General features: G+C 67.7%; 54 protein-coding genes and 1 tRNA gene (2 of these 55 running past the window's edge). 23 read left to right on the top strand and 32 right to left on the bottom strand.

Annotated elements, in window-relative coordinates:
* A protein-coding gene (locus HEQ16_00605; protein ID MCO4052576.1) for a hypothetical protein crosses the window boundary here: on the bottom strand, window positions 1-349 show its beginning. Its footprint begins 452 nt before the window's first position; the window shows 349 of its 801 coding nt (coding positions 1-349); it begins with the start codon at window positions 347-349; its stop codon lies off the left edge, out of view.
* Window positions 349-1,182, bottom strand: a complete 834-nt coding sequence (locus HEQ16_00600) for a sulfite exporter TauE/SafE family protein (protein MCO4052575.1) — start codon at window positions 1,180-1,182, stop codon at window positions 349-351. The genes HEQ16_00605 and HEQ16_00600 overlap by 1 nt, the downstream gene beginning before the upstream one ends.
* A gap of 187 nt (window positions 1,183-1,369) precedes the next feature.
* Between HEQ16_00600 and HEQ16_00595 the strand changes: the two genes are divergently transcribed.
* Window positions 1,370-1,446: transfer RNA gene (locus HEQ16_00595), tRNA-Arg, on the top strand.
* A 51-nt stretch (window positions 1,447-1,497) separates the two neighbouring features.
* Here HEQ16_00595 and HEQ16_00590 read toward each other — a convergent pair.
* The 5 genes from HEQ16_00590 to HEQ16_00570 all read right to left on the bottom strand — a co-directional run bounded on the left by HEQ16_00590 (window position 1,498) and on the right by HEQ16_00570 (window position 6,979).
* Window positions 1,498-2,550 carry an amino acid ABC transporter permease gene (locus tag HEQ16_00590; protein ID MCO4052574.1) on the bottom strand — a complete coding sequence of 351 codons (1,053 nt, stop codon included), beginning with the start codon at window positions 2,548-2,550 and terminating at the stop codon, window positions 1,498-1,500.
* Complete coding sequence (locus HEQ16_00585) at window positions 2,547-3,692, bottom strand: ABC transporter permease subunit (protein MCO4052573.1); 1,146 nt, start codon at window positions 3,690-3,692, stop codon at window positions 2,547-2,549. The genes HEQ16_00590 and HEQ16_00585 overlap by 4 nt, the downstream gene beginning before the upstream one ends.
* Window positions 3,693-3,824: 132 nt before the next feature.
* Window positions 3,825-4,862: an amino acid ABC transporter substrate-binding protein gene (locus HEQ16_00580; GenBank protein ID MCO4052572.1), complete on the bottom strand. Its 1,038-nt coding sequence runs from the start codon at window positions 4,860-4,862 to the stop codon at window positions 3,825-3,827.
* Window positions 4,863-4,949: 87 nt separating this feature from the next.
* Window positions 4,950-5,945, bottom strand: coding sequence for a dipeptide epimerase (locus HEQ16_00575; protein MCO4052571.1), 996 nt, complete (start codon window positions 5,943-5,945; stop codon window positions 4,950-4,952).
* Window positions 5,942-6,979 (bottom strand): DUF1611 domain-containing protein, encoded by a 1,038-nt coding sequence (locus HEQ16_00570; protein ID MCO4052570.1) that lies wholly within the window; start codon window positions 6,977-6,979, stop codon window positions 5,942-5,944. Before HEQ16_00570 ends, HEQ16_00575 begins: the two co-directional genes overlap by 4 nt.
* Before the next feature lie 224 nt (window positions 6,980-7,203).
* Here HEQ16_00570 and HEQ16_00565 point away from each other — a divergent pair, with 224 nt between their 5' ends.
* From HEQ16_00565 to HEQ16_00540, 6 genes are all read left to right on the top strand, one after another.
* The gene (locus tag HEQ16_00565) at window positions 7,204-8,184 is read left to right on the top strand and encodes a LysR family transcriptional regulator (protein ID MCO4052569.1); all 981 of its coding nucleotides are present in this window, start codon (window positions 7,204-7,206) and stop codon (window positions 8,182-8,184) included.
* A 2-nt stretch (window positions 8,185-8,186) separates the two neighbouring features.
* A complete protein-coding gene (locus HEQ16_00560) occupies window positions 8,187-10,832 on the top strand; it encodes a mechanosensitive ion channel family protein (GenBank protein MCO4052568.1) in 2,646 nt (881 codons plus the stop codon).
* A gap of 32 nt (window positions 10,833-10,864) precedes the next feature.
* Window positions 10,865-11,356, top strand: a complete 492-nt coding sequence (locus HEQ16_00555; protein ID MCO4052567.1) for a CAP domain-containing protein — start codon at window positions 10,865-10,867, stop codon at window positions 11,354-11,356.
* Between the two features lie 263 nt (window positions 11,357-11,619).
* Window positions 11,620-12,387, top strand: coding sequence for a flagellar motor protein PomA (locus HEQ16_00550; protein MCO4052566.1), 768 nt, complete (start codon window positions 11,620-11,622; stop codon window positions 12,385-12,387).
* Between the two features lie 23 nt (window positions 12,388-12,410).
* On the top strand, window positions 12,411-13,235 hold the full coding sequence (locus HEQ16_00545) for an OmpA family protein (GenBank protein MCO4052565.1): 825 nt from the start codon (window positions 12,411-12,413) through the stop codon (window positions 13,233-13,235).
* Window positions 13,236-13,364: 129 nt separating this feature from the next.
* The gene (locus HEQ16_00540; protein ID MCO4052564.1) at window positions 13,365-15,191 is read left to right on the top strand and encodes a glucan ABC transporter ATP-binding protein/ permease; all 1,827 of its coding nucleotides are present in this window, start codon (window positions 13,365-13,367) and stop codon (window positions 15,189-15,191) included.
* 10 nt (window positions 15,192-15,201) lie between these two features.
* Here the strand turns inward: HEQ16_00540 and HEQ16_00535 are convergent, their stop codons facing one another.
* From HEQ16_00535 to HEQ16_00525, 3 genes are read right to left on the bottom strand one after another with little or no spacing between them, the layout of a single operon-like run.
* Window positions 15,202-16,512 (bottom strand): HlyC/CorC family transporter, encoded by a 1,311-nt coding sequence (locus HEQ16_00535; protein MCO4052563.1) that lies wholly within the window; start codon window positions 16,510-16,512, stop codon window positions 15,202-15,204.
* A gap of 45 nt (window positions 16,513-16,557) precedes the next feature.
* Window positions 16,558-17,697, bottom strand: coding sequence for a 3-dehydroquinate synthase (locus HEQ16_00530; protein ID MCO4052562.1), 1,140 nt, complete (start codon window positions 17,695-17,697; stop codon window positions 16,558-16,560).
* A gap of 2 nt (window positions 17,698-17,699) precedes the next feature.
* Window positions 17,700-18,299 carry a shikimate kinase gene (locus tag HEQ16_00525; protein MCO4052561.1) on the bottom strand — a complete coding sequence of 200 codons (600 nt, stop codon included), beginning with the start codon at window positions 18,297-18,299 and terminating at the stop codon, window positions 17,700-17,702.
* 170 nt (window positions 18,300-18,469) lie between these two features.
* On the opposite strand from HEQ16_00525, the gene HEQ16_00520 reads away from it, so the two are divergent.
* The gene (locus tag HEQ16_00520; protein MCO4052560.1) at window positions 18,470-18,613 is read left to right on the top strand and encodes a histidine kinase; all 144 of its coding nucleotides are present in this window, start codon (window positions 18,470-18,472) and stop codon (window positions 18,611-18,613) included.
* A complete protein-coding gene (locus HEQ16_00515) occupies window positions 18,610-19,554 on the top strand; it encodes a site-specific tyrosine recombinase XerD (protein ID MCO4052559.1) in 945 nt (314 codons plus the stop codon). Before HEQ16_00520 ends, HEQ16_00515 begins: the two co-directional genes overlap by 4 nt.
* Before the next feature lie 4 nt (window positions 19,555-19,558).
* Here HEQ16_00515 and HEQ16_00510 read toward each other — a convergent pair whose 3' ends face one another.
* From HEQ16_00510 to HEQ16_00500, 3 genes are all read right to left on the bottom strand, one after another.
* Window positions 19,559-19,870, bottom strand: coding sequence for a hypothetical protein (locus HEQ16_00510; GenBank protein ID MCO4052558.1), 312 nt, complete (start codon window positions 19,868-19,870; stop codon window positions 19,559-19,561).
* A gap of 115 nt (window positions 19,871-19,985) precedes the next feature.
* A complete protein-coding gene (locus tag HEQ16_00505) occupies window positions 19,986-20,852 on the bottom strand; it encodes a YihY/virulence factor BrkB family protein (GenBank protein MCO4052557.1) in 867 nt (288 codons plus the stop codon).
* Window positions 20,853-20,875: 23 nt separating this feature from the next.
* Window positions 20,876-22,666, bottom strand: coding sequence for an ATP-binding cassette domain-containing protein (locus tag HEQ16_00500; protein MCO4052556.1), 1,791 nt, complete (start codon window positions 22,664-22,666; stop codon window positions 20,876-20,878).
* A gap of 118 nt (window positions 22,667-22,784) precedes the next feature.
* Here HEQ16_00500 and rpmE point away from each other — a divergent pair, with 118 nt between their 5' ends.
* Complete coding sequence (gene rpmE / locus HEQ16_00495; protein MCO4052555.1) at window positions 22,785-23,012, top strand: 50S ribosomal protein L31; 228 nt, start codon at window positions 22,785-22,787, stop codon at window positions 23,010-23,012.
* 233 nt (window positions 23,013-23,245) lie between these two features.
* On the top strand, window positions 23,246-25,159 hold the full coding sequence (locus HEQ16_00490) for a propionyl-CoA synthetase (GenBank protein ID MCO4052554.1): 1,914 nt from the start codon (window positions 23,246-23,248) through the stop codon (window positions 25,157-25,159).
* A gap of 15 nt (window positions 25,160-25,174) precedes the next feature.
* On the opposite strand, the gene HEQ16_00485 is transcribed toward HEQ16_00490, so the two are convergent.
* Both HEQ16_00485 and HEQ16_00480 read right to left on the bottom strand, forming a co-directional pair.
* Entirely contained in the window at window positions 25,175-26,056 is an 882-nt protein-coding gene (locus HEQ16_00485) for an MBL fold metallo-hydrolase (protein ID MCO4052553.1), read from the bottom strand.
* 28 nt (window positions 26,057-26,084) lie between these two features.
* The gene (locus HEQ16_00480; protein MCO4052552.1) at window positions 26,085-26,780 is read right to left on the bottom strand and encodes a DUF1013 domain-containing protein; all 696 of its coding nucleotides are present in this window, start codon (window positions 26,778-26,780) and stop codon (window positions 26,085-26,087) included.
* 275 nt (window positions 26,781-27,055) lie between these two features.
* Between HEQ16_00480 and HEQ16_00475 the strand changes: the two genes are divergently transcribed.
* The 4 genes from HEQ16_00475 to HEQ16_00460 all read left to right on the top strand — a co-directional run bounded on the left by HEQ16_00475 (window position 27,056) and on the right by HEQ16_00460 (window position 30,757).
* Window positions 27,056-27,250 carry a DUF1192 domain-containing protein gene (locus HEQ16_00475; GenBank protein ID MCO4052551.1) on the top strand — a complete coding sequence of 65 codons (195 nt, stop codon included), beginning with the start codon at window positions 27,056-27,058 and terminating at the stop codon, window positions 27,248-27,250.
* Window positions 27,251-27,666: 416 nt separating this feature from the next.
* Complete coding sequence (locus HEQ16_00470; GenBank protein MCO4052550.1) at window positions 27,667-28,185, top strand: DUF1465 family protein; 519 nt, start codon at window positions 27,667-27,669, stop codon at window positions 28,183-28,185.
* Between the two features lie 84 nt (window positions 28,186-28,269).
* Window positions 28,270-29,049: a sulfite exporter TauE/SafE family protein gene (locus tag HEQ16_00465; protein MCO4052549.1), complete on the top strand. Its 780-nt coding sequence runs from the start codon at window positions 28,270-28,272 to the stop codon at window positions 29,047-29,049.
* Window positions 29,050-29,125: 76 nt separating this feature from the next.
* The gene (locus HEQ16_00460; GenBank protein ID MCO4052548.1) at window positions 29,126-30,757 is read left to right on the top strand and encodes an acyl-CoA synthetase; all 1,632 of its coding nucleotides are present in this window, start codon (window positions 29,126-29,128) and stop codon (window positions 30,755-30,757) included.
* Between the two features lie 72 nt (window positions 30,758-30,829).
* Here HEQ16_00460 and HEQ16_00455 read toward each other — a convergent pair whose 3' ends face one another.
* From HEQ16_00455 to HEQ16_00430, 6 genes are all read right to left on the bottom strand, one after another.
* Entirely contained in the window at window positions 30,830-32,035 is a 1,206-nt protein-coding gene (locus HEQ16_00455) for a mandelate racemase/muconate lactonizing enzyme family protein (GenBank protein ID MCO4052547.1), read from the bottom strand.
* A gap of 97 nt (window positions 32,036-32,132) precedes the next feature.
* On the bottom strand, window positions 32,133-33,140 hold the full coding sequence (locus HEQ16_00450) for a TRAP transporter substrate-binding protein (GenBank protein MCO4052546.1): 1,008 nt from the start codon (window positions 33,138-33,140) through the stop codon (window positions 32,133-32,135).
* 38 nt (window positions 33,141-33,178) lie between these two features.
* Window positions 33,179-34,519, bottom strand: a complete 1,341-nt coding sequence (locus HEQ16_00445; protein ID MCO4052545.1) for a TRAP transporter large permease subunit — start codon at window positions 34,517-34,519, stop codon at window positions 33,179-33,181.
* Complete coding sequence (locus HEQ16_00440; GenBank protein ID MCO4052544.1) at window positions 34,516-34,995, bottom strand: TRAP transporter small permease; 480 nt, start codon at window positions 34,993-34,995, stop codon at window positions 34,516-34,518. The genes HEQ16_00445 and HEQ16_00440 overlap by 4 nt, the downstream gene beginning before the upstream one ends.
* 101 nt (window positions 34,996-35,096) lie before the next feature.
* Complete coding sequence (locus HEQ16_00435) at window positions 35,097-35,777, bottom strand: FadR family transcriptional regulator (protein ID MCO4052543.1); 681 nt, start codon at window positions 35,775-35,777, stop codon at window positions 35,097-35,099.
* A 256-nt stretch (window positions 35,778-36,033) separates the two neighbouring features.
* Complete coding sequence (locus HEQ16_00430) at window positions 36,034-36,225, bottom strand: DUF465 domain-containing protein (GenBank protein MCO4052542.1); 192 nt, start codon at window positions 36,223-36,225, stop codon at window positions 36,034-36,036.
* A gap of 210 nt (window positions 36,226-36,435) precedes the next feature.
* Between HEQ16_00430 and HEQ16_00425 the strand changes: the two genes are divergently transcribed.
* From HEQ16_00425 to HEQ16_00405, 5 genes are all read left to right on the top strand, one after another.
* The gene (locus HEQ16_00425; protein ID MCO4052541.1) at window positions 36,436-36,654 is read left to right on the top strand and encodes a DUF465 domain-containing protein; all 219 of its coding nucleotides are present in this window, start codon (window positions 36,436-36,438) and stop codon (window positions 36,652-36,654) included.
* 121 nt (window positions 36,655-36,775) lie between these two features.
* Window positions 36,776-37,273, top strand: coding sequence for a 5-(carboxyamino)imidazole ribonucleotide mutase (purE, locus tag HEQ16_00420; GenBank protein MCO4052540.1), 498 nt, complete (start codon window positions 36,776-36,778; stop codon window positions 37,271-37,273).
* Window positions 37,260-38,381: a 5-(carboxyamino)imidazole ribonucleotide synthase gene (locus tag HEQ16_00415; GenBank protein ID MCO4052539.1), complete on the top strand. Its 1,122-nt coding sequence runs from the start codon at window positions 37,260-37,262 to the stop codon at window positions 38,379-38,381. The genes purE and HEQ16_00415 overlap by 14 nt, the downstream gene beginning before the upstream one ends.
* A gap of 167 nt (window positions 38,382-38,548) precedes the next feature.
* Complete coding sequence (locus HEQ16_00410; GenBank protein MCO4052538.1) at window positions 38,549-38,803, top strand: 30S ribosomal protein S21; 255 nt, start codon at window positions 38,549-38,551, stop codon at window positions 38,801-38,803.
* Between the two features lie 138 nt (window positions 38,804-38,941).
* Window positions 38,942-39,793: a tetratricopeptide repeat protein gene (locus HEQ16_00405; protein MCO4052537.1), complete on the top strand. Its 852-nt coding sequence runs from the start codon at window positions 38,942-38,944 to the stop codon at window positions 39,791-39,793.
* Window positions 39,794-39,802: 9 nt separating this feature from the next.
* Here the strand turns inward: HEQ16_00405 and HEQ16_00400 are convergent, their stop codons facing one another.
* The 8 genes from HEQ16_00400 to HEQ16_00365 form a co-directional block, all read right to left on the bottom strand.
* Window positions 39,803-40,675: an alpha/beta hydrolase gene (locus HEQ16_00400; GenBank protein ID MCO4052536.1), complete on the bottom strand. Its 873-nt coding sequence runs from the start codon at window positions 40,673-40,675 to the stop codon at window positions 39,803-39,805.
* A 5-nt stretch (window positions 40,676-40,680) separates the two neighbouring features.
* The gene (locus HEQ16_00395) at window positions 40,681-41,169 is read right to left on the bottom strand and encodes a GNAT family N-acetyltransferase (GenBank protein MCO4052535.1); all 489 of its coding nucleotides are present in this window, start codon (window positions 41,167-41,169) and stop codon (window positions 40,681-40,683) included.
* 64 nt (window positions 41,170-41,233) lie between these two features.
* The gene (locus HEQ16_00390) at window positions 41,234-42,637 is read right to left on the bottom strand and encodes an NAD(P)(+) transhydrogenase (Re/Si-specific) subunit beta (protein MCO4052534.1); all 1,404 of its coding nucleotides are present in this window, start codon (window positions 42,635-42,637) and stop codon (window positions 41,234-41,236) included.
* A gap of 6 nt (window positions 42,638-42,643) precedes the next feature.
* A complete protein-coding gene (locus HEQ16_00385; GenBank protein ID MCO4052533.1) occupies window positions 42,644-43,081 on the bottom strand; it encodes an NAD(P) transhydrogenase subunit alpha in 438 nt (145 codons plus the stop codon).
* A gap of 36 nt (window positions 43,082-43,117) precedes the next feature.
* Window positions 43,118-44,257, bottom strand: a complete 1,140-nt coding sequence (locus HEQ16_00380) for a Re/Si-specific NAD(P)(+) transhydrogenase subunit alpha (GenBank protein ID MCO4052532.1) — start codon at window positions 44,255-44,257, stop codon at window positions 43,118-43,120.
* A 32-nt stretch (window positions 44,258-44,289) separates the two neighbouring features.
* A complete protein-coding gene (locus HEQ16_00375; protein ID MCO4052531.1) occupies window positions 44,290-44,595 on the bottom strand; it encodes an aa3-type cytochrome c oxidase subunit IV in 306 nt (101 codons plus the stop codon).
* A 238-nt stretch (window positions 44,596-44,833) separates the two neighbouring features.
* The gene (locus HEQ16_00370) at window positions 44,834-46,210 is read right to left on the bottom strand and encodes an AarF/ABC1/UbiB kinase family protein (GenBank protein ID MCO4052530.1); all 1,377 of its coding nucleotides are present in this window, start codon (window positions 46,208-46,210) and stop codon (window positions 44,834-44,836) included.
* Window positions 46,211-46,507: 297 nt separating this feature from the next.
* Complete coding sequence (locus tag HEQ16_00365; GenBank protein ID MCO4052529.1) at window positions 46,508-48,334, bottom strand: M3 family oligoendopeptidase; 1,827 nt, start codon at window positions 48,332-48,334, stop codon at window positions 46,508-46,510.
* A gap of 256 nt (window positions 48,335-48,590) precedes the next feature.
* Here HEQ16_00365 and HEQ16_00360 point away from each other — a divergent pair, with 256 nt between their 5' ends.
* From HEQ16_00360 to HEQ16_00350, 3 genes are all read left to right on the top strand, one after another.
* Entirely contained in the window at window positions 48,591-50,087 is a 1,497-nt protein-coding gene (locus tag HEQ16_00360; GenBank protein MCO4052528.1) for a sigma-54-dependent Fis family transcriptional regulator, read from the top strand.
* Window positions 50,088-50,229: 142 nt separating this feature from the next.
* Window positions 50,230-52,278 (top strand): L,D-transpeptidase family protein, encoded by a 2,049-nt coding sequence (locus HEQ16_00355; protein ID MCO4052527.1) that lies wholly within the window; start codon window positions 50,230-50,232, stop codon window positions 52,276-52,278.
* Between the two features lie 227 nt (window positions 52,279-52,505).
* Window positions 52,506-54,272 (top strand): DUF882 domain-containing protein, encoded by a 1,767-nt coding sequence (locus HEQ16_00350; protein ID MCO4052526.1) that lies wholly within the window; start codon window positions 52,506-52,508, stop codon window positions 54,270-54,272.
* Between the two features lie 30 nt (window positions 54,273-54,302).
* Here HEQ16_00350 and HEQ16_00345 read toward each other — a convergent pair whose 3' ends face one another.
* The 3 genes from HEQ16_00345 to HEQ16_00335 all read right to left on the bottom strand — a co-directional run.
* Window positions 54,303-54,545, bottom strand: a complete 243-nt coding sequence (locus tag HEQ16_00345; GenBank protein MCO4052525.1) for a DUF2312 domain-containing protein — start codon at window positions 54,543-54,545, stop codon at window positions 54,303-54,305.
* An 88-nt stretch (window positions 54,546-54,633) separates the two neighbouring features.
* Window positions 54,634-54,939 (bottom strand): DUF1244 domain-containing protein, encoded by a 306-nt coding sequence (locus HEQ16_00340; GenBank protein ID MCO4052524.1) that lies wholly within the window; start codon window positions 54,937-54,939, stop codon window positions 54,634-54,636.
* 32 nt (window positions 54,940-54,971) lie between these two features.
* Window positions 54,972-55,635, bottom strand: partial view of an N-formylglutamate amidohydrolase gene (locus tag HEQ16_00335; GenBank protein MCO4052523.1) — the 3' portion only. 161 nt of this gene lie beyond the right edge of the window; 664 of the gene's 825 nt are visible here — the last part of the coding sequence; its start codon lies off the right edge, out of view; it ends in the stop codon at window positions 54,972-54,974.

Raw genomic sequence — 55,635 nt, 5'->3', positions numbered from 1 at the left:
TGCCGGAGGATGAAGCCACCCAGACCGGGATGCGCCCCCAGCGATCCGTGCGCGCGGCCGGGTCGGCGGCTATCGGCGCAAGGCCACGATAGGGGGCGAGCAGGGCATCAAGGCTGGCCGGGTCAAGCCACTGGCCGGGAGGCTCGGGAAAGCGCAGGCCGACAAGGCGCGCCCCCTCGCCGGAGGACAAGGTGAGGTCGCCGCGCGCATCGATGCCGTTCACTGCCGCGCCAAGCACGGGCGCCTGCGGCGCCTCGCAGGCGAGCGCCGCAGCCAGGCAGGGGCCCAAGCCGAGCTGCGCCAGCGCCGCAAGGGCAGGCAGGCGCAGGCCGGGGCGCGGCCCTGCCATCAGCTCCCCGTGACCAGGGCGTGGAGGAAGCGGGCGCAGACCAGGAGCAGGAAAACGCCGAAGGCCAGCTCGAGCTTGCGGCGCGGCAGCTTGTGGGCCCATTGCGCGCCGATCGGGGCCGTGACGATGCTGGCCGGCACGATGCAGGCGAAGGCGATGAGCGAGACGTAACCCAGCGAGCCGGGCGGCAGATCGCCCATCTTCGGCCAGCCTGCATAGATGTAGCCCAGGGCGCCGGGGATCGCGATGATCACGCCCAGGCCCGCCGAGGTCGAGACCGCCTGATGGATGTTGCGGCCATAGAGCAGCATGAAGATGTTGGAGATCTGGCCTCCGCCAATGCCCATGAGCGAGGACAGCGCGCCGATGATCCCGCCGATGACGCGCATCACGAGTTTCGAGGGCAGCGTGTCGGAGATTCGCCACTTCTCGCTGCCGAAGAGCAGACGGGCGGTGGAGACGCCGGCCACCAGAACAAAGACAAGCTTGAACAGCCCGGCCGGGGCATGGCGCGCCACAAGCGAGCCCGCGACGACGCCCAGCAGCACCGGTATCGCCCAGAGCTTCAGGATGTCCTGCTCGACCATGCCCTTGCTCAGGTGCTTGCGATAGGAGCTGATCGAGGTCGGGATGATGGCCATCAGCGAGGTGCCGACGCACAGCGGCATGCGCACCTCGTCGCCGACGCCGACCAGCCCGAAGACCTCATAGAGAACCGGCACCATCACGGCGCCGCCGCCCACGCCGAACAGCCCGGCCAGCAGGCCCGTGGCCGCGCCGCCAGCCAGGAGCGCCAGCGCCATCAGGACAAATTCGACATAGGTGGCTGACATGGCAAATCCGGTCCGGAACGGGGGAGGCAAGGCTATCAGTCCCGGTTTGGGACAGATCGGGCCGGCGGGCAAGTGCAGCGCGCGCACGATCAGCATGCGCGATGCTGGCGATCACGCAGCCATGCACGGCCCCACCGCGCGAGGCAGGCTCTTCACGGGTTCCCAAATCATGCTACAAGCGGCGCGTGTCCCGGTAGCTCAGCAGGATAGAGCAACGGTTTCCTAAACCGTAGGTCAGGGGTTCGAATCCCTTCCGGGACGCCATTGTTCGTCCCACCGCCCGGCGGAGCGCCGCCGGGTGCGGAGCGGGCGCTGTCAGTGCGCCCCCGGCCCGCTCGCCTCGAGCGAACGGCTCCAGCGCGAGAGCGCGAAGCAGATCAGCCAATAGATCGCGCCCGAGAACAGATAGGCTTCCATGTTCATGCCCACCCAGGCCGGGTCGGCAAGCGAGCCCTGCGCGATGCCGAGCAGATCCAGGATCGAGACCACCAGGACGAGCGTCGTGTTCTTCACCAGCGCGATGAACTCGTTCGTCATGGCCGGCAGCGAGATGCGCAGCGCCTGCGGCAAGGTGATGAGCGCGGTCGTCTGCCAGTAGCCCAGCCCGAGAGCGGCGGCGGCCTCGGCCTGTCCCCTGGGCAGGGCCTGCAGGCCGCCACGCACGGCCTCGGCCATGTAGGCGGCGATGACGAGGCCAAGGCCGATCACCGCGCGGGCCAGCCGGTCCACGCCCACGCCGGCCGGCATGATGAGCGGCAGGAGCAGGGATGCGAGGAAGATCACGGCGATGATGGGCACGCCGCGCCAGAACTCGATGAAGATCACCGAAAGGGTGCGGATCAGCGGCAGGCGCGATTGCCGGCCGAGCGCCAGCAGGATGCCGAGCGGCACCGCGATCAGCCCGGCATGGATGGCGATGAACAGGGTGAGCATCAGCCCGCCCCATTCGCGCGTCTCGATCGGCCGCAGCCCCATGCCGCCGCCGAGCAGCCAGATGCCCAGAACCGGCAGGACAAGGACAGCGACAAGGCCAAGCCGGAGCCGCGCCCGTCCGCGCAGGATGAAAAGCGGGGCCAGCGCGCCGATCACGGCAAGGCCCAGCAGGTTGGGGCGCCAGCGCTCGGCTGCGGGATAGAACCCGTACATGAACTGGCTGAAGCGGGCCTTGACGAAAACCCAGCAGGCTCCGCCCGCCTTGCAGTCGGCCCGGGTCTCGCCGGACCAGCTGGCGTCGATCACGGCCCAGCGGAGGAAGGGAATGAGCACCCACAGCATCGTGGCCAGCACCAGAAGCGTCACAACCGCGCCGCCGGGGCTCGCGAACAGGCGCGAACGCCAGAGAGAGAAGCCGGACGGGGCGGCGATCATCGGGTCACCAGCGCGATGCGCGCATTGTAGACGTTCATCAAGGCCGACACGATGAGGCCGAAGAAGAGGTAGACTGCCAGCGTCATGGCGATGATCTCTATGGCCTGGCCGGTGTTGTTGAGCGCTGAGCCCATGAACAGGCTGACCACGTCGGGATAGGCGATGACCGCGCCGAAGGACGAGTTCTTCAGCACGTTCAGATACTGGCTGGTCATGGGCGGTATCATCACCCGCAGCGCCTGCGGCACGACCACGAAGCGCAGGATCTGGGCGGGCTTCAGCCCCAGAGAGGCCGCCGCCTCGCGCTGGCCCCTTGCCACCGCCGCAATGCCGCCGCGCACGATCTCCGCCACGAAGCCGGCGGTGTAGGTCACGAGCGCGGCCAGCAGCGCCACGAATTCCGGAATGACGACGAAGCCGCCGCGCAGGTTGAAACGCCCGGCCTCGGGAAACTCCCAGATGGTGGCGCGGGCCGCGATAACCAGCGCAAGGATGGGCAGGCCCACGCACAGCGCTAGCCCGGCCGCCGTCACAGGCGCATCCTGGCCGGTCCGCGCCTTGCGCGCTGCGGCCCAGCGCGCGATGAGCCACTGCGCGATGAAGCCTGCGAGGATGGCCATGAGCGCCCAGCGGAAGGCCGCGCCATCGGCCGTGGCGGGAATCGTGAGGCCCCGGTTGTTGAGGAAGATGCTGGAAAACGCGGAGAGGCTGTCACGTGGGGCGGGCAGGGCCGCAATCACCCCGAAATACCAGAACAGCACGAAGAACAGCAAAGGTATGTTGCGCACGAACTCGACATAGGCCCCCGCCACGGCGGCGAGCAGCCAGTGCGTCGACAGCCTGGCGAGGCCGATGAAAAACCCGAGAACCGTGGCCAGCGCCATGGCGATGAGCGAGACGAACAGCGTGTTGGCGACGCCGGCCCAGAACAGTGACCAGATCGTGTCCGAGGGCCGGTAGCTGGTGAGCACGAAGGGCACGTCGATGCCCGAGGAGCGCCACAGGAAATCGAAGCCCGAGGCGATGCCGGCATTGACCATGTTCTGCGAGGCATTGCGCACGAAGAAGATGGTGAGGGCCACCAGCGTCCCGCAGATCAGCGCCTGCCAGAACAGGTCACGCACCCGGGCGTCATAAAACAGGCGGCGCAGGGTAGGCATGCGGGGCTTTCAGGGGTTTGGGATGGACTGCATATCGCCGCTCATGCCCTCCCCGCTTGCGGGGAGGGTGAGGGTGGAGATGAGGCATGGCCCCAAGCACCACGTCCTGCGATCTCACTGGAAGGGTGGGGTGAAGAGCAGGCCGCCCTTGGTCCAGAGCGCGTTCTGGCCGCGCTCGAGCTTGAGCGGCGATTCCTTGCCGACCGTGCGTTCGAAGCTCTCGCTGTAATTGCCGACCTGCTTGATGGCGTTGTGCATCCAGTCATTGGACAGGCCCAGCATCGCGCCGAAATTGCCCTCCGCGCCAAGCAGGCGGCGAACCTCGGTGTTCTTCGAGTTGGCCTTCATGTCGTCCACGTTCTTCGAGGTCACGCCCAGATGTTCGGCGGCGATCATGCCGTTGAGCACCCAGCGCACCACCGCCTGCCAGCGCTCGTCGCCATAGCGCGTGGTCGGGCCCTGCGGATCATTGGAGATCGGCTCGGCCAGGATGATGTGGTCGTCCGGCGCCTTGAGCTTGATGCGCTGGCCTGCCAGCGCGCCGATGCCTGCGGTGTAGGCGTCGCAGCGGCCGGCGTCATAGGCGGCGATGGCGTCGTCGTTCTTCTGGAAGTTGGTGATGGTCACCTTGAGATTGCGCTCGCGGAACCAGTCGGCCGCGTTCTTTTCCTCGGTCGAGCCGGCGGCGACGCAGACCGAGGCGCCGTCGAGGTCCTTCGCCGCCGTCGCCTTTGCCGCCTTGCGGACAATGAAGGTCTGGCCCTCGTAGAAGTTGATGCCCTGGAAGTTCACGCCGAGCGAGGCATTGCGCGAGAAGGTGATGGTGGTGTTGCGCGAGAGCAGGTCGACCTGACCGGACTGCAGGATGGGCCAGCGCTGCTGAACGGAGGTGGGCGTGAACTTCACCTTGCCGGCGTCGCCCAGCACGGCCGCCGCCAGCGCCTTGCAGAAATCCACGTCGAGCCCGGTCCATTCGCCCTTGTCATTGGCGAAGGAGAAGCCGGGCAGGCCAAGATGGACGCCGCACTCGATGTGGCCGCGCGTCCGGATCGCATCCAGCGTCGGGCTGGGCACGAGCGTCTGGGCCGCGGCCGCCCCCGCGGCCAGCAGGGCGCAGCCTGTCAGCGTCCCCGTAAGGAAATGTCTGGTCATGTCGTGTTCTCCCCTTTTGCATCCCGTTGAAGCAGATCGGCCTGCGACCGTCTGATCGCGTTTTCGTCGTGTCTGGCGCTGTGGCGCTCAGCCCCATAAATCCGATCCGTAACTGTGGATCGTGCTGCCGGCAAAGCGCAAGCCCGGATCGCGGTCCCGCGCCAGAAGCAGCGGCCCATCGAGATCGACGAAGGCGGCTTCGGCGGCGATCACCATGGCCGGCGCCATGGCCAGCGAGGTCGCGAGCATGCAGCCGACCATGACGGGCATGCCGCGCGCACGCGCCGCGCGCATGGCCTCGAGCGCGCCGCTGAGCCCGCCCGTCTTGTCGAGCTTGATGTTGATTGCGTCGTAGCGGCGCATGATGGCCTCGAGGTGCTCCACGCCGTGGAAGCTCTCGTCCGCGCAGATCGGTATGGGGCTCTCAAGCGCCTCGAGCGCGGCGTCATCGGCTGCGGGAAAGGGCTGCTCGATCAGTTCGACGTCGGCCGCGACGCAGGCGGCGAGGTTCGGCGTGAAGCTCTGAGGCGTCCAGCCCTCGTTGGCGTCGACCACAATGCGCGAGGTTGGCGCCCCGCGACGCACCGCGGCGATGCGCTCGACATCGCCCGGCGCCCCGAGCTTGACCTTGAGAAGCGGGCGATGCGCCGCGCCGCGCGCGGCGGCCTCCATCTCTTGCGGGCTGCCGAGGCTCAAGGTGAAGCAGGTCGTCAGCTCCGGCGGCGCGGGCACGCCGGCAAGCTCCCAGACACGGCGGCCCGCGGCCTTGGCGGCGAAGTCCCACAAGGCGCAATCGAGCGCGTTGCGGGCGGCGCCTGCCTTCAGCCCTGCCGTCAACGCCTGCTGGGCGCCGCCTTCGTCGAGCCGGCCTGCCTGCGCAAGAATATCGGCAAGCACGCCCTCCACCGTCTCGCCATAGCGCGGATAGGGCACGCATTCGCCATGGCCTGCATGCACCCCGTCGCTGACGCTGGCGCGGACGACCACGGCCTCGGTGCGGCTGCCGCGCGCGATGGTGAAGGCACCGGCGATCGGGAAGCGCTCGATCTCGGCGGCCAGATGCAAGGGCGGGAAGCTGTTCATCGGCGCTCCGCTCCGCTCCGTGTGGATTGCGGGAATGCCGAGGCGAGGCGATCCACGATGGGGCCGACGCCGAAGCGCACCGGATCGACAGCCGGCAGGCCATGCGCCGCGTCAGCCTCGGCGAGAACCTGGCGCGCGGCCGCCTCATCCAGCGCCTGGGTGTTGATGGCGATGCCGATGCAGCGGATCGCCGGATTGGTGAGCCTTCCGCAGGCGATGGTGAGGTCGATCACCTCCCGGATGGAGGGCAAGGGATGCTGAACGCCGCGCATGGTCGTGCGGGTCGGCTCGTGACAGACCACGAAGGCGTCGGGCTGGGCGCCGTGCAGCAGGCCCAGGCTCACACCCGCGAAGGATGGATGGAAGAGCGAACCCTGGCCCTCGACGAGATCCCAGTGGCCCGGACCGGCTGCCGGCGCGATCCATTCGACCGCGCCCGAGATGAAATCGGCCACCACCGCGTCGATGGCGACGCCGCGGCCGGAAATGAACACGCCGGTCTGGCCAGTGGCGCGGAAATCGGCGTCGAAGCCGCGGGTCCGCATCTCGCGCTCCAGCGCCAGCGCGGTGTATTTCTTGCCGGCTGAGCAGTCCGTGCCGACTGTCAGCAGGCGCAGGCCCGGCCGCTTCGTGCCCTTGCCGGTGTCGAAGCGCTGCGTTGTGTGGCGCACATCGTGCAACGCCCGGCCATGGCGCGCGGCCGCCGCCGCTATGGCGGGGTTGTCCCCCAGCCGCATGTGCAGCCCGCTGGCGACATCCAGACCCGCCTCGATGGCCGCTACGATGGAGTGCGTCCAATGCCCGGGCAGCACGCCGCCCGCATTGGCGACCCCGACCACAAATGTCCGGGCTCCGGCCGCCACGGCCGCGTCGATGCTCATGTCGGGGATGTGAAGGTCCGCGCCGCAGCCGGGCAGGCGCATTTGGCCGAGGCACCATTCCTTGCGCCAGTCCGCGATGCCATGGGCGGTCTTGGCGGCCAACTGGTCGGGGACATCGCCGAGAAACATGAGATAAGGCGGGGTGATCTGCATGCGTGGCTCCGGCTGTGCGTCCTGTCAGCCAAGCATGGCACGGGCATCGCGCCATTCGCCAATGCAAAGGACGCAACATGTCGCGCGAGAACGGGGCTGTTCACCGGGTCTGAACCCGGCCGAGCGATGCAAATTCTGCATGGCCTCCTAGGCGAGGCGCACCCTGCCGTGGCATAGCTTCAGCCGCCGCACCCAGGGCGGCCTTGTTTCCGGGAGCGAATGCTGTGGATACGCGCTGGCTGCAGGATTTTCTGGCGCTCGCCGAGGTCGGCAGCTTCACCCGCGCGGCCGGGCGGCGCAACACCTCGCAGGCGGCGTTCAGCCGGCGCATCCAGTCGCTCGAGGCCTGGGCCGGCGCAGCACTGATCGACCGCGGCAGCTTTCCGCCGCGACTGACGGCAGCCGGGGAGCAATTCCGCCTGCATGCGGCCGAGTTGCTGCTCAAGCTCGCCGAGGCCCGCAGCGAGGTCGACGGCCGCCCGGTCTTCGGGCGCGACCATTTGCGGGTAGCGCTCCCTTATGTCATCGCCAGCTCGATCTTCAGCTCCTGGTGGCGGCAATGGACGGCGGAGAGCTCCGCCACCTGCGCGCTGGTCCACGGCAATGTGCTCGATCTGGTCGGCTCGCTCGTCTCGGGCGCCGCCGACATCATGATCTGCCACGAGACGGGGCAGCAGCCGATCCATGTCGATCCCGACCGCTTTGACCGGCTCGTGCTTGCCACCGACATGTTTGCGCCTCATGCCAGCCGCAGCGCCCTTGCGCAGGGCTGGAGTTTTCCCGGCTCCGAAGCGCGGCCAGTGCCGCTCCTGATGTACTCTCCGGCGATCTACTTCGCGCGGCTTGCCGACATCGTGATCGAGGCCGCGCCCGCGCCGCTGGTGGGAGCGCGCGTTGCCGAAAGCGACATGTCGGACGTGCTCCATGCCATGGCCGCGGCCGATCTGGGCGTGGCCTGGCTCACCGCCTCCACCGTTGCGGCCCATGGCGGCGTGCTGACGCCTCTGGGCGGCGAAGGCTGGCGGCTGCCTTTGTCGATTGTCGCCTTCAAGGCTCGCCAGCAGCGCCGGCGCAGCGTGACCGAGATCTGGCGGCGCATGGTGGAGGGGGCCGGGCAGGCCGGCCTTCCATCGCGGGCCTTGCCTTTGCCGTACTCCCGAGGCGAGGCTCGCCGCGTTCCGAATCGACCCTCCAGCAAGGTGTGAGCATGAGCATGATCGCCGCCAGCCGCTCCGTGGCGCAGGCCTCCGGCGCAGGTCCATCCGCCCGTGCCGACCGGTTTCCGGGCTTCCTGATCCGGGCCGGCGCGCGCTGCCGTCATGCCGCTGCCCGCGCAGCGGCGGGCGCTCTGCGGCTCGCCGGCGCACTTGTGGTGGTGCTGATGGCATCGCTGGCCCAGGCGCAACCGGCGGATCCGGGCGCAGCGCGCACCCGGATGGAGGCGCTGCGCAGCGAGATCCAGCTGGTCGAGACCGCGCTTGGCAGCCGGGAGCTGCGCGACCCCGAACTTCAGCGCATGCGGCAGCGTGTCGATCCCATGCTGGACGAGTTGCGCGTCCTCACCGACCAGCTCAGCCAGCGCGCCGAGCAGGCCAAGCTCAGGCTCGACCAGCTCGGCCCCAAGCCCGATGCCAAGGCCCCGCCCGAAAGCGGCGACATCGCCGCCGAGCGCGCGCTGCGCGAGAAGGCGCAGACCGAGGCCGATGAGGGGGCGCGGCTCTCGCGCGCCGTATTGCTGCAGGCCGAGCATATCATCGCCAACGTGGCCGACCAGCGCCGGGCATTGTTTGCACGCACGCTGTTCGAATCCTCTCCAAGCTTTGTCTCGCCGGCGCTCTGGGGCCCGCTCCTGTCCACGCTGCCGGCCGATGTCCGGGCCATGAATCTGCTGGCGTCGGACTGGCTGGCCACGGCGCTGATGCGGATGCAGGAGCGCAGCTTCGGGCTGGTGCTGCTGTCGTTGCTGGCCGGCTTCGCGCTCTATTCCGCCCGCCTGCGCTATCTGCCCTCGATCATGGGCAGGCTCGAGACGGGGGCTGAAGCCACGCGCATGAAACGGCTGCTTGCCGCCCTCGTACGGCTGGTCGCGGGGGCGCTGCCGGCTGCGCTGGCGAGCTGGCTCGTCTATTCCGCGCTGGTCAATGGCGGGCTGGTGCCGCGGCGAGTGGAGCCCTTCGTCTGGGCGCTGCTGGGCGGCTTCGCATTCCTCGCCTTCGTCAGCGCGCTCTCGGATGCGACCCTGGCGCCGAAATGGCCGCATCGGCGCATCTTCGGCGTGGCCGATCGCAATGCCCGTATCCTCAAGCGGCTGATGGGCTCGGCCGCAGCGGTGCTGGTGACGTCGAAGGCGGTGGAGGCCCTGCTGGGGGCCATCGCCGCGGGCCTGTCGCTGTCCATCGCTGCCCGCTCCGTCTTCGCGCTGCTGTTCGCGGGCGTGCTGGCCTACTGGCTCAACAAGCTGCGCGACACACATGACGAGGACGAGGCCTGCCTCGGTCCTTACATGCTGGTGGACGGAGCCAAGCTGGCGCCGCTCAGGCTCGTGGGCTGGCTGCTCGTCGTGCTGATCGGGGGGGCGGCGCTGGCCGGCTATGCCGCCTTCGCCTCCTTCCTCGTGGAGCAGTCGGCCTGGGTGGTGATCGTTGCCACGCTGGTCGCGCTCGCGCTGATGTTCGCCGATGAGGCGCTGCAGAGGCTGCTCGCCGGCAATGGGCGTGTGTCGCTGACGCTGCAGGCCAATGTCGGCCTGCGCAGGCGCTCGCTGGAGCAGGCGGCCGTGCTGGGCACGGGCCTCGTCAAGCTCGTGCTGCTCTTCCTGGCGGGCATGCTCATCCTCGCGCCCTGGGGGATCGAATCGGCTGACCTGACCTCCTCGATCAAGGCCGCCTTCTTCGGCTTCAAGGTCGGGGATGTGACGGTGTCGCTCTCGGCGATCATCATCGCGGCCCTGCTCTTCGCGCTGGGGCTTGCCGCCACCAAGGCGCTGACGCGGTGGCTGGACGAGCGCTTCCTGCCCGCCACCGATCTCGACACCGGCCTGCGCAACTCGATGCGCACCATGGTTCGCTATGTCGGCTTCCTCGCTGCCCTTGCGCTGGCGATTTCATCGCTGGGGCTGAGCCTCGAGCGGCTGACCATCGTGGCCGGTGCGCTGTCGGTCGGCATCGGCTTTGGCCTGCAATCGGTGGTTTCGAACTTCGTCTCGGGGCTGATCCTGCTCTGGGAGCGGCCGATCCGCGTCGGCGACCAGATCGTGGTCGGCGACGGCGAGGGCATCGTGAAGCGCATCAACGTGCGCTCGACCGAGATCGAGACCTTCGACCGCTCCACCGTGATCGTGCCCAACTCCAACCTCATCTCCGGCGTGGTGAAGAACCGGGTGCGTTCGGACCGGACCGGCCGCGTGCTGATCGCCCTTGCAGTGGCGCGCACGGCCAGGCCCGATCACGTGCGCGAGGTCATGCTGACGGCAGCCCTCGCCCACCCGCAGGTCATGGCCGAGCCGTCGCCGCGGGTGATGTTCAAGAAGATCGGCGAGACGTCGCTGGAGTTCGAGCTGTTCTGTGTGGTGCCGGATGTGGACATGGTGGGCGTGGTCGCAAGCGACCTGCACTTCGCCATCTTCCCCGAGCTGGCGCAGCATGGCATCGGCCAGCCGGAGCGGGAGGTGGCAGTGAAGGGGCTGGACCGCATCGAGGACACGCTGGACGAGCTCGTCGACACGATCGAGGATGCGCAGGAGGCGCAGGCGGCGGCCTATCAGGCGCGTCGCCGCCCGGCCCCGCCGCCTCCGCCGGCCGCTCCCGCCACGGAAGCGCCACGCCCTGCCGCGAAGAAGGGGTCCCGGCCGTGAGGATGGGCGCAGGTCAAGGGAAAGGCCGATTCATGAGCTGCACCGCCGCCGCCGCCGCGCTGGCCTCGCTGCTGGGGTTCAGCGCATGCACCGGGGCTGCGAGGCCCGGCGCCGGCCAGCCGAGTTTCTATGCCGATCTTGGCCAGCCGGGCGCGCGGGTGGATGCGGCCGAGGCGCGGGCCATGATCTCGGCCTACCGGATGAATGCCGGGCTCGGGCGACTCCAGCTCGATGGCGAGTTGCAGGCAGCCGCGCAGCGCGAGGCGGATGCGATGGCGAAGGCCGACAGGCCCAGCTCGGCCGAAGCGGTGAAGCGCCGGCTGAGCGCAGCGGGTTTCAGCCGGCCCGACGCCAATCTCTCGGCCGGCTACCGCACGCTGGCGGAGGCGTTCTCGGGCTGGCGCGATTCAGCCCGGCATGACGGGGTGATGAAGGCCGCCACGGCGAAGCGGATGGGCATCGCCACTGCCCGCGCTCCGGACTCGAAGTATCAGGTCTACTGGGCGCTCGTGCTGGCCGAGTGAGCCTGACCCCGGGGGCCGGGCCTCAGCCCGCGCGGCAGGGGCGGGGCCTCGTCGGGCAGGGCGATCGTGACCCGGCGGTTGGCGGCGAGATGGGGATTGTCCGCAAACAGCGGCCCGGCGTCGGCCTTGCCGGCCACCGTGGCGAAGCGCGCATGGGGAAGTCCATCGTCAAGGAGACCGAAGCGGGCCCGCGGTTCAGGGTTCCTTAACCACGTTCGGTAACGCTCCGTTCAGGTTTTTGCTACGGCGAGTCGGGGCGGTCCATGGATATTGCGACGGGTTTGGGCCTGCTGGCCGGCATGGGCACGATCGCCATCATCATCATCATCGACGGGGGCAACTTCGGCGCCTTCTTCGACACGCATGCCATCATCATCATCTTCGGCGGCGTGATCGCCGCCACCATGGTCCGCTATCCCTTCAGCGTCATCATGAACGGCATCCCGATGGGGCTGCGCTTCGCCTTCCAGATGCGCGCCTTCCATCCGCGCGACCTCATCACCGAGATCACGGAACTGGCGGCGCTCGTGCGCAAGCAGGGCAATGTCGCGCTGGAGACGGTGAAGATCTCCGACCCCTTCCTCGCGCAGGGCGCGCGCTACGTGGCGGATGGCTACGACAAGGAGTTCATCCGCGACACGATGGAGCGTGACCGCGACAACTTCCTGCTGCGCCTCGAGGAGGGCTCCAAGGTCTACCGCGCCATCGGGGACTGCGCGCCCGCCTGGGGCATGATCGGCACGATCCTGGGCATGGTGACCATGTTCGCCAACATGTCGGACCCCTCCAAGCTCGGGCCCGCGATGGCGACCGCCCTGCTCGCGACGCTTTACGGCGCGGTCATCGCCAATGCGATCGCAACCCCGATCGCGGACAAGCTGCACGTCAAGATCGAGGAGGAGGAGGTGTCACGCACTCTCATTATCGACGGCATCCTGCAGATCCGCGACGCCAAGAGCCCGACCCTGATCAAGGAAATGCTGCTCGCCTACCTGCCCGACTATCACCGTGCGGAGTTCGTCGACGCGTAGGCGCGGCGTTCGGAGGCAGGACCATGGCCAGGAAGAAACGCGGCGGACATGGCGGTCACGGCTGGTTCGTGACCTTCGCCGACCTGATGGCCCTGCTCATGAGCTTCTTCGTGATGGTGGCGGCCTATTCCTCCCAGAACAAGGAGAAGATGGCCGTCGTCGCCGGCTCATTCCGGGAGGCTTTCGGCAACAACCCGCAGAACCGCTTCAACGGCATCGTCGAGATCAACGGCATTCCGACCAGGCCTTTTCTCGAGAACGCCAAGCTCAGGCCGATCGAGGAGGCCCACGAGTTCACCGCGCCCAGCGATTCCAGGCGCAGGGCCGAAGGGCAGATCCCGGCATCTTCCGACCGCGCCGTGGCGCTGGCGGCGACCTCGCTCCGGCAGGCGCTCAACGACATGCCGGAGATCTCGCAGGTCTCCAAGAACATCATGATCGAGGAGACGAAGGAGGGCCTGGACCTCTCCCTTGTCGATCAGGATGGGCGGGCGATGTTCGCGGAGAATTCCTTCACCCCCCTCGCGCTGACGCAACGGGTGCTCGAACAGATCGCGCCGACGCTGCGGCGCCTGCCCAACGCCATCGCGATCACCGGGCACACCTCCGCGCCGCAGACCGGCCGCACTCCGGCAATTTCGCCCTGGGACCTGTCGGTCAGCCGCGCCGGCACGGTGCGGGACGTCCTGGCTGGCGCCGGCGTCCCGGACAGCCGCTTCGCCTCGATCAGCGGCAAGGCGCATCACGATCCGCTCTTTCCCGAAAACCCGTCTCTCGCGTCCAATCGGCGCGTGACGATCACGCTGCTGTATAGCGCTCCGGTGATGCCGCCCGGTCTGAAACCTTGACGGGAGGCTGATTTCGTCATCCTCAGTTCAGCCGATGTGGCGCAGAAGGCGCTCGCGGGGGGCGAAGCGGCGTAGTCCGGACAGGCTGCATCACGGCGCTCCGGCCTCATATTGAGTCGAGGAGCCGGCATGGCCATGCTTTCCATCTACCTTCGCGTCCTGACGCAGCTCGGGCCCGAGAAGCGTCTGGGCATCATGCTGGCGCTGGCCAACCTCATGCTTGCCGTGGCCGCCTTCGCCGAGCCGGTGCTGTTCGGCCGGATCATCGACGTGCTGACGCGCTCGGCTGGCACGGGCGCGAAGCCGGGCTGGGGCGAACTGGCCCCGCTGATGCTGGCCTGGATGGGCTTCGGCATCTTCACGATCATGGCCGGGGTCTATGTGGCGCTGCACGCCGATGCGCTCTCGCACCGGCGCCGGCTCGCGGTGATGGCCAACTATTTCGAGCACGCGCTGACCTTGCCGGTGGCCTTCCATACCGCGACCCATTCGGGCCGGGTGCTCAAGGTGATGCTCGAGGGCACGTCGGGCATGTGGGGGCTGTGGCTTTCCTTCTTCCGCGAGCATTGCGCCTCGATTGTCGCGCTGTTCGTGCTGCTGCCGTTCACCATGTGGCTCAACTGGCAGATGGGCCTGCTGCTGGTGGTGCTCGTGTTCTTCTTCGGGCTGCTTACCGCCTTCGTGCTGCGCAAGACCGAGAAACTGCAGGGCAATGTCGAGCGCTATCACTCGGACCTTGCCGAGCGGGCCTCCGACGCGCTCGGCAATGTGCCGGTGATCCAGAGCTTCACGCGGATCGAGACCGAGGTGCGCGGTCTGCACCACACCATGAAGCGCCTGCTCGAGGCGCAGATGCCGGTGCTGTCCTGGTGGGCGCTGGCCAGCATCGCCACGCGCGCCTCCGCCACGCTGACGGTGCTCTCCATCTTCATGCTCGGCACCTGGCTCTACATGCGCGACCTCACCACGGTCGGCGAGATCGTCACCTTCACCGCCTTCGCGACCATGCTGATCGGCCGCCTCGAGCAGGTGGTCAGCTTCATCAACTACATCTTCATGCAGGCGCCCAAGCTCCGCGAGTTCTTCGACGTCATGGACACGCTGCCTCAGGTCCGCGACAAGCCCGGCGGCATCGAGGCGGAGCGGCTGAACGGGCATGTCAGCTTCCGCAACGTCTCCTTCTCCTATGACGGACGGCGGCCCGCGGTGCTCGATGTCAGCTTCGACGTGCAGCCGGGCGAGACCATCGCCATCGTCGGCTCCACCGGCTCGGGCAAGTCGACGACGCTCGGCCTGCTGCACCGCGCCTTCGATCCGCAGTCGGGCGTGATCAGCGCCGACGGTGTGGACCTGCGCGAGTACACGCTGGGCTCCCTGCGCCGGAACATCGGCGTGGTCTTCCAGGAGCCCATGCTGTTCGCGCGGACGATCCGCGAGAACCTGCTCGTCGGCAAGCCGGATGCAACCGAGGAGGAGATGGCGCTGGCGCTGGAGCGCGCCCAGGCCACCGATATCATGGCCCGCCAGAGCGAAGGGCTCGACACCATGGTGGGCGAGCGCGGGCGCACGCTCTCGGGGGGCGAACGCCAGCGCCTGTCGATCGCCCGCGCCCTGCTGAAAAACCCGCCGATCCTCATCCTCGACGAGGCCACCTCGGCGCTGGACGCCACGACCGAGGCCAAGCTGCAGAAGGCCCTCGACGAGGTGATGAGAGGCCGCACCACCTTCGTGATAGCCCACCGCCTCGCCACCATCCGCAACGCCACGCGGATTCTCGTCTTCGAGCAGGGGCGCGTGGTCGAGATGGGCAATTTCGAGGAGCTGGTGGCCAGGGGCGGCCGCTTCGCCGCGCTGGCGCGGGCGCAGTATCTGGCGGGCGCCGAGGAGAGGCCGCAAGGCGGGCTTGCCGCGCCCGAAGCGTCCTCGCCCGCGGCGAAGCTGGGTGGGGGGGGCTGAGCCCGCGCGTTCAGTCGGCCTGCGCCGCGCCGTCCCGGCCTGCATCCTCGGCGCGCACCGGCGTGATCTTGAGGCTGGTGACCTTGTTGCGGCTGCGGCGCAGCACCTCGAAGCGGAAGCCATAGAAGGTGAAGGCCTGGCCGGCATCAGGGATGAGCTGCGCCGAATGGATGACGAGGCCCGCGATGGTGGTGGCCTCCTCGTCCGGCAGGCTCCAGTCCATGGCGCGGTTGACGTCGCGGATGGGCACCGCGCCATCCACGATCACGGCGCCGTTGGGCTGGGGCTTGACGCCCTGCACGGTCACGTCGTGCTCGTCCTTGATGTCGCCGACGATCTCCTCGAGGATGTCCTCGAGCGTGACGAGGCCCATGACCTCGCCATATTCGTCCACGGCGAGCGCGAAGTGCGTCTTCTTTGCGAGGAAGGCCTTGAGCTGCTCGGCGAGCGAGCTGTTCACCGGCACGAACCAGGGCGAGAAGGAAATCTGCTGAACGTTCAGCTTCGCCGCATCCCCGCCCACCGCGTCGAGCGCGCGCAGCAGGTCCTTGGCGTGCAGGATGCCGATGATGTTCTCGGTCGTGCCGCGCCAGAGCGGCATGCGCGTGTAGGGCGAGGCCAGGACCTCGCGCACGATCTCAGCCGGGCTGAGATCCGCATCGATGGTGCGCATCTTGGTGCGGTGGATCATGACATCCTCCACCGTCAGCTCGCGCAGGTCGAGCAGGCCGCCCAGCATGTCGCGGTCGGACTTGACCACGCCGCCTTCGCGATGGAGCAGATCGACAGTGCCCTTGATTTCCTCATGGGCGGTGAGGAGCGACTGGTTCTGGCCGATCACCACGCCGAACGGCCGCAGGAAGAGCCGCACCACCCCCTCGACCGCATAGAGCAGGGGCGTGAAGGCGGCGACGGCCAAGGAAACAGGCCTCGCCACCAGCAGCGCCACCGTGTCAGGCTTGATGATCGCCACCGTCTTGGGCATCACTTCGGCGAAGATGATGATGAACAGCGACATGAAGATGGTGGCGTAGATCACGCCGGCATCGCCGAAGAGGTTCACCATCACCACGGTGGTGAAGGCCGAAACTCCGACATTGACGATGTTGTTGCCGATCAGCACCGCGCCGATCAGCCGCTCGCGCGCCATCAGCAGCCGCGTGACAATGCCGGCGCGGTCATCGCCAGCGTTCTCGAGGGCGTGCATCCGGGCTCGGGAGGCGGCTGTCAGCGCTGTCTCGCTCGCCGAGAAGAAGGCCGACATGCCAAGGCACAGGGCCACGATCGCGAGCGCGATCCAGGGGTTGGAGGTGATGTCGATGTTGTCCATGGCCATCAGATAGCGCCCGCGTGATGATCCCGCCAGTCAGGCTGGGCGGCTCATTTCGGCTGCGAGGAAGCCGAGCACGTCACTTTGCGCCACATCCGGCGCGATGAAGCTCTCGCCGATGCCGCGCGCCAGGATGAAGGTGAGCCGGCCGGCCGACACTTTCTTGTCCTGCGCCATCGCTTCCAGCATGGCCTCGGGCGAGCCCACCCCGCCGGGCACCTGATCGAGCCTGACCGGCATGCCCAGCGACGCCAGATGGCGTTCGACGCGCGCCGCATCCTGCCCGGAGCACAGGCCAAGCCGGGCCGAGAAGCGGAAGGCGAGCGCGAGGCCGATGGAAACGGCCTCGCCATGCACGATGCGGGCATTGTCATAGGCGACGATGCGCTCGATGGCGTGGGCGAAGGTATGGCCGAGGTTGAGCAGCGCCCGCTCGCCATCCTCGCGCTCGTCGCGCACCACGATGCCCGCCTTGGCCGCGCAGCTCACCGCCACGGCCTCGTCCAGCGCGGGCGCGCCCTTCAGCACCGAGGGGCCATGGCGCTCGCACCATTCGAAGAAGGGGCGGTCGTTGATGAGCCCGTATTTCACGATCTCGGCGTATCCCGCCTTGCGCTCGCGCTCCGGCAGGGTGTCGATGAGGCCGGTGTCCGCCAGCACCAGCGCGGGCTGGTGGAAGGCGCCGATCAGGTTCTTGCCATGGACGGAGTTGATCCCGGTCTTGCCGCCGACCGAGGAATCGACCTGAGCCAGCAGGCTGGTGGGAGCCTGCACGAAGCGCACACCCCGGCGCAGCGCAGCGGCCGCGAAGCCGGCCAGATCGCCGACGACGCCGCCGCCAAGCGCGAGCACCACGTCCCGGCGTTCGATGCGGGCTTCCAGCAGCCGGTCGCCGACCGCAGCGAACTGCTCCCATGACTTCGAGGTCTCCCCGGCAGGGATGGTGATGCGGCTTGACCTGAGGCCGGAGCTGGCCAGCGACTGCTCGAGCCGGTCGGCATGGAGGGGTCCGACATGGGCATCGGTGACGATTCCGACGGTGCGGACCGCACCGAGCGCGGCGATGCGCTTGCCCGCCTCGCCCAGAGCGCCGCGGCCGATCACGATGTCATAGGCCCGGCCCGGCAGCGGCACGGGCACGATGCTGAAGGCGCCCGGCGCGCGCGGTGCGGTCATCGTCATGGGCGACCCGTGAGGTAGGCGTCGAGCGCTTCGATCACGGCCTCGACGACGAGCTCGTGCGGCTCCTCGCGCGAGTGCACGGCGATGTCGGCGAGGGCATAGATCGGCTCGCGCTCGGCGAGGAGGGCGCGCAGCGTCGCCTCGGGGTCTGCGGTTTGCAGGAGGGGGCGGTTCGAGCGCTTGCGCACGCGCCTGAGCAGGGTTTCTGGGTCGGCGCGGAGCCAGATCGAGATGCCGCGCTCGGCGATGCGCTCGCGTGTTTCGGCAGCCATGAAGGCGCCGCCGCCCGTGGCCAGCACCTGCGGCCCGTGGCCGAGCACGCGGGCGATGACGCGGCGTTCGCCGGCGCGGAACTCGGCCTCGCCGCGCGCCGCGAAGATGTCGGGGATGGACATGCCGGCCGCCCGCTCGATCTCGCTGTCGGCGTCGACGAAGCGCAGGCCGCAGCGGGAGGCGAGACGCATGCCGATGGTGCTCTTGCCCGAGCCCATCATGCCCACAAGCACGATCGAACGCGCCCCGAGACGCCCGCGCAGCGACCGGTTGTCCACGTCCTGCGCCGCTTGTGCGGCCGCTCCGGCCAGATCCTCGCCCATGCGTGCGCTCTAGCATGGCGACCGCGCGCAAGTCATCATGGCGTCGTCGTGCGATCGTGAAGAGGCGTGGGCCGCGGTTCTGTCCCGGCGCCCCGCGCGTGCAACGGGCTTGCGTCCGGGCTCGCCAAACGTCATCTAGCGATGGCAAGCATGTTGCGAGGCCAGCACAGGTGCCCACGCTGTTCCGATTCCTGGGGTTGCTGGCCGTGATCGGCGCGCTGGGCCTTGGCGCGATGGTGGCGCTCGCCACGCTGGTGCAGCCCGAGGGGCGCGAGATGACGGTGACGATCCCGCCCTCGCGTTTCGTGAAATGAGCGGCCGCGACAGGGCTGCCATCGGCCAGTTCCTCGACATGATGGCGGCCGAGCGGGGCGCCGCCCGCGCGACGCTGGCGGCCTATGAAGCGGATCTGGCCGACTACGCGGCCTTCGTGCGCAGCTGCGGCGGGCTCCTGGGGGCCGATGCCGGGGCCGTGCGCGACTTCATGGCCGCGCTGGGCGCGCGCGGGCTGAAGGCGTCATCGGCGGCGCGCCGGCTGTCGGCCGTGCGCCAGTTCAACCGGTTCCTCTATGCCGAGGGCCATCGCTCCGATGATCCGACTGCGGCGGTGGCAGGCCCGCGTCGGCTGCGGCCCTTGCCGAAGACACTCGGCGTCGCGGAGGTCGACCGGCTGCTGGGCCTGGTGCGCGAGCCGCTCGACAGACCCGAGGCCGGCTTCGGGGAGAAGGCGCGCGCGGCCCGGATGAGCTGCCTGCTGGAGCTGCTTTACGCCACGGGGCTGCGCGTGTCGGAGCTGATCAGCCTGCCGGTGATGGCGGCCAAGACGCGCGAGGATTTCCTGATTGTCAGGGGCAAGGGGGCCAGGGAGCGCCTCGTGCCGCTGACGGCCAGGGCGAAGGATGCGGCTCGGCTGCATCTGGAGCACAGGGCAAGGAGCGCCGCCGCCGCATCGCCGCATCTGTTTCCGGCCGACAGCGAGAGCGGCCACCTGACCCGGCAGGCCTTCGCGCGCGAGCTCAAGGCTGCGGCGGCCGCCGCCGGCCTGCGGTCCGATCTGGTGAGCCCGCATGTGCTGCGCCACGCCTTCGCCAGCCATCTGCTGCAGAATGGCGCGGATCTGCGCATCGTGCAGGAACTGCTCGGCCATGCGGACATCGCCACGACGCAGATCTACACACACGTGCTCGACGAGCGGCTGAAGGCGATGGTGCGAGACCTGCATCCGCTGGGCTCGGAGCCGGATCGCGAAGGCTGAGGCGTCATGCCGCGCGTCTGAAGGCCGCAAACAGCATCAGCATCAGCACCCCGGAGGTGCCGCATACGAAGACCGTGGGAAGAAAGTCACGCCGCGTCGGCGGGAAACCGAGCCAGACCATTACGGCAAGGCCGAGGAAGGCCCCTACCATCATCAACAGTGTGTTGACGATGAGGCCGAAGCTCAGCCTTCCCATCAGGATGTCGGCGAGCCAGGCCAGGATGAGGAAGACCGCCCCTGCCATGCCCAGGATGAAGACGATGTCGCCGGTCGAGAGAAGGCGCCAACCCAGGGCGTGTTGAAGCTGATGGATCATCGGTTCTCCGGACAGGCGACTGGGACGAACATGCCACGCGAAGGATGATAAAAGATGAACGGGCGCGCCGGCGGCTGGGTGCGTGCCCCGCGGTGCAGGTCGGCGACATGCCCGATCAGAAGGTCGAGAGCGACTCGCGCAAGGGCGGCCTTGGCTTCATCTCGTCCTCGATGGCGCCGTTGAGCTCCGCGCCGAGCAGGAATATCGCCGACAGCACGTAAAGGAAGACCAGCGCGATCATCGCCGTGGCGAGGCCGGCATAGGTGGTGACATAGGCGCCGGCGAAGGAATCGAGATAGGCGCCGAAGATAAGGCCGCCGAAAAGCCAGAAGGCCAGCGTGAAGGAGATTCCCGGCCAGAGCGCCGGCCAGCTCATGCGCCCGGCAGGAAGCAGGCGATGGGCGATGGCCAGCGCCGACATGATGATCAGAGAGGCCAGCGCGATCCGGCTGAAACCCACGACGCCGCTCAGCGGCGCAAGCGCAGGAGCCCAGCGAAGCAAGCCGCGCCAGCCGAGCGGGAAGAGCACGATGAGGAAGGCGAAGGCGATCATGCACAGCGCCGCCGCGATGACGTAGCCGATCGACTCGATCCGCGTCAGCCACCAGGCGCGCCACTCGTAGGCCTCGTAGGCTCGGTTGAGCCCGACGCGGAGCGCCTCCACGCCCGAGGAGGCGAAATAGAGCGACAGCACCGCGCCGATGAGCAGCGCATCGCCGCGCACGGCCGTGAGCACGTTGCGGATCTCGCCGGCGATCGGCACGGCCACCTCGCGCGGCCAGGCCTCGAGGATCAGGTTCGCCGCCTCGTTGGCGAGGTTCTCCGAGCCGAACAGGCCGGCCAGCGCCGTCACCAGGATGAGGAAGGGGAACAGCGACATCAGCACCGAAAGGGCGATGTGGCTGGCGATGGCCCAGCCATCATGGGCGATGAAACGGTCGAAGGCCTTGGCCAGCAGGCGGAAGGGACGCAGCATGGCCATGCCTTAGCATGAAACAGGGGCGTCTATTCCAGCCCGCCGAACTGGAGTTCGGCAAGCCGCGCATAAAGGCCGCCGCGCGCCATCAGCCGCTCATGGCTGCCTTCCTCGACGATGCGGCCCTGATCGATGACGATGATCCGGTCCGCCTTGAGCACGGTGGCGAGCCTGTGGGCGACGACAAGGGTGGTCCGCGAGCGCATCAGCTCGTCGAGCGCCATCTGAACCGCGCGCTCGCTTTCGGAATCCAGCGCGGACGTGGCCTCGTCGAGCAGCAGGATGGGGGCATCCTTGAGGATGGCGCGCGCGATCGCGAGGCGCTGGCGCTGGCCGCCCGAAAGCGTCACGCCTCGCTCGCCGATCTCGGTCGCATAGCCGTTCGGCAGGGCCACGATGAAGTCATGCGCCGAAGCAAGGCGGGCGGCGGCCATGACCTCCGCCTCGCTCGCCTCGGGCCTGCCATAACGGATGTTGTCGAGCACGCTGGAGCCGAACACGACGGGGTCCTGCGGAACCAGCGCGAAGGCGCGGCGCCAGTCTGTCGGATCCGCCCCGGTCGAGGCGATGTTGTCCACGGTGATGACGCCCGCCTGCGGATCGTAAAAGCGCAGGGCGAGCTGGAGGACGGTGCTCTTGCCGGCGCCCGAAGGGCCCACCAGCGCCACGCGCTCTCCAGGCGAGACATGCAAGGTGAAGTCGTGAAGCGCCGCGTCATCGCGGCCCGCATAGCGGAAGGTGACATGGCTGAAGGAGAGCGCGCCGTTGATCCGGGCCGGGAGAGGGGCGGGGTTGGGCGGCGGCGCCACCGCCGGCCGGGCGGCCAGCAATTCGCCAAGACGGCCCGCCGAGCCGGCGGCAGACTGGATCTCGCCATAGACCTCCGAGAGCTGGCCCAGCGAGGAGGCCGCGAACACGGCATAGAGCACGAACTGCGACAGCCGGCCTCCCGTCATGGTGTTCGCCATGACATCGGCGGCCCCGGTCCAGAGCACCCAGACCACGCTGGCCGACACCAGGAAGATGCCGGCCCCCGAGAGCCAGGCCCGCGCGGCGGTGGACTGGCGCGCGGCCTCATAGGCGTTCTCGGCAGCAAGGGCGAAGCGCCGCGTCGTCTCGGCCTCGGCGCCGAAGGCCTGCATGGTGCGCGCCGCGCCGATGGCCTCGGTGGCATAGGCGGAGGCGTCGGCGAGCCTGTCCTGCGCGATGCGGGCGCGCTTGCGCACGCCGCGTCCCGACAGCACCAGCGGCAGGACGATGAGGGGAATCGCTCCCAGCACGAGCATGGACAGGCGCGGACTGGTGATGATCATCATCACGGTTGCGCCAGCGAAGAGCAGCAGGTTGCGCAACGCGATCGAGGCCGAGGCGCCGAAGGCCGACTGGATCTTGGTGGTGTCGGTCGACAGCCGCGAGACGATCTCGCCCGAGCGGGTGCGGTCGAAGAAGGCGGCGTCGAGCGTGGTGAGGTGGCGGAACACGTCCTGCCGCACGGAGGCGACGATGCGCTCGCCCAGGGTGATGACGAGATAGTAGCGCGCCGAACTCGCCAGCGCGAGCACCAGGACCACGCCCATCAGCGTCATGAAGTAGTAGTCCTTGAGGCTGCTCGCGCCTGGCTCGAAGGCGGTGTCGATCACGCGGCGGAGCGCAAGCGGCAGCGTCAACGTCGCCAGCGAGGCCACGAGCAGCGCCAGCATTGCGGCCGCGATCCGGCCGCGATGGCGCAGCACATAGGGCAACAGCGCCCTCAGCGCAGACAAGGGCGCGCGCGGCGCATCCGCGGCGGCTGGATCGGCTGTCTTACGCGGCTTTCGCAACTTGCGTCTCCCGACTGCTTCGGCTATAGCCCGCCGACTTCACAAGACATCGTCGCATGAAGGGCTTGGCGTCACATTGACAGGACGCAAGAGGCCTTCCGCGCCCAAGAGGCTGGCCATGAAAGCTGATATCCACCCGAACTATCATTTCATCAAGGTCGTGATGACCGATGGCTCCGAGTACATGACCCGCTCGACCTACGGCAAGGATGGCGACACCATGAATCTCGACATCGACCCCAAGACCCATCCGGCCTGGACCGGCGGCTCGCAGCAGCTGATGGATCGCGGCGGTCGCCTGTCGCGCTTCAACTCCAAGTTCGGGGCGATCAACTTCAAGAAGTGATGCGCCGGCGGCTTGCCCGCCGTGTCCGCCTGTCATCAAGCCCGGGCCCTGCGACCCGGGTTTTTTGTCTTGCGCAGCGCGCAGGCGCCGGCATTGTGGCGGCTCGGACATCGCCGACCTCGCCCAAAGTTGCTCTCGACGCGCGATCCGGCGCATGGTTCTGAACGTCACGACAACGCCGCGTCCGCCGAACGAGACGCCGGTCGCCCCGGAAATGCATGGGTGTGGTCATCATGAGCAAGAGCCGCTATCACGAAAGCTACGCCGCCTGGAGCCAGGACCCTGAAGGCTTCTGGCGCGAGGCCGCAAAGGCCATCGACTGGATCAGGCCCCCGGACGCCATCTTCGATGCCGCCGCCGGGATCTATGGCCGCTGGTTCCCGGATGCAATCTGCAACACCTGCCATAATGCGGTGGACCGCCACGCCGATGGCGGGCGCGGGGACCAGCCCGCGCTGATCCATGACAGCCCTGTGACAGGCTCCCAGCGCACCATCACCTATGCCGAGCTCAAGCACGAGGTCGCGGCTCTGGCGGGCGTGCTGATCGGGATGGGCATCGCCAAGGGCGACAGGGTGATCATCTACATGCCGATGATCCCGGAGGCCGTGTTCGCGATGCTGGCCTGCGCGCGGATCGGCGCGGTGCATTCGGTGGTGTTCGGCGGCTTCGCGGCCAAGGAGCTGGCCACGCGCATCGACGACGCCACGCCCAAGGCCGTTTTGGCCGCCTCCTGCGGCATCGAGGGAGCGAGGATCGTCCACTACAAGCCGTTGCTGGAAGGCGCGATCGAGATCGCCTCGCACAAGCCCGAGGCCTGCCTTGTCCTGCAAAGGCCGCAGCTTGCGTCTGCCATGGGCCCGCGCGACCATGACTGGAGCGAGGCCGTCGCCGCCGCCAAGGCCGGGGGGCGGCTCGCGCCCTGCGCCGAGCTGGCCGCGACCGATCCGCTCTATGTGCTCTACACCTCGGGCACGACCGGCAAGCCCAAGGGCGTGGTGCGCGACAATGGCGGGCACATGGTGGCGCTGAGCTGGAGCATGCGCAATCTCTACGGCATCGCGCCGGGCGAGGTGTTCTGGGCCGCTTCCGATGTCGGCTGGGTGGTGGGCCACTCCTACATCGTCTATGCGCCGCTCCTCGCGGGCTGCACCTCGATCATCTACGAGGGCAAGCCGGTCGGCACGCCCGATCCCGGCGCCTACTGGAGGGTGATAGAGCAGCACAAGGTGGCGGCGCTGTTCACCGCGCCCACCGCCTTCCGCGCCATCCGCAAGGAGGACCCGGAGGCAAGCTTCCTCAATATCGAGCGGCTGCCGGAGTTCCGCGCCCTGTTCCTGGCCGGCGAGCGTGCGGACCCGGACACGGTGAAATGGGCCGAAAGCATCCTCAAGGTGCCTGTGATCGACCATTGGTGGCAGACCGAGACCGGCTGGTGCATGGTCGGCAACCCGATGGGTCTTGGGCTGCTGCCCGTCAAGCACGGTTCGCCCACGGTGCCGATGCCGGGCTATGACATCCGCATCGTGGACGAGGCAGGCAAGCCGGTGGCCACGGGCCAGATGGGTTCGATCGTGGTGAAGCTGCCGCTGCCGCCGGGCGCCTTCCCGACGCTGTGGCAGGCCGATGACCGCTTCCGCGAATCCTATCTCGCGGACTTCCCCGGCTTCTACAAGACCGCCGATGCCGGCTTCGTCGACGCCGACGGCTATCTCTACGTCATGGGCCGCACCGACGACATCATCAACGTTGCGGGCCATCGGCTCTCCACAGGCGGCATGGAGGAGGTGCTGGCCTCGCACCCGGCCGTGGCCGAATGCGCCGTCATCGGCATAGCCGACGCCCTCAAGGGCGAGGCGCCCTGCGGCTTCGTGGTGCTGAAGGCGGGCACGGCCAGGGCTCCCGCCGAGATCGAGGCGGAGTTGGTCAAGCTGGTGCGCGAGAAGATCGGGCCGGTCGCGGCGTTCAAGCTCGCCGTCACGGTGGCGCGCCTGCCCAAGACGCGCTCGGGCAAGATCCTGCGCGGCACGATGAAGAAGATCGCCGATGGCGAGGCCTGGTCGATGCCCGCGACGATCGACGATCCGGCCGTACTCGACGAGATTGCCGCCTCGCTGAAGGCCAGGGGCGTGACAGGCGCTGCCTGAGCAGGGGCTGGCGCGTCAGAAGCTGGCGGCCAGCCCGCGCCAGCGCAGGATGCGCTGGGGCAGGGAGAGGGTCATCAGGTCCTCCCCCACCAATGCCGGGCCGGCGTAGCCCGCCTCGCGCAGCTCGGCGAGGATCGGCCCGGGGTCGGCCGCCGGCGGCACCACATGGGTGAGGGCCAGCGCCTTTGTCCCCGACAGCGTGGCCAGGCGCGCGATCTCGGACGGCGTCATGTGATAGCTGCGCACGGCCTCGACCGTCTCGGCGCTGCGCACGCCGGGAACCACCGGCATCTGTCGGTCGATGCAGACCTCGCACACCAGCAGATCCGCGCCGGCGGCCGCCTGCTCCAGCGCGGCGCAGGGGCGCGTGTCTCCCGAAAACACGATGTGCTGTCCGCCATGGCGGATGCTCAGGCCGAAGGCCGGCTCGACCGGACGATGATCCACCGCGAAGGCGTCGATGGCGAGGTCGCCGAGGCCCGGCAGCGGGCCTTCCCGCAACTCCTCCCACAGGATGTCGAGGCCGGTCGGAGATGGGCGGCGCTCGAAGGCGATGCGCAGGTCGCGCTCTTGGCCAAAGGCGGCATGGATGCCCTGCAGCGCCGTCAGAACCGGCATGGGCGCGATGACGCGCCAGGGCTTGAGGCGGCCCTGATGCCAGCTCGAGATCACGAGCTGGTAGAAATCGACGAGATGGTCCGAGTGCAGATGGGTGACAATCAGCGCATCGACATCGGCGCCGCGCTTGCCGGCATCGACAAGCTGCTGCGCGACACGGGCCCCGCAATCGATCAGGACAAGCTGACCGGCCGCTTCCACCAGATGCGCCGGCCCTGCCCGCCTTGCGGAGAGCGGCGGGGCGCCAGTGCCAAGAAAGGTGAAGACCAACGGGTCCATGGCCGGCTCCCGGGCCGCAGCGCCAGTGTCAGGCCTCTTCCTCGTCACGCTTGAGCTGCTTGAGCTTGCCGAACACCGAATCGGCGGTGTGCTGCACCTCGGGCTTGCGCACGGGCTCGTCGTCCATCTCCTCGGGCTGGGTCGAGACTTCCGCCGACAGGAGGGTGGGGCCAAGCTCGGGCTCGATCTTCGGGCGGTCCTTGGTGGCGCGCGAGATTTCCATGTCGAGATCGACCTGCGAGCACAGGCCAAGGCTGACCGGATCCATCGGGGCGAGCTGCGCCGAGTTCCAGTGGGTGCGCTCGCGGATCTGCTGGATGGTGTGCTTGGTCGTGCCGGCGAGACGCATCACCGCCGCGTCCTTGAGCTCGGGATGGTTGCGCAGCAGCCAGAGGATTGCGTTCGGGCGATCCTGGCGCTTGGAAACGGGCGTGTAGCGCGGGCCGCGCGCCTTCTTCAGCTCGGGCACGCGCACCTTGGGCTCGGCCACGCGCAGGCGATGGTCAGGGTCAGTCTGGGCGCGTTCCAGCTCCTCGCGGGTCAGCTGCGCGGTCGAGATCGGGTCGAGGCCCTTGATTCCGGAGGCGACTTCGCCATCCGCGATGCCCTTCACTTCGAGCGGGTGAAGCTTGCAGAAATCGGCGATCTGCTCGAAGGTCAGCGAGGTGTTCTCCACCAGCCAGACGGCGGTGGCCTTCGGCATCAGCGGCGCATTCTGGGACATTTCAATAGCCTCCTTGTCGGGCGGCCGACAGGGGGCCGTCGCCGACGCTCACTACCGTTGCGGCAAAACTCTTCGAGCTCCGAACCGGCGGGGACCGGAGCGTTCTCGACATCGACCATGCAGGGAACCGCTGCGTTATAGTGGCGTGAAGCGCGCCTGTCCATGCGCCATGTCGGCCTGCCGTGACACTGAAGATGGGGCGGCTGCCACAACGCGACGATGTTGCTATCATGCTGCAACAGGCTGAAAGGGATGACCCGGAAGAAGGATGGCCCATGAGCGTTTTCGGTGACGATGACCGCCCGCGCCCCGCGCGCGTCCACGAGATTGGCCAGGATCTGGCCCCGCTCTCTCTCGAAGAGCTCGATCGGCGCATCGAGATGCTGAAGGCCGAGATCGCGCGGCTTGTGGAGGCCCGCGCCGGAAAGCAGGCGTCGAAGGCTGCGGCCGACCTGTTCTTCAAACGCTGAACCCCTGCCCGCGGCCCCTATGCACCATTGCCCCGATTCGGCGCGATGGCAGCGACGCCGCTAACGGTTCCTTTGCCGTTAAGATATGCTTAACACTTCCAATGTATGAAGAACGTGTCCGGTTTCTGGACGCCGAGTGGTTTTGTCACTCTGTTTGACGCCTCCCTGTTGACCTTCGAGCCGCAGATCCTGCGGCTCTTTTTTTTGGTCGCAGCCCCTGCCGGAGCCCAAATCCCTGCGGGACTCAAGCCCCTGCAAGCCGATGGCGTCTGAGCCATGCTTAACGGCGTTAAGGTTAACAGAACGTCAACGCCCCGTTGGGGACAAATGGCGCTATCCTTGCGAAGATTTTGGAGCCACCGGATATCTGTGCCAGATTGGCACGGTGCCGGCCCACATCAGAGTGAGTTGCGTCCATGGTAGACTTCAGCCGATCGTCCGCCGTCCCCTTCGGGAGGACCTTCGTGTCCTCCGACGCCTTCCGGGCCATGTTCCGTGAAGGCATGCTGCTTGTCGAGGAAACGGCCGCCTATCTCGACGGGGGCGGCCGCGAGGAATCACGCCTTCTGCCGCGCGATGTGGCGCTGGCCTACGCGACCGAGAGCATGCGCCTCACCACTCGCCTGATGCAGATCGCCTCCTGGCTTCTGGTGCAGCGTGCCGTGGCCGAGGGCGAGATCACCTCCGACCAGGCCCGCACGGAAAAGAACCGCGTCAAGATCACGGACATGAGCGCCGCGACGGAGCCGCAGATCGAGGCCATGCTGCCCGAGCGGCTGCGTGAACTTATGGACGCGTCGCTCAGGATGCAGGCCCGCGTGCGGCATCTCGAGAATCTCGTCATCGCCGAGTCCGACATCGCCGCCTTCCCGCCTCAGGGCGCCAATGACGTGGTCAGCCAGATCGACCGCCTCAGGGCCGCCTTCGCCCGCTGAGCGCTTGGCGGCGAGAGCAGGCGCGTTCCGCGCTCCGCGCGGTTGCCGCCCTCGCCCGGAAAGGGCAGGGTGCCGCCATATGGAATGGCTGCCTTGCCCGAGCTTCTGACCTCTCCCGCCTTCTGGATCTACGGATCGATCGCCGTCGCAGCCTTCGGCTTGTCCAAGGGCGGGTTCGTGGGCCTCGCTGTCCTGGGCCTGCCCGTGTTCGCGCTCGCCATGCCGCCCCTGACGGCGGCTGCCATCATGCTGCCGGTGCTGATGGCGCAGGATCTCGTCACGATCTGGGCCTTTCGTCGCAACATCGACAAACGCAGCTTCGTGGTGCTGCTGATCGGCTGCCTCATCGGCACGGCGATCGGGGCCGCGACAGTGACGCTGATTTCCGATGCCGGGCTCAAGCTCATGGTCGGCGCCATCGCGCTGGCCTTCGCGCTGAACTGGTGGATCCTGCGCCTGCGCGGCATGCCCGAGCGGCCGCCCTACCGCGCGCCCGATGCGGCGGGCGTGTTCTGGGGCGTTTGGTGCGGGCTCACCAGCTTCGTGGCCCATGCCGGCGCGCCGCCCGCGCAGGTCTACATGATGCCGCAGCGGCTCAGCCCCGTTGTCTTCGCAGGAACGCTGGCCTGGCTCTTCTTCGTGGTCAACATCGTCAAGCTCTGGCCCTATCTGCAACTGGGCCTGATCACGCGCGAGACGCTGATCGGCTCGGTGGCGCTGCTGCCTGTGGCCATCCTCGGCAACATGTTCGGCATCTGGCTGGTGCGGCGCATCACGGTCGCGAAGTTCTACCCGCTTATCTACGCGATTCTGCTCCTGGTCGGCCTGAAGCTGACCTGGGATGGTCTGGCGGGGCTGATCTGAGGCTCGCTCCAAGGATAGCGATTGCTTGCCCGAGCCGCCGCGCCATACTCGGGCGCGTAGCGAAAGGGAGACATCGATGAGCCAAGCCGCCTACGAACGCGATCTCGACAAGAACGCGGCGAACTACCAGCCGCTGACGCCGCTGGGCTTTCTCGAGCGGGCGGCGGAGGTGTTTCCCGATCGCGTCGCGATCATCCATGGCGAGGTCAGGCGCAGCTATGCCGAGTTCTATGCTCGCGCGCGCCGCCTCGCCTCGGCGCTGGCGCGGCGCGGCATCGGGCGCGGCGACACGGTCGCGGCGCTGCTGCCCAACACGCCGGCGATGCTCGAATGTCATTACGGCGCGCCCATGGCCGGAGCCGTGCTCAACACGCTCAACACCCGGCTGGACGCGGCCACGATCGCGTTCTCGCTGGATCACGGCGAGGCGAAGGCGCTGATCGTGGACCGGGAGTTCACGCCGCTGGCGCAAGCCGCGCTGGCGCTGTGCCGCGCCAGGCCCATCCTCATCACCGATGATGACGCGGCCTATGAGGGTCACGGCGTCACCCTCGAAGGCGCCGTGGTCTATGAGGATATGCTCGCATCGGGGGACCCCGATTTCGCCTGGGTGCCGCCTCATGACGAATGGGACGCGATCTCGCTCAACTACACCTCCGGCACCACGGGCGATCCCAAGGGGGTGGTCTATCACCATCGCGGCGCGCACCTTCTGGCGCTGGGCAATATCGTCACCTGCGCCATGGGCAAGCATCCGGTCTATCTGTGGACGCTGCCCATGTTCCATTGCAATGGCTGGTGCTTCCCGTGGTCGATCTCGGCCGTGGCGGGCACCCATGTCTGCCTCAGGCAGGTGCGGGCGCGGGCCCTGTTCGACGCCATCGCCGAGCATGGCGTGACGCACCTGTGCGGCGCGCCCATCGTGATGTCGACCTTGCTGAACGCGCCCGAGGCGGAGAAGCGGCCCTTGCCGCATGCGGTGCAGTTCTTCACCGCCGCGGCGCCGCCGCCAGCCGCCGTGCTGGAAGCGATGGCGAAGGCCGGCTTCACGGTGACCCATCTTTACGGGCTCACCGAGGTCTATGGACCGGCCGTGGTGAATGACTGGCACGAGCACTGGAATGGCCTTGCGCCAGGCGAACAGGCGACGCTGAAGGCGCGGCAGGGCGTGCGCTACGGCGCGCTGGAGGCGCTGGACGTGCTCGATCCGGACACGATGCAGCCCGTGCCGCGCGATGGCGTGACCATGGGCGAGGTCATGTTCCGGGGCAATGTCGTGATGAAGGGCTATCTCAAGAACCCGAAAGCCACGCAAGCGGCCTTCGCCGGGGGCTGGTTCCACTCAGGGGATCTCGGGGTGCGCCATCCCGATGGCTACATCCAGCTCAAGGACCGCTCCAAGGACATCATCATCTCGGGCGGGGAGAACATCTCCTCGATCGAGGTGGAGGATGCGCTCTACAAGCACCCGGCCGTGCAGGCGGCCGCGGTGGTCGCGCGGCCCGACGGGAAATGGGGCGAGACGCCCTGCGCCTTCGTGGAGGTCAAGCCGGGCATGGCGCTGAGCGCGGAGGAGGCCATCGCCTGGTGCCGCACGCTGCTTGCCGGGTTCAAATGCCCGCGCCATGTCGTGTTCGTGGAGTTGCCCAAGACCAGCACCGGCAAGATCCAGAAATTCCGGCTCAGGGAGATGGCCAGGCAGGCCTGAGCGGAGAGGGCCTCGCCGGAGACGGCGCTGACGGGAGGGGACGGCGCCCCGTGTGCAAACCCGCTTCGCGTCTCAGATCGTGGCCCCGTCGGAGATGCGCACCCGCGCGTCGGGCCGCCTTGTGAGGTCGGGCAGCAGTTCGAGGCCGAGGCCCGGCCGGTCGCTGATGCGGACCTCGCCATTGGCCACCACGGGCAGGTCCGTGACCAGCTCCCTGTACCAGCCCGTGTAGAAGGCCCGGACGCTTTCCTGGATGAGCGTATTGGGCGCATGCAGCGAAAAATGGCACGAGGCGGTGTAGACCACGGGGCCGGTGCAGTCATGCGGAGCCACCGGCGTGTGCCAGGCCTGCGCCATGCCGGCGATCTTGCGGGCCTCGGTCAGCCCGCCGCACCAGCTCAGATCAAGCATGACGACGCCGGCGGCCCCGGTCTCGAGATATTCGCGGAAGGCGTGGGTGTATGACAGCGTCTCGGAGGCGCAGACCCATGCCCTGGAATGGCGCGCATAGTCCTTGAGGTCTGCGATATTGTCGAGGCGGAACGGGTCCTCGTGCCAGTAGGTGTCGAACTCGGCAAGGCGCTGGGCGAGTTTCTTGGCCATGGGCAGGCTCCAAAGCGAATGGAACTCGACCATGATGTCCATGCGGTCGCCCACGGCCTTCCTGATCTTCGCGAAGGGTTCGAGCGCTGCTGTCAGCTCCTGCGGCGAGATGTCGAAGCCGCCGGTGCGCTCCGCCGCGATGTCGAAAGGCCAGATCTTCATGCCCGTGATGCCCTGCTCGAGCAGGGAATGGGCCACTTCATCGGCGCGGGTGAGGAAGCCCTCGAGGTCCTCGTAAGGGCCGCCCTGCTCGCCGAGATGCCAATTGGCCACCGCCTGGGCGCGGCTGTCGCGGATGTACCTGTAGCCCGCGCAGGTATTGTAGACGCGGATGCTGTCGCGGCTGCGGCCGCCCAGCATGTCGCAGACGGGCTTGCCGTGCGCCTTGCCGAAGATGTCCCACAACGCGATGTCAACGGCGGAATTGCCGCGCGTCTCAGCGCCGGCGGATCGCCAGCCGAGATAGTTGCGCAGCTTGAGGTTGATGGCCTCGATGCGGAGCGGGTCCTCGCCGATCAGCTTGGGCGCGACCGTCTCATGCAGATAGGATTCGACCGCCTGCGGCCCCATGAAGGTCTCGCCGAGCCCGATGAGGCCCTCATCCGTGTGCAGGCGCACGAAGATGATGTTGCCGAACTCTTCGAGCCGGATGGTTTCGAGGGCTGTGATCTTCATGGGGACACGGATTTCGAGAGAGCGGCATGCAGGGCGGCATTGAGGGCGCCCGCCGTGAGGCGAGCGCCCGGCACTCAATCAAGGCGGCGCTTCGGCCTCAGTTCGAGCCGCGCAGCCTGGCGAGTTCCGCCTGCATGCGGTCGACGGTTTCCTTGCCGATGGTGGCGCCGGCGCGCTCATAGACAGGCTTCACCGCCTCGCGCATGCGCTTCTGCTGCTCGGGCGCGATCTCGTTGATCTGCATGCCCTTGTTGCGGAGGTTCGCCAGCGACTTGGTGGACAGATCACGCGAGACGGTGCGCTGCTCCTTCTGGCCCTCGGCGGCGCATTCGACGAGCGCCTTCTGCTCGTCGGCGGAGAGCCGGTCGAACAGCGCCTTGGAGTAGAGCACGAGGAAGGGCGTGTAGGCGTGGTTGGTGATGGAGAGGAACTTCTGCACCTCATACATCTTCGAGGTGTCGATGGTGACGAAGGGATTCTCCTGGCCATCGATGGCGCGGGTCTCGAGCGCCGCGAACACCTCCTGGAAGGCCATCGGCACGGCATTGGTGCCCACGGTGCGGAAGGTGTCGAGGAAGATGTTGTTCTGCATCACGCGGACCTTGAGGCCGGGGAAATCCTCGACCTTTTCGACGGGCTTGCGCGAGTTGGTGAGGTTGCGGAAGCCGTTCTCCCAATAGGAGAGGTTGACAAGGCCCACGCCCGGCAGCTTGTCGGCGATGTACTTGCCGAAGGCCCCGTCGAGGATGGCGTCGGCTTCCTTCTCGTTGGCGAAGAGGAAAGGCAGGTCGAACACGCCGAGATCGGGCAGGATGCCCACCAGCGGCGAGGACGAGGTGACGACCATTTCCTGCGTGCCGGAGCGCAGGGCCTGCGTCGCCTGAAGGTCGCCGCCGAGCGCGCCGCCCCAGAAGGCCTGAAGCTTCATCTTGCCGCCCGAGCGGGTGGTGAGGCATTGGGTCATCCTGGTGACGCCGTTGCCCACCGGGTGGTCGGCGTTGATGCCGTTCGACACGCGGATGGTGCGTTCGGTGAACTGGGCGTTGGCGGCGCCGGTCATGAGGGCCAGGGCGCCGGCTGCGGCGATCAGCGATGTCTTCAACATGTCTTGCTTCCTCCAGGGGGTTGGGGCTCTTCGGCCTATCAGTAGCCCAGCAATTGCTGGACGAATTGCGTGAATCCGATCCGGCCGCTGAGCAGACGGAAGGGCGCCATCACGAGGGGCGGCCAGAGCACCAGAATAAACAGCACAGCGCTCTGGGCAATCAGGAAGGGGTTGATGCCCTTGATCACGTCGGTCATCGACACCCGCGCCACGCCGGCGACGACGTTGAGCACGATGCCGACGGGCGGCGTGATCAGCCCGATGGCGTTGTTCATGATGAACAGCACGCCGAAATAGATCGGGTCAATGCCGACCTGCTTGACGATCGGCATGAGCACGGGCGTGAGGATCAGCACGGTCGGGGCGAAATCAAGGGCGGTGCCGACGATCAGCACCAGGATCATCATCAGCAGGACCATGACTGTCTTGTTGTCGGTAATCTGCTGGAGATAGCCGGCGATCTCGCCGGGAATGTTCGCTGCCGTGATGAGCCAGGAGGAGATCAAGGCCGCTGCGACCAGGAACATGATCACGGCCGTCATCTTTGCCGCTGACAGGAAGAGACCGTAAAGCTGGCTCGGCTTCAACTCCTTGTAGATGAACATGCCCACGAACAGGGCATAGACGGTGGCCACCACCGCAGCCTCCGTCGGCGTGGCGAAGCCGAAGCGGATGGAGCCGAGGATGAAGATCGGCATGGCGAGGGCAAAGGCGCCGTCCTTGGTCGCCTGCCAGCGCTCCGTCCAGCTGCGCTTGGGGTAGGCCTGCATCTTCTCCTTGTGCGAGACCCACCACCAGGCAAAGACGAGGCTCACCCCCATCAGGATGCCGGGAAACACGCCCGCGATGAAGAGCTGCGGGATCGAGACATTGGCCGCCACGCCGAAGATGACGAAGCCAATGGAGGGAGGGATGACGGGAGCGATGATGCCGCCGGCGGCGATGAGCCCGGCCGAGCGCGGCACGTTGTAGCCCGAGGAGCGCATCATCGGGATCAGGATGGCGGCGATGGCGGCGGTGTCGGCCGCGGCCGAGCCGGACAGCGACGCCATGATGACCGCAGCGATGATGGCGACATAGCCGAGACCGCCATGGCGATGGCCGATGAGCGCAAGCGCGAAATTGACGATGCGCCTGGAGAGCCCGCCCGCATTCATCAACTCGCCCGCGAGCATGAAGAAGGGAATGGCCAGCAGGATGAAGCTGTCGGCGCCGTCGAGCATCTTCTGCGCGATGACCTGTGCGTCGAAGGCGGGGTAGATGCCGGTCTGAACCATCCAGAGCATGATGGCCATGCCGCAGACCATCAGCGCGAAGGCGCAGGGCATGCCCAGCGCCATGGCTCCGCATAGCGAGGTGATGAAGACGAGGACAGTCATTCGATCTTGCCCCGCACGCTGTGAGCCGTCTCCTCATCGCTGTAGCGGCCGGCGAAGTGGTCAAGCTCGCCCGGCAGCAGCCGGCCCGTGACGGCGCGGATGAGCCGCAGCAGCACCATCGCGCCGATGCCGGCGCTGGTGAAGAAGCCCACACCGAACACGGCCAGCATGTTCAGCCCCGAGACCGGGGCCACATTGGTGGCGTTGAGCGGGGCCTGCTGCCAGGTGCCCCAGAAGAACACGATGCAGCACAGCAGCACGAGCAGGTCCGAGAGCACCATGCAGACAAGCCGTCCGCGGTGCCCGAGCGCCGCCACCAGGGCATCGACGCCCAGATGCGCATTCTCGCGCGCCACAACCACCGCGCCTATGAAGGTGAGCCAGACGAAGCAGTAGCGGCTCATCTCTTCCGAGATCTGGATGCCGTCATTGGCGAACCAGCGCATCATGACGTTGCCGAAGACCATGAGCACCATGGCCACCAGGAGCAGAACGAGAAGGGTCTCGAGCGTCCTGAAGAAGGCGTTCTCGATGCGGCGCCACCCGTTGGGCGGCAGGGCGGCGTCGGGTGTCCGCATCAGGTCTGGTCTCCGGTGGACAGGAAATCGTCGCGCGCCATGTCGATTTCGATGTCCTCGCGCGCGGCGCTGATGAGCCGGCGCAGGGCGCGCTCGGCCTCATCGGGCCGGGCGGCTGCGATGGCGTCGTGGACATCGCGGTGCAGGGGCAGTGACGACATCGCGCTGGCGCGGCTCTTGACCGAAAAGCGGAAGGAGACGCGCAGCAGCGCATCGATGGCCGGCTTCAGCGCGGCGAAGAACTGGTTGCGCGTGGCGCCGAGGATGGTCTGGTGGAAGGAGAGATCGGCATCGAGATAGCTGGCGCCATGGCCCTTCACGGCCGCCTCCATGCCGGCGAGAGCCGCGCCGAGGCGCGCGATGTCATCCGGCTCGGCCCGGCGCGCGGCCAGGGCGGCGGCTTCGGGCTCGATGGCGAGGCGCAGCTCGAGGATGTCGCGCACGAAGGTCTGGTCGACGCCTGCCGCGAGGCGCCAGCGGATCACGTCAGGATCGAGCAGGTTCCAGGCGGAGGGGGGCAGCGGCCTCGTGCCGATGCGCGGGCCGGTGGCGACCAGACCTTTGGCGCTGAGCGTCTTGACCGCCTCGCGCAGGATGGTGCGGCTCACGCCCATCGAGGCGCACAGCTCCGCTTCGGTCGGCATTTGCGACCCCGCCACGATGTCTCCTCCAATGATCATCGCAGCGAGCCGGTCAACGACTGCCGCGTGAAAGCTCTTTGGCCTCATGCAATGAAGGTAGTATCATATGATCTTTCATGTCAATCGCCCGTGACGACCAAACACCGATGCAGGAACGCGGCCCGGAGACACGCGACGGCGACAGGCCGGCGGCCGGCGCTGAATGCGATAAAGCCGGCGGACGCGGCATCTGAGGCGTCCACCGGCTTGGATCGGTCAGGGGCCGAGGGGCGGCAAGGCTGCGGCCCCGCAGCTTTCAGTGGAGAGTCTGGCGCGCGTTCAGCGAGGCCCTGAGCTTGGTGATCTCGTCCTTCAGTTGCAGCTTCCTGCGCTTCATTTCCGCGAGCTCGACATCGCTGGCGGAGGGATGCGCCAGTGCGCTGGCGATCTGGTTCTCCAGCGCCCGATGCTTCTTTTCGAGTTCGACGAGATGGGTCTGCAGCGACATGGACGTTCTCCGTGTTGTGACAAACAGCCGGCAAAGTCTGACAGCTCGGAAACGGGCTGTCCAATTTCAGCCGTGCGTCGCAACATGAAATTTGAAGGATTTTCCTACCTCAAATTTAAACGCTGCAAGCCACCGTTGGGTCTTGCCCAAGTCTTGGAGCCACCGTAACTTTCTTCTGCGATTGCGGCCAAATGAGAGCGGGGTCCGATGATGCGTTTCGACCTCGACGAAGAGCGGCGCATCTCCCTCGAGAGCGAGCTGCACCGGCTTCGTCAGGAACATGGCGATCTTGATTCGGCGATCCTTGCGCTTGAGCGCATGCCGCTGATCGACCAGATCCAGATCATGCGGCTCAAGCGGCGCAAGCTCTACCTCAAGGACCGCATCCAGTTCATCGAGGATCAGCTGACTCCCGACATCATCGCATGAGGCCGAGGGGCGCCGGGGCTTGCACGGCCCTGCATGCCTGCGCGCTCCTTGCGGGGACCGGCGCGGCGCGCTATGGCCGAGCGCTTCCGGGGTCGAGCGCTTCCGGGGCCGGGAGCAGGGCATGACGACAGCCAGGGCGCCAGTCGCCATCATCATGGGCAGCCAGTCCGACTGGGCCACCATGCGCCACGCCGCCGACACGCTGGAGGCGCTTGGAATCGGCTTCGTCGCACGGATCGTCTCCGCGCACCGCACACCGGACCGGCTGGTGGCCTTCGCCAAGGGCGCGCGCGCGGCCGGACATCAGATCATCATCGCAGGCGCGGGGGGCGCGGCCCATCTTCCCGGCATGGCGGCTTCGATGACGCCGCTGCCCGTCTTCGGCGTGCCGGTGGAATCAAGGGCGCTCTCGGGCCAGGACAGCCTTCTCTCGATCGTGCAGATGCCGGCGGGCATCCCTGTCGGCACCCTCGCGATCGGGAAGGCGGGTGCCGTCAATGCCGCGCTGCTGGCCGCAGCGGTGCTCGCGCTCAACGACGGGGCGCTGGCCGCGCGGCTTGACGCGTGGCGCCAGCGGCAGAGCGACGCCGTGGCCGAGGCGCCCCATGACGACGGCTGAGATGCGCGTTGCAGCCCTCAGGCCCGGCGACCGGATCGGCATCCTCGGCGGCGGGCAACTGGGGCGGATGCTCGCGCTCGCGGCGGCGCGGCTGGGCCTGTCCTGCCACGTCTATGCCCCTGAGGCGGACAGCCCCGCCTTCGCCGTGAGCGCCGCCCGGACCGTGGCGGCCTATGACGATGAGGCGGCTCTTTGCGCCTTCGCAGCCGGTGTTCAAGCCGCGACCTTCGAGTTCGAGAACGTGCCGGTCGAGACCATCCGCTTTCTGGAAAGCCTCGTGCCGGTCAGGCCCGGCGCGCGAGCGCTGGCGGTGGCGCAGGACAGGCTCGCCGAAAAGCGGCTGGCACGCGCCCTCGGCGCCGACACGGCCGACTTCAGCGCCGTCGGCAACATGGATGAGCTGAAGGCCGCTCTCGCAGCCATCGGCAGCCCTGCCGTGCTCAAGACCGTGCGCTTCGGCTATGATGGCAAGGGCCAGGCCAGGATCACCACCCCGGAGGACGCAGCCGGCGCCCTTATGGCCATGGGCGGGCAGGCCGCGATCCTCGAAAGCTTCGTGCGCTTCAGCCGGGAGGTTTCGGTGGTGGCGGCGCGCGGGGCCGACGGCGCCTTCACCGCCTTCGACGTCACCGAGAACGAGCATCGCCATCATATCCTGCACAGATCGGTCGCGCCGGCAGGCATCAGCGCGACCACCGCGGCGCAGGCCGTGGCCATTGCGGGGCGGATCGCGGAGGCGCTTGATTATGTCGGCGTGCTGGGCGTGGAGTTCTTCGTCAGCGACGGGCCGGCGGGCGAAAGCCTCGCGGTCAACGAGATCGCGCCGCGGGTGCACAACTCCGGCCACTGGACCATGGACGGCGCGGTGACCTGCCAGTTCGAGCAGCATGTGCGCGCCGTGGCGGGCTGGCCGCTGGGCTCTCCTGGCCGGCTGGCCGCGCAGGTGGAGATGATCAACCTGATCGGCGAGGACGCCGCCGGCTGGGAGGCGATCCTGCGCGATCCCGCCGCAAGGCTGCATCTTTACGGCAAGGCGCAGATGCGCGCTGGCCGCAAGATGGGGCATGTCAACAGGTTGCTGCCCGGCGGGCAAGCCGGGCCCGCGTAAGCGCGGAGCGCCTCGCGCCTGCGCCGTTTCGTTCGCATCTGACGGATTCCTGACCCGCGCGCTGTGGACAGGACGCTGGTTTTTTGGTAGACGCCGCTTTCTTGATCGCGCCGGCTCCGGCAAGACGCGGCATTTTTCATGGATCCAACGCCAGAAGCAGGTCAGACGTGCAGGTTCTCGTTCGCGAAAATAACGTTGATCAGGCGCTCCGCGCCCTGAAGAAGAAGATGCAGCGCGAAGGTATCTTCCGCGAAATGAAGCTCCGTGGCCATTACGAGAAGCCCTCGGAAAAGAAGGCCCGCGAGAAGGCGGAAGCCGTGCGCCGCGCGCGCAAGCTGGTGCGCAAGCGCCTGCAGCGCGAAGGCCTGCTGCCGCCGTCCAAGCCGCGGGTGATCGCCGGCGCCAAGCCGCCGCGTGTGTGACTGCGGGCGGCCTTGCCGCCGCCATCCGTTTTCAGGATACTGAGCCGGCGCCTGGATGGGTTTCGTCCACGCGCCGTTTTCATGTTTGAACCGTTGTCTGCGTCACCGGTTGGGTGGCAGGGCGTAGAGGGACAGGCAATGCTGAGCGTCGGCCGCTTCGTGATCATGGTTTCCCTGGCCGGCGGCCTTGCCGCCTGCGAGTCGGTGTCCGCTCTCGGGCCTGGCGCCGCCGTGGCCGAGATCGAGGCTGCGGACAATCCGGCCGCCTCGGCCAATCTCGCCTCGCTTACCGAGGTGGTGAACCGTCGGCCGACCGACCCGGAGGTCTTCAATCAGCGCGGCGCGGCCTATGCCCGCATCGGCCGCTTCTCCGATGCGATCGCCGACTTCACCAAGGCGGTGAGCCTCGATCCCGGATTTGCCCCGGCCTACGCCAATCGCGGGCTTGCCCACCGCCAGAGCGGCCGCAACGACGCCGCCCTGCAGGACTTCAGCCGCTCCATCCAGGCCGATCCCAATTACGCCCCGGCCTATCTGGCCCGCGGCAATCTGCTTCGCGCGCGCAACCAACTCGCCGAAGCGGTGACGGATCTCAATCAGGCCATCCGGCTGAATCCGGAAGGCGCAGAGGCGCTGCACGCGCGCGGGCTGGTCTACCAGCGGCAGGGCAACCACCGCCAGGCCGTGCAGGACTTCGACTCAGCCATCGACCGCAATCCCTACAACGCGCCGCCCTATACGGCGCGCGGGCTGAGCCTGATCGAGCTTGGCCAGTTCGAGAAGGCGCAGGAGGATCTCACCGCCTCGCTCAACGTCGATAATCGCAATGCCGAGGCCTGGGCCGGGCTCGGCCTCGCCTTCGAACGCCAGAACCGGATGCGCGAGGCAAGCGAGAACTACCAGCGGGCGCTGGGGCTCGACAGTTCCAATGCCACGGCACGGGCTGGCGCCTCCCGCGTCGGAGGCGGCGGCGGGCTCTTCCGCCTCTGAGCCTTCGTCTCAGCGCGCGGCGGCGTCGTCGCGGCGCAAAGCCCAGGCGGCGCGGATCTTCGGCAGCAGCGCCCGGCCGACATCGGGGACATGGCAGCGGCCTTCAATGATCGCGAAGTCGGGGGGCTTCGGGAAAGCCTGCATCAGCCTCCGGCTCTCGCTGAGCGGGATGATCCAGTCGTGCGTGCAGTGCTGGGCGACCACTGGAATCGCGACCTCAGGCGCATCGTCGATGGCGCGGAACGGGTCGCGCGACAGCAGCGTCACAGGCAGCCACGGGAACCTCATCCGGCCCAGATCCACGATCGAGGCATAGGGCGAGTCGAGCGCCAGCAATGCGGCCCCGCCCCGCGCCGCGAGCCCGATGGCGACGCCGGTGCCCAGCGATTCCCCGAAGAGGATGATGCGCGAGGCGCTGAACCGGCCAAGCAGCCAGTCATGCGCCGCCCGGCCATCCAGCCGCAGGCCGGCCTCCGAGGGGCTGCCGCTCGAGCCGCCATAGCCGCGCCAGCTGACTGCCAGCAGGCCGGCGCCATCCTCCGTCAGACGCTGGAAGCGGCCCGCCCGACGCGTCAGGTTCGCGCCGTTGCCGTGCAGGTAAAGATAGACCGGGTCGACATCGTTGCGTGGCGGCTTCCACCAGGCGTTCAATCGCTCGCCATCGCTTGTCTGCAACGTGATGGCTTCGGCGCCGGGGACGCGGCTTGCGTCGCCGCTGACATCGCGGATGTCGGGAATGAACAGCAAGGAGCGCTGGACAGCAAACATGTAGGCGCAGATGGCGAGGTAGCCGAGCAGCGCAAGTCCACCGATCAGCCAGAGCGAGCGGTGCAGCCAGCGGGCTGTTCCGGCAGTTGGCTTCACGCTGGCTGGTGCGCTCATCTGGCTCAATCCAGCCACTTCACGCGCTCGATGGCGTGGGTCTTCAGCCCAAGCCGTGCATATAGCCGGGCTGCGCCCTCATTGCCCGCCACATGGCCCACGGCAAATGAGCGCAATCCTTGCCCACGAGTGAAGTCTTCCGCCGCGCGCATCAGGGCTTCGCCGATGCCTGCCCTGCGTGCGTCCGGAGCGACCACCAGTGTCGTGACATAGCCGTAGGTCCGGACGTCTTCGCGGATGAACGGGCCGCCCTCCGTGATGGCGCAGCAGACATAGCCAACCACCTTGCCGGCCTGATCGGCGACATACTGAGCGCCGCCGACGGGCCGCATCTTCTCAAGGTCATCCTGAAGGCAGTTTCTCGCTGACTTCCGATCCGTGGCGCGATCAGCGGTGATGCCGTCCTCGAAGCGGTTGAGGAGCCACATCAGATCGATCACGGCCTCGCGGTCGGCATCCTCCATGTCGCGAATGACCAGCTCGATCATGTTCATGCCCTTCCAGCAAAAAGGGCCAGCGTGAAGGCTGGCCCTGCGTTCGCGACGATGGCCAGCATTGTCAGTGGGCCAGCGCCTTGACGATGCTTTCAACCATCTTCTTGGCGTCGGCGAGCAGCATCATGGTGTTGGGGCGGTAGAACACCTCGTTGTCGATGCCGGCATAGCCGACGCCGCCCATGCCGCGCTTGACGAAGAGGATGGTGCCGGCCTTCTCGACGTCGAGGACCGGCATGCCGTAGATCGGCGAGGTCTTGTCGGTCTTGGCAGCCGGGTTGGTCACGTCGTTGGCGCCGATGACGAAGGCGACGTCGGCCTGGCCGAACTCGGAGTTGATGTCCTCCAGTTCGAAGACCTCGTCATAGGGCACATTGGCTTCCGCCAGCAGCACGTTCATGTGGCCGGGCATGCGGCCCGCCACCGGATGGATGGCATACTTGACCTCGACGCCTTCCTTCTTGAGCAGGTCGCCCATCTCGCGCAGGGCGTGCTGGGCCTGAGACACGGCCATGCCGTAGCCCGGCACGATGATGACCTTCTGCGCGTTCTTCATGATGTAGGCGGCGTCTTCGGCGGAGCCGGCCTTGTAAGGCCGCGCCTCGGTGGCGGCAGCCGCACCGGACTCATCGGCGCCGAAGCCGCCGAGGATGACCGAGATGAAGCTACGGTTCATCGCCTTGCACATGATGTAGCTCAGGATCGCGCCCGAGGAGCCCACCAGCGCGCCGGTGATGATCAGCGCCATGTTGCCGAGCGTGAAGCCGATGCCGGCGGCGGCCCAGCCGGAATAGGAATTCAGCATCGAGACGACGACAGGCATGTCCGCCCCGCCGATCGGGATGATCAGCAGCACGCCGAGCGCAAACGAGACGATGACGATCAGCCAGAATACGGCATGGCTCTCGGTGCGCAGGAAGATCAGAATCAGGATCGCAAGGGCTATGCCGAGGCCGATGTTGATGGCGTGGCGCTGCGGCAGCATGATCGGTTTGCCGCTCATGCGCCCGTCGAGCTTGAGGAAGGCGATGATCGAACCGGTGAAGGTGATGGCGCCGATCGCGACGCCCAGCGCCATCTCGAAGAGGCTGGCGGCCTTGATCTGGCCGACGCGGCCAATGCCGAAGGCTTCCGGCGCATAGAGCGCGGCGCCCGCCACGAGCACGGCGGCAAGGCCCACCAGGCTGTGGAAGAAGGCCACAAGCTGGGGCATCTGCGTCATCTGCACCTTGCGGGCCATCACAGCCCCGATGCCGCCGCCGATGCCGATGCCGAGCACGACCAGAAGCCAGCCCGAGAAGCCGGCGGGCCGGAAGAACATCACCGTGGTGAGGACCGCGATGGCCATGCCGGCCATGCCGAAGAGATTGCCCTGGCGGCTGGTGGTGGGGTGCGAAAGCCCCCGCAGCGCCATGATGAAGAGGATGCCCGCGACGAGATAGAGCAGGGCTGAGAGATTGGCGGCCATCTGGCGTCAGCCCTTCTTCTTGTACATGGCGAGCATGCGTTCGGTGACGAGGAAGCCGCCGAATATGTTCACGGACGCGAGGATGAGCGCGAAGAACCCCATCACCTTCGCCCAGAGCGGCCCATCGCCCATGGCTGGGGTGGCGTTGACGCCGACCGCGAGCAGTGCGCCCACCACGATGACGGAGGAGATGGCGTTGGTCACCGACATCAGCGGAGTGTGCAGCGCGGGCGTCACTGACCAAACGACATAATAGCCCACCGCGACCGCCAGGGCGAAGATGGCGAGCTGGAACACGATGGGATCGATGGCCCCGCCGGTGGTGGCGCTGGCCGTGGCGGCGATCTGGTCGGCATAGCGCTGGGCGGCCTCCGCCGCCTGCCGTGCCGCATCGGCGGCGGCGCGGGCCCGCTCAAGCGCTTCCTGGGGTGTGATGGTCGACATGGAATGATGCCCCTTCGGTCCGGTGACGGATGGTGGTCAGGCTTTGGGCTGGAAAGTCGGATGGACGACAGCACCGTCGCGGGTCAGCAGCGTGGCCTTGACCAGCTCGTCCTCCCAGTTCACCGCCAGCTTCTTGTCCTTCTTGTCGATCATGGTCTCGACGAAGGCGAAGAGGTTCTTGGCGTAAAGCGCTGAAGCCGTTGCCGCGAGGCGGCCGGGCACGTTGAGATGGCCGACGATGCGCACGCCGTTGGGGGTGACGACGGTCTGGCCAGGCTTGGCCAGCTCGCAATTGCCGCCGCGCTCGACCGCAAGGTCGATGATGACGGAACCAGCCTTCATGCTTTCCACCATGGCTGCGGTGATGAGGCGCGGCGCGGGCCGGCCCGGGATCAGCGCCGTGGTGATGACGATGTCCTGCTTGGCGATGTGGGAGGCGGTGAGCTCGGCCTGCCTGGCCTGATACTCCCTCGACATCTCCTTGGCGTAGCCGCCGGCAGTCTGGGCCTGACGGAACTCGTCATCCTCGACGGCGAGGAACTTGGCGCCGAGTGATTCGACCTGCTCCTTGGTGGCGGGGCGCACGTCGGTGGCGGTCACGACCGCGCCGAGGCGGCGGGCGGTCGCGATGGCCTGAAGCCCCGCAACGCCGACGCCCATGATGAAGATGCGCGCGGCCGGAACGGTTCCGGCGGCCGTCATCATCATCGGCACGGCGCGGCCATATTCGGCGGCGCCGTCGATCACGGCGCGATAGCCGGCGAGGTTGGCCTGGCTGGAGAGCACGTCCATGACCTGGGCGCGCGTGATGCGCGGCATGAACTCCATGGCGAAGGCGGCGACATTCGCCTTCGCCATCGCCGCCAGCGCCTCTTCCTGGCCATAAGGATCCATGGTGGCGACGACGATGGCGCCTGCCTTCATCTGCTCAAGCTCGGCTGCGGCCGGACGGCGGACCTTGAGGACAATGTCAGCGTCCTTCAGCGCGGCCTTGCCGCTGGCCGCAAGGCTCGCCCCGGCCGCCTCGTATTCGGCGTCCGAAATGCCTGCGGTCAGGCCCGCGCCTTTCTCGACCGTGACGCTCGCGCCGAGGCCAAGGAACTTCTTGACGGTCTCGGGCGTCGCGGCGACGCGGGTTTCCGTGCCTTTGGCTTCCGCCGGGATTGCGATGCGCATGGAATGCTGTTCTCCGGAGAGGCGGGCGGGCGTCAGTGAGTGCCGCCGCCCATGAAGGCGAGGGCCATGAGCATCAGCACCAGCGGGATGGCGGGCGCGCGCCAGCCAATGCGGGGCGACGCGACGCCGATGGCCGCGGTGACGAGTGTCAGGATCGTGCCGAAGATCACCGTGACCCAGGCATGGCGCACGCCGCCTACGGCGAGGGCCACCACGATCGCCGTAACGGCGACGGTGCCGACCTCGGTGAAGTGAACGAAGCCCTTGAAGGTGTCTTCATGAGCCGGGTAATCCATCTCCGGATGTCCCGTTTCAGCGGATTTGCCGTGGTCGGCCATGATCGTCCCCGAATATGTTGAAAGCGAGCGTTGCAGCTCACCAGCGTTTAGCGCATGGACATGAACGGTGGCAACGAGTCAACGCAGATTGTGAGGCCGGAAACCGTGCCAGGTTGCGCTTCGTGTCGGGCTTTGTGTCGCGTGCCGTTCCCGGCTGTTGCAGGGGCAGCTTCGCCTCCCAGGCCTCCGCCTCCCAGGCCTCCGCGTCCAAGGCTTGCGCGTCCAAGACTTTTGCGTCTCAGGCTTGCGCGGGCCTGAGACCGACCGCCGCCAGCGCCTCGGCCTGACGGCGCGCCACCGTCTCGGCGGAGAAGGCGGTCAGCTCGTCCTCGATCAGGCGGAAGAAATTCATCTCGGCGCGCAGATGCAGGAAGACCCCGCCCAGCCCGATGGCGGCGCGGTCCATGAAGACGAACTCCTGCGGCACGGTGACGGGGCCCTTCTCCTTGAGCGCCTGATGCACGGCGAACGCTTCGCGGCGCCCGTAATTGCCGGGGCTGACCCCGTCCGCGATGGTGCGCACCCGGTCATCGAGCAGCGGGCCATAGATGAAGCGCGCCCAGATGTTGAGGATCTCGATGAGGTCCTTGCTGAGGTTCCTGAAGCCCCAGACCTCGTAGGCATGGACGATCCGGGCCGCGTCCCCGTGGAGCAGGCCGTTGCGCAGCTCGTTGACGCCGTTGACGAAGCTGGCCGGAAAGATGCGCACGCAGCCATAATCGAGCAGGTTCAGCCCGCTTGGGCGGCCGCCATCGTCGAACACGGTGTAGTTGCCCAGATGCGGATCGCCATGGATGACGCCAAAGCGGATGAAGGGCCGCCACCAGGCATGGAACATGGCGCGCGCGATCCGGTTGCGCGTGTCCAGATCGGCATCCTTGTGGCTGAGCAGCTTGGCGCCCTCGAGCCAGTGCATGGTCAGCAGGCGCCGCGTGGACAGGGCGGCGTCCACCTTCGGCACGCGCACATCATCGGTGCCGGCCAGCATGAGCTGATAAAGCGCCGCATGCCTCGCCTCGCGGTGATAGTCGAGCTCCTCGCGCACGCGGGCGCCGAGTTCCTTGGCGATCTCGCGCGTGTCGATGGCCGAGTCGAGCTGGCGGTGCAGCGCCAGCAGGAGCTGGAGCTGCTTGAGGTCCGCCTCCACGGCCGATTCCATGTCGGGATACTGGAGCTTGCAGGCCAGGGACACGCCGTCGAGCGAGGTGGCGCGGTGGACCTGGCCGAGCGAGGCCGCGGCAGCAGGCTTGAGGTCGAAGGCGCCGAAACGCTGGCGCCAGTTGCCGCCAAGCTCGGCCATCATCCGCCGGTTGACGAAGGCCGCGCCCATGGGCGGGGCTTCCGACTGGAGCTTCTGCAACTCCTCGGCATATTCGGGCGGGACCACATCGGGAATGGTGGCGACAAGCTGCGCGACCTTCATCAGCGGGCCCTTGAGCCCGCCGAGCGCCTGCGCCAGAGCGGCGGCATTGCGGCTGTCCGCCGCGCCTGTACGGCCGGTGATGAAGGTCGTGGCGATTCGCGCCGCGACGCCGCCGACATTGGCGCCGACGCGGGCATAGCGCGAGGCGCGCGCGGAAAATCGGTTCTCTTCGGTGTCGCGGGGGCTGCTCATGTCCCTGACATAAGCCTGCTCCCGGCCCTCGCCAAGGTCGCGGGGGGGCATGCCGCTCAGGGCTCGCCGGCGGTCAACCGGGACACGGCGCCCAGCATCAGGTCCCGATCGGAGCGCATGCCCTTGTCGTCAAGCTGCTCCTGCGTGAGCGCGGCGAGCCCTGAGCGGCCATGCCCGCCCCGGCCTTCGCCGCTGCGATGCCGTCCGCGACGATGTCGCGCATGCTGGTCGGGATGCCGGGTTGGCGGCTCTTGCCCCAGGGACCGTTGATCGCCGCCTAGAGCCAGCACGCGGCCGTCATCCCATCTGTTCCAGTTCCACGATCATGCGCTCGATCAGCCCAAGCCCGATTTGCCAGAAGCCGGGGTCGCGCGCATCAAGGCCGAAAGGCGCGAGCACCTCGGAATGGTGCTTGGTGCCGCCTGCGCTCAGCATGGCGAAATAGCGGTCCTGGAAACCGTCGGCCGAGCGCTCGTAGACGCCATAAAGCGAATTCACGAGGCAATCGCCGAAGGCATAGGCGTAGACGTAGAAGGGCGAGTGGATGAAGTGGGGAATGTACGTCCAGTAGGTCTCGTAGCCGGGGCCGAGCCTGATGGCGGGGCCAAGGCTCTCGGCCTGCACGCTCATCCACAGCGCGCTGATCGCATCGGCGGTGAGCTCGCCCTGCTTGCGCTCCTCGTGGAGCTTGCGCTCGAAGGAGTAGAAAGCGATCTGGCGCACGACCGTGTTGATCATGTCCTCGACCTTGCTCGCCAGCATGGCCTTGCGCTGGCTCTGGCTGGTGGTGGCGTCGAGCAGGCGGCGGAAGGTCAGCATCTCGCCGAAGACCGAGGCGGTTTCGGCCAGGGTGAGCGGGGTCGGCGCCATCAGCGCGCCATTGGGCGCGGCCAGCACCTGATGCACGCCATGGCCCAGCTCATGGGCCAGCGTCATCACGTCGCGCGGCTTGCCCTGATAATTGATCAGCACATAGGGGTGCGAGGAGGGAACCGTAGGGTGAGCGAAGGCGCCCGGCGCCTTGCCGGGGCGAACGGGCGCATCGATCCAGCGCTCGTCGAAGAAGCGACGCGCGATGGAGGCCATGCGCGGCGAGAAGGCGTCGTAGGCGCCGAGTACGGTGTCGCGCGCCTCGCTCCACGGGATCGTGCGCTGCTCCACCTTGGGCAGCGGGGCGTTGCGATCCCAGAAGTTGAGCTCACTCTTGCCGAACCAGCGGGCCTTGAGCGCATAATAACGGTGAGACAGGCGCGGATAGGCATCGCGCACGGCGCTGACCAGCGCATCGACCACGGCAGGCTCGACCCGGTTGGCGAGATGGCGCGACTGGGCCACATCGCCGAAGCCGCGCCACTTGTCCTGGATGTCCTTGTCCTTGGCCAGAGTGTTGGTGATGAGCGCGAAGGTCCGCATGTGCTGGCTGAAGACGTTGGCGAGGGCCTCCGCGCCTGCCTTGCGCACCTTGCCGTCGCTGTCCTGGAGCTTGTTGAGCGTGGGTTCGAGCGTCAGCTCGTGGTCGCCGACCTTGAAGCGCAGCGAGGCTATGGTCTCGTCGAAAAGCCGGTTCCAGGCGGCGCGGCCGGTCACGGACTTCTCGTGGAAGAGCTGCTCGAGCCTGTCGTCGAGCTGGTGAGGCTTGTCCTTGCGGATGTCGTCGAGCCAGGGTTTGTAGTGGCTCAGCGGCGGTGAGGCGGCCACCTTGTCCAGAACTTCATCGTCGAGGCGGTTCAGCTCCAGCGTGAAGAACAGCAGCTCGGTCGAGGCGGTGGTGATGCGCTCCTGCGCGTCGCCGTAGAATTTCGCGCGGGCGGGGTCGGTGGTGTCGCCCGAGTAGACAAGGCCGGCATAGGACATGATCCGGCCCATGAGGTCATCGAGAGCCTCGTATTCCGTCACGGCTTCATGCAGCCTCACGGATGCATCCGGGCGGCTGGCAAGTTCGGCGAGCCTGCCGCGATAGCGGCCGGCGAAGTCGAGCGCCTGGCCAGCGGCGCGCTCCATGTCGGCCCCGAACGCTGGCGCGTCCATGGCCGGATAGAGATGGCTCAGATCCCATTCGGGCAGGTCGACCAGGCCCGGATCAGGGGACGCGCGCCGCGCGGGGGGCGCCGGCGACATGGCCATCCGCAAGGATGCGGGGGCGAGGTCAGGACGATGCGGCATGATGGCGGACCTCTGGCTGGCGGGTGCCGGAGCGGAACGGCGCGGCCAAGCAGCATATGTGCGCTTCGGCCAGTGCAATCAACCGGCGCTCTGTCGCGGCCCTGCAGGAATTGCCATCGGCGCAGAGCTTTCGCTTAAGCGGCGCTTAACTCTTGTGCCTGACATTGATCCGAAACGACACACGCGATTCCCGCCGTGCCGCCGGTTTGGACTGACAATGACCACCACGATCCTCATCGTCGACGACGATCCCGTCCAGCGCCGCCTGCTAGAGGCGATGGTGCGCCGCTTCGGCTACGAGGCGCGTACGGCCGACAGCGGCGCGACCGCCTTGCGCATGCTCACGGGGATGGAGGGCGAGGCGGTCGATCTGGTGATTCTCGACCTCGTGATGCCAGAGCTTGACGGCATGGGCGTGCTGGCCGCGATCAAGAACAAGGGGCTTGAAAAGCCGGTGATCGTGCAGACGGCGCACTCCTCCATCGAGACGGTGGTGGCGGGCATGCGCGCCGGCGCAGTCGACTTCGTGGTCAAGCCCGTTGGCGCGGAGCGGCTGCAGGTCTCGATCAAGAACGCGATCAAGGTCGGCGCCCTGGAGGACGAGATCCGGCGCATGAAGCGCCGCGCTTCCGGCACGCTCGGCTTCCACGATCTGAGCACCCGCAGCCCCGAGATGGCGCGCGTGGTTCGCCTGGCGGAACGGGCTGCGAAATCCAACATCCCGATCCTCATCGAGGGTGAATCAGGCGTCGGCAAGGAGGTGCTCGCCCGCGCCATCCAGGGCTCCAGCGACCGCCGGGGCAAACCCTTCGTCACCGTCAACTGCGGCGCGATCCCTGACAACCTTGTCGAGTCCATCCTGTTCGGCCACGAGAAGGGCGCCTTCACCGGCGCCACCGAGAAGCATGTCGGCAAGTTCATCGAGGCCAGCGGCGGCACGCTCTTTCTCGACGAGATCGGCGAGTTGCCGCTCGAAGCCCAGGTCAAGCTGCTGCGCGCCATCCAGGAAGGCGAGGTCGATCCTGTCGGCGGGCGCAAATCCGTGCGGGTCGACATCCGGCTGATCTCAGCCACGAACAAGAGCCTGCTCGATCAGGTGAAGCAGGGCCGCTTCCGCGAGGACCTGTATTACCGGCTCAACGTTTTCCCGATCCTGCTGCCTGCACTGCGCTCGCGCCGCGAGGACGTGCCCGATCTGGCCAAATCCTTCGTCGCGCGCTTTGCGGCTGAAGAGGGCAAGCGCATCAGGGGCCTGACTCCCGAAGCCGCAGCCCTTCTGCAGCGCTATGACTGGCCGGGCAATGTGCGCCAGCTCGAGAATGCGCTTTTTCGCGCCGTGGTGCTGTGCGACGGGGACGAATTGACCGTCGCCGAGTTTCCGCAGATCGCGGCGCAGGTCGAAGGGTTCGACGTGCGCATCCCGCCCGCGCCCCAGCCCTATGCCGTGACGTCCGGCGGGGCCGAGCCGCCGCGAATCATCCAGGTTCCGGTGCGCGATCCGAACGCGATCGAGCTGACCGAGGGCTCCGACATGCGCCGCATGGACGATCTCGAGCGCGACATCATCAAGTTCGCGTTGCAGCATTATCGCGGCCACATGTCGGAAGTGTCGCGCAAGCTTGGGATCGGCCGGTCCACGCTCTACCGCAAGCTCAAGGATTACGGGCTCGACGAGGGCGCCGCGGAGGGCGCTGCGGAGGAGGAAGCGGCTTGAGGATGCCGCTTTCGGCGGATCTCGCAAAGCGTCAGCTTGGCAGCATGATAAATTTTTTATTCAGGTGTTGCAGGATTGGGATTGCGACTCCGGGCGCGATTCGACACTGCTGCGACGCGGGCTTATTTCGGGGAGACTGATTATGGCGTTGAGGCGCGCAGCAGTGTCGGCGTCCATTCTGGGTCTGTGCATCGCATCCGCCACCTTGAGCCTCGCGAGTGTCGATGAGTTTCTGGCGCTGCCTGCGCCGCCCGAGCCGGCCGAGGTCGTGTTCACGCAAGCCGACCTTTCGGCTCAGCGTATTGCGCTGACCGAAGCGCCTGCCGCCTCCAGCGTGCTTCCCGACATCGTCACGCTGTTGCCGCCGCCGCCCGAGCCGGCCGAGGTCGTGTTCGATGTGAGCGGCCCCGAAGCCGCTGCCGGGCACCCACTCGACATCGCCACGCTCGTGCCGCCCTTGCCGGAACCCGCCGAGGTCGATCTGAGCGATGTGCGGCAAGCGTCGCTCGGCGCCGATACCGCCTCCACTGTGGCGATCAGCCTGGCCGAGACCATTACCGCCGCGCCCGTCATCGCAGCGCAGCCGGTCGAGGAGCCGCCAGCGCCGATCTCGACGGCAAGCCTTTCTCCCTCGCTTCCCGTTGATCCGCTCGCTTCCCTGCCCATGGCCTTGCCGGAGCCGCCGGAAGCCGCGCCGGTGCGCCTTGACGATGTCGCCACCGCTCCTGCCAGGGAGGGCGTCACGGCCGATGCGCTCAGGCCCCTGATCGCCGCAGGCCTTCCTGACCTCGTGCGCCAGCCCTGGCTGCCCGATTCCGAGCAGCGCGCGGTCCTCGCCTTCTATCAGGAGCGGGACCATGCGCCGCTCTGGCATGACGGCGAGGCGCTCAATGCCGCCGGCCAGATGCTGCGGGCCCAACTGGCGCGCGCTGCGGAAGATGGCCTGCGGCCGGCCGATTATGCGCTGCCGCAGCTTCTGCTGCCACGCAGCGTCGATCTGGCCGCGGCCGATGTGCGACTGACGCTTGCGGCCGTGCGTTATGCGCGCGATGCACGCGGCGGCCGCATCGATCCGCGCCGGCTGTCGGCCCTGATCACGCCCAGGCTCGAACTGCCGGCGACGGCTGATGTCCTGTCGCGTCTTGGAGCAGCCGGAGCCGAGCCGGCCTCCGTGCTGGCCTCCTTCCAGCCGCACCATGCCGGCTACCGCGCGCTGCGAACGAGGCTTGCCACGCTGCGCGCCGAGCGACCTGCGCCCGCCCCGGAAGTTCGCATCCCGGCCGGACCGGCGGTGCGCATCGGCATGCGCGACGACCGCATCGTGCTGGTCAGGGCCCGCTTCGGCTTCGCTCCCGGCGAGAACCGCGTCCATGATCGCTCACTTGCCGCCGTCATCGCCGAGTTCCAGCGCGAGAACGGGCTGACCGCCAATGGCGTGCTCAACCGCGTCACGGTGGACGCGCTCAACGGCGTGTCGCCGGCGCAGGCCGAGGGCGATCTGATCGCCGCGATGGAACGCTGGCGCTGGCTGCCTGCCGACCTCGGTGAGGAGCATATCATCGTCAACGTGCCCGAATACATGATGCGCAAGGTCGAGGGCGGCGCCGTGGTGCACAGCTCGCGCGTCGTGGTGGGCAAGGCCGAGCGGCCGACGCCGATCTTTTCGGAGATGATGGATCATCTGGTGCTCAATCCGTCCTGGACGATCCCGCCCACCATCCTGCGCAAGGACATCCTGCCCAAGCTCGCCTCCGATCCGGGCTATGCCGAGCGGCTTGGCTATCAGGTCATCCGGCGCGGCAACAACATCACCGTCCGCCAGCCGCCCGGCCCCTCCAATGCGCTCGGCAATGTGAAGTTCATGTTCCCGAACAATCATGCCGTCTATCTGCACGACACGCCGTCGCGGAACCTGTTCGCCTCGGCGCGGCGGGCCTATTCATCGGGCTGCGTGCGCGTCGAGCGGCCGCTCAAGCTCGCCGAACTCGTGCTGAGCGGCACGGATGGCGGCTGGTCCGAACGGCGGCTGCAGAACCTCGTGGGCTCGGGCGAGCGCACCATCAGGCTGGCGCGCAAGCTGCCCATCCACATCGTCTACATGACCCATGTTGTTGACGAGAACGGCGCGCTTCGGACCTTCGAGGACATTTACGGCTTCCATCGACGCACACGCGACGCGCTGGGCGTCTGACGCGCGCTTGCCGCCGGCGCAGCTTTTCGCCATGATCGAAGGGCAGGGATGGCCGGATGTCGCGGCGGGGGCTCCCGTCTTGTCATTCGGCAACGCATGGTTAACCGTCATCGGCAATGGTCGATTCCGAATGAGGGACAGCCGGCTGGTTATGGAAGCAGCGTTCGTATCGTATCGGGGAAGGTCTTCGGCCATGGTCAGCCTCAGCCACGCGCGGGAAACGAGCCTTGTCAACGCCGCCTGATCCCGGCCGGCCGGTCGCCCCGCTGAGGCGCAGGCTGCGGCCGTTTCGTCGCGCCGCGCTCGTCGCGCTGGCGAGCCTTTGCGCCCTGGCGATCGGCTCGCGCGGCACCCAGGACGCGGTGGCGAATGGCGACACCCGCAGCATCTCCATCCTGCACATGCACACCAAGGAACTCACCACGGTCACTTTCCGCCGAGACGGGCGCTATGTCCCTGAGGCTGTGGATCGGCTCAACCATGCCTTGCGCGACTGGCGCAATGACGACCAGATCAGGATGGACCCGCGCCTGTTCGACATCGCCTGGGAGGTGCACCGAGAGGTCGGCTCATCGAGCCCGTTCCACGTGGTCTCCGCCTATCGCTCACCCGGGACGAACGCCATGCTGCGCCGCCGCTCGCGCGGCGTCGCGAAGCACTCGCAGCACATGCAGGGCAAGGCGATGGACTTCTTCCTGCCCGATGCGAGCTCCTCGCAGATCCGCGCAGTGGGCATGAAGCTCCAGCGTGGGGGGGTGGGCTATTATCCGACCGCCAACACGCCCTTCGTGCATCTCGACGTCGGCTCGGTGCGCTCCTGGCCTCGCATGACGCGCGACCAGCTCGTGCGTCTGTTCCCTCAGGGCGACACGGTGCACATCGCCGCCGATGGCCGCCCGCTCGAAGGCTACGAGGTCGCCAAGGCGCAGATCCTGGCGCGCGGCGGCAGCGTGGGCGGCTACACCACCGGCGATTTCGACGAGGGCGCGATCATGCAGGGCTCGCGCCGCAGCCTCTGGGCATCCCTGTTCGGCTGGAACGAGGAGGATGAGGTGCGGCCTGCCCGCGGGCGGGCCGCACGCAGCAGCCGCTCCCAGCAGACGCTTGCCTATGCGCCGTCCAGCGGCGGCGAATCAGGCGACCTTTACGGGCTGTTCAACCGCTCGGCCGAGCCGCCTGCGCGCAGCGCGCCGCTGCCACGCACCATCGAGGCGCCCGCGCCGCGCGCCGAGCCTGCACCGCAGCGCGCGGCAGAGCCACTTCCGGCGCCCGCCGCCGCACCGGCCCCCGTGCCCGCAGCGCCTGCGCAGCCGCGCTTCGTGGCCGCGCCGTTCCCCACTGCCCGTCCCACGGATCTGGCTCCCGTGCAGCTGGCGGCAGTGCAGCCGGGCTCCACCGGACAGCGCCTCAACTGGCAACAAGGTCCGAGCGGCCTGCCGCCCGAAGCGTCAGCCCCGCCCGAGGCGGCCGGGCGTCTGGTGCTCGCGCCCTTGCCGCCGCGCCGGGCAAGCGACGGACCCCGCCTCGCCTCGGCCGATGCCGTGGACGCTCCGCGCGACGCGCGCGATCCTGCGCCGAGGCTTGTCGCGGTCGCGCATCCCGCCCCGCCCGAGCGTCCTCGTCCGGCTCTCGCAGCCGCGCCCGTCGCCGCCACTGCAACGGCACCCGTGGCCATGGCCGCGCCGCTGCCGGCGTTGCGCGGCGTGTCGCCGCGTCCCGCCGCGACGCCGGTTCCGGGACCCGCCACCGTCGATCGGCAGGCTCTAGACAATCTCTTCGCGGCTGTGGCCACCGGCACGCTGCCCAGCGGCGGCCCTCCACGCATCACGCAGACGAAGGCCCGCGCGGCCCAGCCGCAGCCGGGTCAGGTCAACACCGAGACAGGGCCTGCCGCTGCGCTCGGCTTCAGCCAGCGCGAGCCGAACGACACGCGCGCGGACCGGTTCTCGGGCCCAGCGGTGCAGCCCCTGCCCACGACCTATATCGGACGGTGAACGCAGGGCGCTGCGCGAGCCGATAGCCGATCAGGCCGACTCGCCCACCGCCTGCAGATAAAGATCGAGGATCGCCTCCTCCTCGCGGCGCTCGCGCAGGTCGCGCTTGCGGATCGAGATCACCTTGCGGAGCACCTTGACGTCATAGCCGTTGGCCTTGGCCTCGGAGTAGACCTCCTTGATGTCGTCGGCGATGGTCTTCTTCTCTTCCTCCAGCCGCTCTATGCGCTGGACGATGCTCTTGAGCTGATCGCCCTGGATGGGATCTGACATGGTGTGGTGTTCCTGCTGTGGGGCAGCAGGGAGTGAGGCCTTGCCCCCGCTTCGTCAAGCGGCACGATGGGGCAAGGCGCGCAACGCCTCAGTGCTGTGGCCTGTTCGCCTCAAAGGCCGCTTTCTGCGCCTCGCTGGCATCGCCCTGGTGAAGCGCCTTCCACGCGTCGTAGCTCATGCCATAGACCGCCATGCGGCTGTCATCCTTGCTCATGGCGAGGCCGCGTGCATCAGCCGCCTCCTTCAGCCAGTTGGACAGGCAATTGCGGCAGAAGCCGGCCAGGTTCATCATGTCGATGTTCTGCACCTCGGCGCGGTCGCGCAGATGCTGCACCAGCCGGCGGAAGGCCGCGGCCTCGAGTTCGGTCATGGTGGCCTGGTCGATGTCGGGCATGGGTCTGGCTCCTGCTGGCTGCAGGTTCTTATCTAGGCGCGCGCGGCCTGCGGCAACAGGGCCGCTCCCGTCAGGCGCCAGTCATCGAGGATGGGAGCGAGCATGGCGGCAAGGCGATCGGCCCAGGCGGAGGCCTTCGCCTCGGTGTCGATCAGATCCTGCCGCAGCTCGATCAGCGCGCTGGGCAGGCCGTGGCGGGTGGCGTGGCGGTGGATCGTGTCGCCCGAGAGCCAGCCGGCATAAGGCTCGTTGTCGCCAATGACGAGATCGGCCTCGGCGCGCAGGGCCCGGAACAGCGGGGCGACGATGCGGTCGTCGCGATCCCACAGAACGCCGACATGCCAGGGGCGCGGGCGACCCTTCCACAGCGGGGTGAAGGAATGCACCGAGACGATGGCCGGAGGACGGCCCAGCGCAATCCGCTGGCTCACGGCGTCGCCAACGGCCTTGTCATAGGGCTGGTAGAAGCGGGCGACACGCGCCGCGATGCCGGCCTCGTCAAGGCGGGCATTTCCCGGCACGATCGCGCCATCGGACAGGCGCATCACCAGCGTGGGATCATCCAGCCCGCGATTGGGGTCGATGAGCAGGCGCGAGAAGGTCGAGAGGATGGCAGGGCAATCAAGGCGGGCGGCGAGGCGCCGCGTCACCCAGGCCGCTCCGATGTCATAAGCGATGTGGCGCTGGAGCTGGGCC

The sequence above is a fragment of the Bosea sp. (in: a-proteobacteria) genome (assembly GCA_023910605.1).
Classification (GTDB): Bacteria; Pseudomonadota; Alphaproteobacteria; order Rhizobiales; family Beijerinckiaceae; genus Allobosea.
Note: the sequence above shows the minus strand (reverse complement) of the source record. Positions and strands in the feature narration are given on the sequence as shown.

Excerpts from the sequence above, each read along its gene's own strand:
- HEQ16_00600 (MCO4052575.1), bottom strand. The coding sequence starts at position 1,182 with ATGTCAGCCACCTATGTCGAATTTGTCCTGATGGCGCTGGCGCTCCTG.
- HEQ16_00590 (MCO4052574.1), bottom strand. The coding sequence starts at position 2,550 with ATGATCGCCGCCCCGTCCGGCTTCTCTCTCTGGCGTTCGCGCCTGTTC.
- HEQ16_00580 (MCO4052572.1), bottom strand. The coding sequence starts at position 4,862 with ATGACCAGACATTTCCTTACGGGGACGCTGACAGGCTGCGCCCTGCTG.
- HEQ16_00575 (MCO4052571.1), bottom strand. The coding sequence starts at position 5,945 with ATGAACAGCTTCCCGCCCTTGCATCTGGCCGCCGAGATCGAGCGCTTC.
- HEQ16_00570 (MCO4052570.1), bottom strand. The coding sequence starts at position 6,979 with ATGCAGATCACCCCGCCTTATCTCATGTTTCTCGGCGATGTCCCCGAC.
- HEQ16_00560 (MCO4052568.1), top strand. The coding sequence starts at position 8,187 with ATGAGCATGATCGCCGCCAGCCGCTCCGTGGCGCAGGCCTCCGGCGCA.
- HEQ16_00555 (MCO4052567.1), top strand. The coding sequence starts at position 10,865 with ATGAGCTGCACCGCCGCCGCCGCCGCGCTGGCCTCGCTGCTGGGGTTC.
- HEQ16_00550 (MCO4052566.1), top strand. The coding sequence starts at position 11,620 with ATGGATATTGCGACGGGTTTGGGCCTGCTGGCCGGCATGGGCACGATC.
- HEQ16_00545 (MCO4052565.1), top strand. The coding sequence starts at position 12,411 with ATGGCCAGGAAGAAACGCGGCGGACATGGCGGTCACGGCTGGTTCGTG.
- HEQ16_00540 (MCO4052564.1), top strand. The coding sequence starts at position 13,365 with ATGGCCATGCTTTCCATCTACCTTCGCGTCCTGACGCAGCTCGGGCCC.
- HEQ16_00530 (MCO4052562.1), bottom strand. The coding sequence starts at position 17,697 with ATGACCGCACCGCGCGCGCCGGGCGCCTTCAGCATCGTGCCCGTGCCG.
- HEQ16_00525 (MCO4052561.1), bottom strand. The coding sequence starts at position 18,299 with ATGGGCGAGGATCTGGCCGGAGCGGCCGCACAAGCGGCGCAGGACGTG.
- HEQ16_00515 (MCO4052559.1), top strand. The coding sequence starts at position 18,610 with ATGAGCGGCCGCGACAGGGCTGCCATCGGCCAGTTCCTCGACATGATG.
- HEQ16_00510 (MCO4052558.1), bottom strand. The coding sequence starts at position 19,870 with ATGATCCATCAGCTTCAACACGCCCTGGGTTGGCGCCTTCTCTCGACC.
- HEQ16_00505 (MCO4052557.1), bottom strand. The coding sequence starts at position 20,852 with ATGGCCATGCTGCGTCCCTTCCGCCTGCTGGCCAAGGCCTTCGACCGT.
- rpmE (MCO4052555.1), top strand. The coding sequence starts at position 22,785 with ATGAAAGCTGATATCCACCCGAACTATCATTTCATCAAGGTCGTGATG.
- HEQ16_00490 (MCO4052554.1), top strand. The coding sequence starts at position 23,246 with ATGAGCAAGAGCCGCTATCACGAAAGCTACGCCGCCTGGAGCCAGGAC.
- HEQ16_00485 (MCO4052553.1), bottom strand. The coding sequence starts at position 26,056 with ATGGACCCGTTGGTCTTCACCTTTCTTGGCACTGGCGCCCCGCCGCTC.
- HEQ16_00480 (MCO4052552.1), bottom strand. The coding sequence starts at position 26,780 with ATGTCCCAGAATGCGCCGCTGATGCCGAAGGCCACCGCCGTCTGGCTG.
- HEQ16_00475 (MCO4052551.1), top strand. The coding sequence starts at position 27,056 with ATGAGCGTTTTCGGTGACGATGACCGCCCGCGCCCCGCGCGCGTCCAC.
- HEQ16_00470 (MCO4052550.1), top strand. The coding sequence starts at position 27,667 with ATGGTAGACTTCAGCCGATCGTCCGCCGTCCCCTTCGGGAGGACCTTC.
- HEQ16_00465 (MCO4052549.1), top strand. The coding sequence starts at position 28,270 with ATGGCTGCCTTGCCCGAGCTTCTGACCTCTCCCGCCTTCTGGATCTAC.
- HEQ16_00460 (MCO4052548.1), top strand. The coding sequence starts at position 29,126 with ATGAGCCAAGCCGCCTACGAACGCGATCTCGACAAGAACGCGGCGAAC.
- HEQ16_00455 (MCO4052547.1), bottom strand. The coding sequence starts at position 32,035 with ATGAAGATCACAGCCCTCGAAACCATCCGGCTCGAAGAGTTCGGCAAC.
- HEQ16_00450 (MCO4052546.1), bottom strand. The coding sequence starts at position 33,140 with ATGTTGAAGACATCGCTGATCGCCGCAGCCGGCGCCCTGGCCCTCATG.
- HEQ16_00445 (MCO4052545.1), bottom strand. The coding sequence starts at position 34,519 with ATGACTGTCCTCGTCTTCATCACCTCGCTATGCGGAGCCATGGCGCTG.
- HEQ16_00440 (MCO4052544.1), bottom strand. The coding sequence starts at position 34,995 with ATGGTGCTCATGGTCTTCGGCAACGTCATGATGCGCTGGTTCGCCAAT.
- HEQ16_00435 (MCO4052543.1), bottom strand. The coding sequence starts at position 35,777 with ATGATCATTGGAGGAGACATCGTGGCGGGGTCGCAAATGCCGACCGAA.
- HEQ16_00430 (MCO4052542.1), bottom strand. The coding sequence starts at position 36,225 with ATGTCGCTGCAGACCCATCTCGTCGAACTCGAAAAGAAGCATCGGGCG.
- HEQ16_00425 (MCO4052541.1), top strand. The coding sequence starts at position 36,436 with ATGCGTTTCGACCTCGACGAAGAGCGGCGCATCTCCCTCGAGAGCGAG.
- purE (MCO4052540.1), top strand. The coding sequence starts at position 36,776 with ATGACGACAGCCAGGGCGCCAGTCGCCATCATCATGGGCAGCCAGTCC.
- HEQ16_00415 (MCO4052539.1), top strand. The coding sequence starts at position 37,260 with ATGACGACGGCTGAGATGCGCGTTGCAGCCCTCAGGCCCGGCGACCGG.
- HEQ16_00405 (MCO4052537.1), top strand. The coding sequence starts at position 38,942 with ATGCTGAGCGTCGGCCGCTTCGTGATCATGGTTTCCCTGGCCGGCGGC.
- HEQ16_00400 (MCO4052536.1), bottom strand. The coding sequence starts at position 40,675 with ATGAGCGCACCAGCCAGCGTGAAGCCAACTGCCGGAACAGCCCGCTGG.
- HEQ16_00395 (MCO4052535.1), bottom strand. The coding sequence starts at position 41,169 with ATGAACATGATCGAGCTGGTCATTCGCGACATGGAGGATGCCGACCGC.
- HEQ16_00390 (MCO4052534.1), bottom strand. The coding sequence starts at position 42,637 with ATGGCCGCCAATCTCTCAGCCCTGCTCTATCTCGTCGCGGGCATCCTC.
- HEQ16_00385 (MCO4052533.1), bottom strand. The coding sequence starts at position 43,081 with ATGTCGACCATCACACCCCAGGAAGCGCTTGAGCGGGCCCGCGCCGCC.
- HEQ16_00380 (MCO4052532.1), bottom strand. The coding sequence starts at position 44,257 with ATGCGCATCGCAATCCCGGCGGAAGCCAAAGGCACGGAAACCCGCGTC.
- HEQ16_00375 (MCO4052531.1), bottom strand. The coding sequence starts at position 44,595 with ATGGCCGACCACGGCAAATCCGCTGAAACGGGACATCCGGAGATGGAT.
- HEQ16_00370 (MCO4052530.1), bottom strand. The coding sequence starts at position 46,210 with ATGAGCAGCCCCCGCGACACCGAAGAGAACCGATTTTCCGCGCGCGCC.
- HEQ16_00365 (MCO4052529.1), bottom strand. The coding sequence starts at position 48,334 with ATGGCCATGTCGCCGGCGCCCCCCGCGCGGCGCGCGTCCCCTGATCCG.
- HEQ16_00360 (MCO4052528.1), top strand. The coding sequence starts at position 48,591 with ATGACCACCACGATCCTCATCGTCGACGACGATCCCGTCCAGCGCCGC.
- HEQ16_00355 (MCO4052527.1), top strand. The coding sequence starts at position 50,230 with ATGGCGTTGAGGCGCGCAGCAGTGTCGGCGTCCATTCTGGGTCTGTGC.
- HEQ16_00345 (MCO4052525.1), bottom strand. The coding sequence starts at position 54,545 with ATGTCAGATCCCATCCAGGGCGATCAGCTCAAGAGCATCGTCCAGCGC.
- HEQ16_00340 (MCO4052524.1), bottom strand. The coding sequence starts at position 54,939 with ATGCCCGACATCGACCAGGCCACCATGACCGAACTCGAGGCCGCGGCC.